The 57,671-nt window shown below is 64.2% G+C and carries 51 protein-coding genes and 3 pseudogenes (1 of these 54 running past the window's edge); 38 read left to right on the top strand and 16 right to left on the bottom strand.

Annotated elements, in window-relative coordinates; all coding sequences use genetic code 11:
- On the top strand, positions 1–875 hold the 3' portion of the coding sequence (locus tag CA951_RS26460) for a Shedu immune nuclease family protein (RefSeq protein WP_256974087.1). 412 nt of this gene lie to the left of the window's left edge; the window shows 875 of its 1,287 coding nt (coding positions 413–1,287); its start codon lies off the left edge, out of view; it ends in the stop codon at positions 873–875.
- 249 nt (positions 876–1,124) lie between these two features.
- Here CA951_RS26460 and CA951_RS26455 read toward each other — a convergent pair whose 3' ends face one another.
- Genes CA951_RS26455 through CA951_RS26445 form a run of 3 tightly spaced genes read right to left on the bottom strand, consistent with a single transcriptional unit; the run spans position 1,125 to position 4,254 of the window.
- Entirely contained in the window at positions 1,125–3,137 is a 2,013-nt protein-coding gene (locus CA951_RS26455; protein WP_087559661.1) for a cutinase family protein, read from the bottom strand.
- 17 nt (positions 3,138–3,154) lie between these two features.
- The gene (locus tag CA951_RS26450) at positions 3,155–3,418 is read right to left on the bottom strand and encodes a hypothetical protein (RefSeq protein WP_087559660.1); all 264 of its coding nucleotides are present in this window, start codon (positions 3,416–3,418) and stop codon (positions 3,155–3,157) included.
- Positions 3,418–4,254 (bottom strand): sigma-70 family RNA polymerase sigma factor, encoded by an 837-nt coding sequence (locus tag CA951_RS26445; protein ID WP_087559659.1) that lies wholly within the window; start codon positions 4,252–4,254, stop codon positions 3,418–3,420. The genes CA951_RS26450 and CA951_RS26445 overlap by 1 nt, the downstream gene beginning before the upstream one ends.
- 335 nt (positions 4,255–4,589) lie before the next feature.
- Here CA951_RS26445 and CA951_RS26440 point away from each other — a divergent pair, with 335 nt between their 5' ends.
- The 7 genes from CA951_RS26440 (at position 4,590) to CA951_RS26410 (ending at position 13,622) form a co-directional block, all read left to right on the top strand.
- Positions 4,590–4,853, top strand: a complete 264-nt coding sequence (locus CA951_RS26440; protein WP_087559658.1) for a hypothetical protein — start codon at positions 4,590–4,592, stop codon at positions 4,851–4,853.
- On the top strand, positions 4,850–6,058 hold the full coding sequence (locus CA951_RS26435; protein WP_087559657.1) for a conjugal transfer protein: 1,209 nt from the start codon (positions 4,850–4,852) through the stop codon (positions 6,056–6,058). Before CA951_RS26440 ends, CA951_RS26435 begins: the two co-directional genes overlap by 4 nt.
- A 6-nt stretch (positions 6,059–6,064) precedes the next feature.
- Entirely contained in the window at positions 6,065–6,391 is a 327-nt protein-coding gene (locus tag CA951_RS26430; protein WP_087559656.1) for a hypothetical protein, read from the top strand.
- Positions 6,392–6,548: 157 nt separating this feature from the next.
- A complete protein-coding gene (locus tag CA951_RS26425) occupies positions 6,549–7,169 on the top strand; it encodes a hypothetical protein (protein WP_087559655.1) in 621 nt (206 codons plus the stop codon).
- Between the two features lie 14 nt (positions 7,170–7,183).
- Positions 7,184–9,694 carry an ATP-binding protein gene (locus CA951_RS26420; RefSeq protein WP_087559654.1) on the top strand — a complete coding sequence of 837 codons (2,511 nt, stop codon included), beginning with the start codon at positions 7,184–7,186 and terminating at the stop codon, positions 9,692–9,694.
- On the top strand, positions 9,691–11,970 hold the full coding sequence (locus tag CA951_RS26415) for a hypothetical protein (protein WP_087559653.1): 2,280 nt from the start codon (positions 9,691–9,693) through the stop codon (positions 11,968–11,970). The genes CA951_RS26420 and CA951_RS26415 overlap by 4 nt, the downstream gene beginning before the upstream one ends.
- Positions 11,970–13,622, top strand: coding sequence for a M23 family metallopeptidase (locus tag CA951_RS26410; protein WP_087559652.1), 1,653 nt, complete (start codon positions 11,970–11,972; stop codon positions 13,620–13,622). Before CA951_RS26415 ends, CA951_RS26410 begins: the two co-directional genes overlap by 1 nt.
- A gap of 290 nt (positions 13,623–13,912) precedes the next feature.
- On the opposite strand, the gene CA951_RS26405 is transcribed toward CA951_RS26410, so the two are convergent.
- On the bottom strand, positions 13,913–14,641 hold the full coding sequence (locus tag CA951_RS26405) for a hypothetical protein (protein WP_143543097.1): 729 nt from the start codon (positions 14,639–14,641) through the stop codon (positions 13,913–13,915).
- Positions 14,642–14,970: 329 nt separating this feature from the next.
- On the opposite strand from CA951_RS26405, the gene CA951_RS26400 reads away from it, so the two are divergent.
- From CA951_RS26400 to CA951_RS26390, 3 genes are all read left to right on the top strand, one after another.
- Entirely contained in the window at positions 14,971–15,393 is a 423-nt protein-coding gene (locus tag CA951_RS26400; protein ID WP_087559650.1) for a hypothetical protein, read from the top strand.
- 1,086 nt (positions 15,394–16,479) lie between these two features.
- Positions 16,480–18,840 carry an FtsK/SpoIIIE domain-containing protein gene (locus CA951_RS26395; protein ID WP_087559649.1) on the top strand — a complete coding sequence of 787 codons (2,361 nt, stop codon included), beginning with the start codon at positions 16,480–16,482 and terminating at the stop codon, positions 18,838–18,840.
- A 511-nt stretch (positions 18,841–19,351) separates the two neighbouring features.
- Positions 19,352–20,902 carry a toll/interleukin-1 receptor domain-containing protein gene (locus CA951_RS26390; RefSeq protein WP_087559648.1) on the top strand — a complete coding sequence of 517 codons (1,551 nt, stop codon included), beginning with the start codon at positions 19,352–19,354 and terminating at the stop codon, positions 20,900–20,902.
- Here the strand turns inward: CA951_RS26390 and CA951_RS26385 are convergent.
- Positions 20,899–21,246: a hypothetical protein gene (locus CA951_RS26385; protein ID WP_256974084.1), complete on the bottom strand. Its 348-nt coding sequence runs from the start codon at positions 21,244–21,246 to the stop codon at positions 20,899–20,901. The two genes, CA951_RS26390 and CA951_RS26385, sit on opposite strands and share 4 nt — an antisense overlap.
- A 110-nt stretch (positions 21,247–21,356) precedes the next feature.
- On the opposite strand from CA951_RS26385, the gene CA951_RS26380 reads away from it, so the two are divergent.
- The 8 genes from CA951_RS26380 (at position 21,357) to CA951_RS26345 (ending at position 31,796) form a co-directional block, all read left to right on the top strand.
- Positions 21,357–22,490 (top strand): IS630 family transposase, encoded by a 1,134-nt coding sequence (locus CA951_RS26380; RefSeq protein WP_087559676.1) that lies wholly within the window; start codon positions 21,357–21,359, stop codon positions 22,488–22,490.
- A 211-nt stretch (positions 22,491–22,701) separates the two neighbouring features.
- On the top strand, positions 22,702–23,499 hold the full coding sequence (locus tag CA951_RS26375; protein WP_087559647.1) for a PaaX family transcriptional regulator C-terminal domain-containing protein: 798 nt from the start codon (positions 22,702–22,704) through the stop codon (positions 23,497–23,499).
- Between the two features lie 92 nt (positions 23,500–23,591).
- Positions 23,592–25,298, top strand: a complete 1,707-nt coding sequence (locus tag CA951_RS26370; RefSeq protein ID WP_087559646.1) for an FAD-dependent monooxygenase — start codon at positions 23,592–23,594, stop codon at positions 25,296–25,298.
- A complete protein-coding gene (locus CA951_RS26365; RefSeq protein ID WP_087559645.1) occupies positions 25,295–27,400 on the top strand; it encodes an acetate--CoA ligase family protein in 2,106 nt (701 codons plus the stop codon). The genes CA951_RS26370 and CA951_RS26365 overlap by 4 nt, the downstream gene beginning before the upstream one ends.
- Positions 27,397–29,079: a (2,3-dihydroxybenzoyl)adenylate synthase gene (locus CA951_RS26360; protein WP_087559644.1), complete on the top strand. Its 1,683-nt coding sequence runs from the start codon at positions 27,397–27,399 to the stop codon at positions 29,077–29,079. The genes CA951_RS26365 and CA951_RS26360 overlap by 4 nt, the downstream gene beginning before the upstream one ends.
- A gap of 71 nt (positions 29,080–29,150) precedes the next feature.
- On the top strand, positions 29,151–30,230 hold the full coding sequence (locus tag CA951_RS26355; RefSeq protein WP_087559643.1) for a cupin domain-containing protein: 1,080 nt from the start codon (positions 29,151–29,153) through the stop codon (positions 30,228–30,230).
- A 7-nt stretch (positions 30,231–30,237) separates the two neighbouring features.
- Positions 30,238–31,065, top strand: coding sequence for a fumarylacetoacetate hydrolase family protein (locus CA951_RS26350; RefSeq protein ID WP_087559642.1), 828 nt, complete (start codon positions 30,238–30,240; stop codon positions 31,063–31,065).
- A gap of 11 nt (positions 31,066–31,076) precedes the next feature.
- Complete coding sequence (locus CA951_RS26345) at positions 31,077–31,796, top strand: maleylpyruvate isomerase family mycothiol-dependent enzyme (protein WP_087559675.1); 720 nt, start codon at positions 31,077–31,079, stop codon at positions 31,794–31,796.
- A 300-nt stretch (positions 31,797–32,096) separates the two neighbouring features.
- On the opposite strand, the gene CA951_RS26340 is transcribed toward CA951_RS26345, so the two are convergent.
- The 7 genes from CA951_RS26340 to CA951_RS26315 form a co-directional block, all read right to left on the bottom strand.
- Positions 32,097–32,276 carry a hypothetical protein gene (locus CA951_RS26340; protein ID WP_087559641.1) on the bottom strand — a complete coding sequence of 60 codons (180 nt, stop codon included), beginning with the start codon at positions 32,274–32,276 and terminating at the stop codon, positions 32,097–32,099.
- 30 nt (positions 32,277–32,306) lie between these two features.
- A protein-coding gene (locus tag CA951_RS26335) for an IS5 family transposase (RefSeq protein ID WP_256974083.1) occupies positions 32,307–33,216 on the bottom strand; the annotation gives its coding sequence in 2 pieces (ribosomal slippage) (positions 32,307–32,858 and positions 32,860–33,216; 909 coding nt in all).
- A gap of 30 nt (positions 33,217–33,246) precedes the next feature.
- A complete protein-coding gene (locus CA951_RS42975) occupies positions 33,247–33,477 on the bottom strand; it encodes a hypothetical protein (RefSeq protein ID WP_143543096.1) in 231 nt (76 codons plus the stop codon).
- Positions 33,470–33,841, bottom strand: coding sequence for a VOC family protein (locus tag CA951_RS26330; RefSeq protein WP_087559640.1), 372 nt, complete (start codon positions 33,839–33,841; stop codon positions 33,470–33,472). Before CA951_RS26330 ends, CA951_RS42975 begins: the two co-directional genes overlap by 8 nt.
- Positions 33,842–33,861: 20 nt before the next feature.
- Positions 33,862–34,371, bottom strand: a complete 510-nt coding sequence (locus CA951_RS26325; RefSeq protein ID WP_087559639.1) for a flavin reductase family protein — start codon at positions 34,369–34,371, stop codon at positions 33,862–33,864.
- Positions 34,368–35,114: an alpha/beta fold hydrolase gene (locus tag CA951_RS26320; protein WP_087559638.1), complete on the bottom strand. Its 747-nt coding sequence runs from the start codon at positions 35,112–35,114 to the stop codon at positions 34,368–34,370. The genes CA951_RS26325 and CA951_RS26320 overlap by 4 nt, the downstream gene beginning before the upstream one ends.
- A 108-nt stretch (positions 35,115–35,222) precedes the next feature.
- Positions 35,223–36,008 (bottom strand): IclR family transcriptional regulator, encoded by a 786-nt coding sequence (locus CA951_RS26315; RefSeq protein WP_087559637.1) that lies wholly within the window; start codon positions 36,006–36,008, stop codon positions 35,223–35,225.
- A gap of 138 nt (positions 36,009–36,146) precedes the next feature.
- On the opposite strand from CA951_RS26315, the gene CA951_RS26310 reads away from it, so the two are divergent.
- The 3 genes and pseudogenes from CA951_RS26310 to CA951_RS26300 all read left to right on the top strand — a co-directional run bounded on the left by CA951_RS26310 (position 36,147) and on the right by CA951_RS26300 (position 39,687).
- Positions 36,147–37,172: an LLM class flavin-dependent oxidoreductase gene (locus tag CA951_RS26310; protein WP_087559636.1), complete on the top strand. Its 1,026-nt coding sequence runs from the start codon at positions 36,147–36,149 to the stop codon at positions 37,170–37,172.
- 102 nt (positions 37,173–37,274) lie between these two features.
- The gene (locus CA951_RS26305; RefSeq protein WP_087559635.1) at positions 37,275–38,597 is read left to right on the top strand and encodes an MFS transporter; all 1,323 of its coding nucleotides are present in this window, start codon (positions 37,275–37,277) and stop codon (positions 38,595–38,597) included.
- A 125-nt stretch (positions 38,598–38,722) separates the two neighbouring features.
- A pseudogene (locus CA951_RS26300) lies at positions 38,723–39,687 on the top strand (SDR family NAD(P)-dependent oxidoreductase).
- A gap of 116 nt (positions 39,688–39,803) precedes the next feature.
- Here the strand turns inward: CA951_RS26300 and CA951_RS44485 are convergent.
- Positions 39,804–39,981 (bottom strand): annotated as a pseudogene (locus CA951_RS44485) (LacI family transcriptional regulator); the annotation flags it as partial.
- 357 nt (positions 39,982–40,338) lie between these two features.
- Between CA951_RS44485 and CA951_RS26295 the strand changes: the two are divergent.
- The 15 genes from CA951_RS26295 (at position 40,339) to CA951_RS26230 (ending at position 56,214) form a co-directional block, all read left to right on the top strand.
- Positions 40,339–41,424 carry a CdaR family transcriptional regulator gene (locus tag CA951_RS26295; RefSeq protein WP_179220312.1) on the top strand — a complete coding sequence of 362 codons (1,086 nt, stop codon included), beginning with the start codon at positions 40,339–40,341 and terminating at the stop codon, positions 41,422–41,424.
- A 986-nt stretch (positions 41,425–42,410) separates the two neighbouring features.
- Positions 42,411–43,625, top strand: a complete 1,215-nt coding sequence (locus CA951_RS26290) for an acyl-CoA dehydrogenase family protein (RefSeq protein ID WP_087559633.1) — start codon at positions 42,411–42,413, stop codon at positions 43,623–43,625.
- Between the two features lie 42 nt (positions 43,626–43,667).
- Positions 43,668–44,219 carry a flavin reductase family protein gene (locus tag CA951_RS26285; protein ID WP_087559632.1) on the top strand — a complete coding sequence of 184 codons (552 nt, stop codon included), beginning with the start codon at positions 43,668–43,670 and terminating at the stop codon, positions 44,217–44,219.
- Positions 44,204–44,725, top strand: coding sequence for a hypothetical protein (locus CA951_RS26280; protein WP_087559631.1), 522 nt, complete (start codon positions 44,204–44,206; stop codon positions 44,723–44,725). The genes CA951_RS26285 and CA951_RS26280 overlap by 16 nt, the downstream gene beginning before the upstream one ends.
- Positions 44,726–44,748: 23 nt before the next feature.
- Positions 44,749–45,648, top strand: coding sequence for a biphenyl-2,3-diol 1,2-dioxygenase (bphC, locus tag CA951_RS26275; protein WP_087559630.1), 900 nt, complete (start codon positions 44,749–44,751; stop codon positions 45,646–45,648).
- 409 nt (positions 45,649–46,057) lie between these two features.
- Positions 46,058–47,536, top strand: coding sequence for an aldehyde dehydrogenase family protein (locus tag CA951_RS26270; RefSeq protein WP_256974082.1), 1,479 nt, complete (start codon positions 46,058–46,060; stop codon positions 47,534–47,536).
- 69 nt (positions 47,537–47,605) lie between these two features.
- Complete coding sequence (locus CA951_RS26265) at positions 47,606–49,690, top strand: acetate--CoA ligase family protein (protein WP_179220311.1); 2,085 nt, start codon at positions 47,606–47,608, stop codon at positions 49,688–49,690.
- Positions 49,687–50,856 (top strand): 3-oxoadipyl-CoA thiolase, encoded by a 1,170-nt coding sequence (gene pcaF / locus CA951_RS26260; RefSeq protein WP_087559628.1) that lies wholly within the window; start codon positions 49,687–49,689, stop codon positions 50,854–50,856. The genes CA951_RS26265 and pcaF overlap by 4 nt, the downstream gene beginning before the upstream one ends.
- Complete coding sequence (locus tag CA951_RS44480; protein WP_256974081.1) at positions 50,853–51,161, top strand: enoyl-CoA hydratase-related protein; 309 nt, start codon at positions 50,853–50,855, stop codon at positions 51,159–51,161. Before pcaF ends, CA951_RS44480 begins: the two co-directional genes overlap by 4 nt.
- On the top strand, positions 51,104–51,625 hold the full coding sequence (locus tag CA951_RS26255; protein WP_256974080.1) for an enoyl-CoA hydratase/isomerase family protein: 522 nt from the start codon (positions 51,104–51,106) through the stop codon (positions 51,623–51,625). The genes CA951_RS44480 and CA951_RS26255 overlap by 58 nt, the downstream gene beginning before the upstream one ends.
- Positions 51,625–52,485 carry a 3-hydroxyacyl-CoA dehydrogenase family protein gene (locus tag CA951_RS26250; protein ID WP_087559627.1) on the top strand — a complete coding sequence of 287 codons (861 nt, stop codon included), beginning with the start codon at positions 51,625–51,627 and terminating at the stop codon, positions 52,483–52,485. Before CA951_RS26255 ends, CA951_RS26250 begins: the two co-directional genes overlap by 1 nt.
- Position 52,486: 1 nt before the next feature.
- Entirely contained in the window at positions 52,487–53,638 is a 1,152-nt protein-coding gene (locus CA951_RS26245) for an acyl-CoA dehydrogenase family protein (protein ID WP_087559626.1), read from the top strand.
- 110 nt (positions 53,639–53,748) lie between these two features.
- Positions 53,749–54,606 (top strand): alpha/beta fold hydrolase, encoded by an 858-nt coding sequence (locus tag CA951_RS26240; protein WP_256974079.1) that lies wholly within the window; start codon positions 53,749–53,751, stop codon positions 54,604–54,606.
- On the top strand, positions 54,599–55,456 hold the full coding sequence (hpaH, locus tag CA951_RS26235) for a 2-oxo-hept-4-ene-1,7-dioate hydratase (RefSeq protein ID WP_087559624.1): 858 nt from the start codon (positions 54,599–54,601) through the stop codon (positions 55,454–55,456). The genes CA951_RS26240 and hpaH overlap by 8 nt, the downstream gene beginning before the upstream one ends.
- Positions 55,453–56,214 (top strand): HpcH/HpaI aldolase/citrate lyase family protein, encoded by a 762-nt coding sequence (locus CA951_RS26230; RefSeq protein WP_087559623.1) that lies wholly within the window; start codon positions 55,453–55,455, stop codon positions 56,212–56,214. The genes hpaH and CA951_RS26230 overlap by 4 nt, the downstream gene beginning before the upstream one ends.
- 552 nt (positions 56,215–56,766) lie before the next feature.
- On the opposite strand, the gene CA951_RS45190 is transcribed toward CA951_RS26230, so the two are convergent.
- Entirely contained in the window at positions 56,767–56,853 is an 87-nt protein-coding gene (locus CA951_RS45190) for a MarR family transcriptional regulator (protein ID WP_218780519.1), read from the bottom strand.
- Between CA951_RS45190 and CA951_RS43830 the strand changes: the two genes are divergently transcribed.
- Entirely contained in the window at positions 56,819–56,998 is a 180-nt protein-coding gene (locus CA951_RS43830) for a hypothetical protein (protein WP_218780516.1), read from the top strand. The genes CA951_RS45190 and CA951_RS43830 overlap by 35 nt on opposite strands.
- 99 nt (positions 56,999–57,097) lie before the next feature.
- Here the strand turns inward: CA951_RS43830 and CA951_RS26220 are convergent, their stop codons facing one another.
- On the bottom strand, positions 57,098–57,397 hold the full coding sequence (locus CA951_RS26220) for a hypothetical protein (protein ID WP_256974078.1): 300 nt from the start codon (positions 57,395–57,397) through the stop codon (positions 57,098–57,100).
- A gap of 46 nt (positions 57,398–57,443) precedes the next feature.
- Positions 57,444–57,671: pseudogene (gene mhpB / locus CA951_RS26215) on the bottom strand (3-carboxyethylcatechol 2,3-dioxygenase); the annotation flags it as partial.

The raw sequence follows: 57,671 nt of genomic DNA, 5'->3' as shown, positions 1-57,671 counted from the left end.
CGATTCTTTCAGAGATCCGGCGAATCAACAGCCGCGGTTACGACGGTGCTGCGCGGGTCAAAGATGCATTCGTTCATAACGCACTGGCCGCTACCCTCAGCCTGGAGCCGGCGGTATACAGCCTCGGCCGCCACCCGGTGTCGCAGGTGCTGACGAAGGCCGCTGATGGCGTCAAGGAACTGACCGAGCAAGAGCAGGACGCGCTGATCGACACCTTCGCATCCGAGTCCGCTGCACTGGCGCGGACACGGCCGGAGACGTTTCTGAAGCTCCACCGCGACGTCGAGCTCGTGAATCTTGATCGACTCATTCAGTCCTACGAAGATGCCCTGGCTAGGGGCAAGAAGGAGGGGTTCTGGCAGAACTTCTTCGATAACAACGCCTTTGCACTCCAGCAGGTGTTCGGCACGCCAATGGTCAGTTTTCAGTCGAGTGCCTCTGTCGGTGGTGTCGGATTCGCCGGTAGTGGCGGCAAGGTTGCCGACTACCTCCTCAAGAATCCACTGACCAATAATGTTGCGCTGGTGGAGATCAAGAAGCCGTCGACGTCACTGCTCAACACTAAGGAGTATCGAGGGGGTGTGTTCGGTCCGTCCAAAGATCTCGGCGGCGCCGTGACGCAGGTGATGGATCAGGCGTATCAACTGATGACTTCCTTCGCGGGCCTGAAATTGGCTTCGCGGGCGGATCTGGAGGCATACGCGGTGTCGTGCTTCGTCGTTATCGGGCGAACTCCATCTTCGGATGACGAGCAAAAGTCGTTCGAGATGTACCGAGCAAACTCACGGAACGTGAAGATTGTGACGTACGACGAGATCCTGGAACAGCTCAAGCTGCTGCGTAAATTCCTTCTCCCGGAAGACAGCGAGCGCTAGCGGCGAGGGACCCGAGACGCCGAGAGAACGGCGGACCCCGAGGCGGGACGGTATCGAGTGATCGTCTGTCTGTCTCGGAATCGATTCGAATGAGAGACGACTCGAACTAGCGCATATCCCTATACTTCACGTCTGATCCCATACGTTTGACCGGACGAGGCGGGACGCAGCGTCGCAGTGTCGGGGTGGCCGGCCAATGTTCTGTCGACGTATATCGGACGACCGCCATTTCGATGATGAACGACCGGTTTAGGCCACGGCCTTGGCGATTGGCTCGCGGAAGTGGTTGGTCATGTCCTGTAGGGCCGTTGTGCCTGATACATCGACGACGAGTTCCCCGTAGTTCTGGTGAGTTCCGGACCCGATGAATGAGGCGAACTTCAGCCCTTCGGCACCGATCTGGGACAGGGCGTCTGCACCGTCAGAGCCTGCCAAGGCGGTGAGGTTCGAGGCGAGCCCTCCAAGGTCCCCAGCCTGTGACTGCTGGGTGATCTGCTGTCCGGTCGTCGTGGCCGCAGACACTGAACCGAGCTTGGATGCGTCGGTCTTCTGGCCACCGCTGAGTGTGCCCACCGCGATCTTCGCGAAGTCGAGGATGTGGGGGAGTGCGCCGAGGCCGGCTCCGATGATGTCGCCGGTCTCGATGGCGTGCCAGAGCTGCTTTTGGAGTTCGCCGGCGGTGTTGGCCAGACCGATGATGTCGAGGTTCCCGACGAGGCCGACGATCATCGAGATGATCTGTGCGGCGCCGGAGGGGTCGGGAATCATCGCGATCAGGGCCGCCGCGGTCTTGTAGTCGAGTCCGGCGGGGAGCTTGATGAGTGGCTCGAACAGGAGGTTGATGCGGTCGAACTCGGCGTGGACTGCCTTGACCTTGGCCATTGGATCGAGACCCGGATCGAGAACAATGTGTGGGATCCGGTTGAACAAGATGTCGAGGACTGCAGGGATGTTGTTGGCGAGGTCGAATGTGTTCGTCCCGATGTGTGTGACCTGGTTGATGAGCACGCTCGGCTTGATGATCGAGAGGGCGTCCGCCGCGAGTGAGAGACCGTCGGCCGGAGTGGCGGCCAAGGGGGAGACCTGGTTGGACAAGGTGTCCACCGATGTCTGCAGCTGCTGCACCTGATCTGGTGTGGAGGCGTTCTGAACAGTCTGCGCGATGGTGTCCGCGGCCTGAAATGCACTCCTGAGGTCGATGCCTTTGACCTTGTCGACTATCTGGCCGGCGGCGTATTCGGGAGTGGATGCGTCCGCGGTCATGAGCGTCTGTTCCACGGCCGGATTCTGGGATACCCAGCTGGTCGTATCGGCCACCGGAACAAGGGTGTTGGCAATAGCTGCCGCCGCCGATTCCATACTCGCCAGGTCCGGAGCGCCGGACTGCAGCTGGTGCTGCAGGGTCTCGATGTTGCCGGCCAATCCCGGAAGATTGACCTTCGAGTAGTCGGACACCAAGGCGTTCTGCAGACCCGCGGTGGTGGGTTGAGATCCATCGCTCTGCTGCGGGCCGGAAGCAGTCGGAGGCTGCGCAAGCACTCGTCCAAGTCCTGCGAGCAATCCATCCTTGCCGGCATTGGTCGAGCAGTAGAGGTCATCGGGGGCGCAGTACGAACGCGTGACTGCGGCTGTCTTTCCGAAGCCGCCCGGCCTGGCCCCCGCGATCCCGACACCGTCGACGGGAGGACCGACGAGAGTGTTGTCGCTATTCGAACTCTGCCGTGGGTCGGCAACAAGACCGACAGCGATCAACTTCTCTGCCGTGATCGGTCCCCTGTCGTGTCCGATCAACCATGCCAAGTCGCCGGCCACGTCCGCACCCTGGCTGTAGCCGCCGAGTGCGAACAGGGTGATCGGGCATTGCGTTGCACGGGTCTGCATCACGCGCGCGCCGGCCGCGATGCCAGATGCCTTACTGGTGCCATAGGTCTTGCCCTTGTTGAAGGCGGACGCTTCGTACGCCGGATAGGTGATCTTGATGGAGCTGCCGAACAGCTGGGAAAGAGGATCGGTGACCTGCTTGAGCAGACCTTTCGCGACGTCAGGATTAGCGGTCGAGTCCGTCTCGAACGTTCCCGGCATCATCACCACTTCCACTGCCGGGCAGCCCGATGATGCCGGCGCCGCCCCGGCCTGACTTGGCGATATAACCGCGATGAGCGAGGCGAGGAGTGCAGCGAGCAGGGAGGCGACGAGCAGGGCAACCCGGCCGCTGTCGTTGGCGCGACCGCCCGCAGAAGTTGGTGTGTGAAGGTGCGTCATGAGTGTTTCTCTTTTCGTCAGCGATACAGCGCCGGCACGATGACCCGACCGCTGTCGATATGAGTGGTGATGTCGCGGGGGAGAAAGTCAGCGACAGTGAGAGCGACTCTGCTCATCACATGCGAGGACTCGGCGAGCAGTCCGGGACGAGCGATTATGGGGTGGGTGAGTGCAGCATCGAATCCTCGCGTCGCTTCGAGGAGCAAGGACGTTTCGGTCAGAAGAAACGCCGCCGCGATGAAGACCATGCCGGTGAACAGAGGCGCGAAGCTACGGGTCATCAGGTCGCCGCAGTAGTAGTTGCAGTCCGACGACGACCGCGTGCAAACCGGGGTCGAGAAGGCGGCTGGTTGGAGGCGACGACACTTTTGCGAAGGCGTGTGACCGCGCGGTAGAGCCGCTGGCGAAGCGCTGCCGGAGTCATCCCAATCTCCGCGGCGATCACGGCCAGGTCGCAATCGGTCTGCTGGAGGTATGCCCGCTGTATCAGGGTGCGATCGAGGTCGTTGATGACCTTCTTTTCGACCGCCCAGGTGAGCAGAGCCGGAGCAGAGATGTCCGCTTCCGGTTCGTTCTCAGCACTGTCGGACTCGTCCATGACATCGGAGGCGGGGATCTCGTGGGCGAAGGTTTCCTCGCGCGTGATCTTCTTCAGCGTGTGCAGGAAGAGCGCCGCGTAGACGTTCTCACCGGATGGCCTGTAGGTGGCGATAAGTGACATGAACGTGGCCACTGTGGAGGCCGCTCTCTCATCGCACGCGTGATACCGATCGTGCCCACTGACCCGTGCGTGGCGCGTCAGGGAGATGAGCTTGCCGAGCATCAGCTGCAGTAGCGCTCGCCCGGCAAGGGCGCTTCCTTCCTGATGCAGTGTCAGCAGCGCCAGAAGCACACCATCACGATCTCGGCGGTGCGCCGCGGCGAGATCGTTGAGATCCGCGACCTCACGGAGCGCCGCCTGGCTCACCGACCACGTCAAGACTTCGGCGGCGGGGCGAGCGCAGAGGTACATCCACTCGGTGTTCAAGCGGCTGTACAGATTGCTCTGCGCGGTGCTGCGAACCGGCGTGGCCGGTGAAGCTGTGGTGGCGGTGGGTGCGTGGGTGGACGTTTCCACGATCGGTCTCCTCTGGGCGCGGGCGAGGTGGTCTCGCGCCCAGTACAGCAACCGGATATTGCCTCTGACCTGTGTGTTTGTTGTTGCCGGAGGGGTTCTCGTTATTGCCGGGGCGTTGTTGCCGTGACGGTTTCGGCTGTGCGGCGGTGGGCCAGGGAGTGCCCCTCACGTGCGCTCTTTCGGCTGAGGCAATAACCCCTTGGTGACTGCAGAGAAAACTTCAAAAAGTTTCGCGAGCGATGTCACTCAAGCCCCCGGATCCGGATCTTCCTCCAAGTAGAAGCCCACTTTTTCTGTGTGGCGCTCTTCCACACCCCAGTCGCCAGGAGGACCGGATGCACGAGCTCGACAACTCGCTGCAAGCCCAGCTGCACGATCTCGGCTACGTGCACGCCGTCACCGAGGAGATCCGCCGAGTCGCGGCAGCCCTGGCGGTGAACCCTCTCGATGAAGAGGCGAGCACTTCGCTGTGGCTGTTGGTGTTCGTCGAAGCGCCGGCCGCGCGCGCCGCGCTGTCGCGGGCGTCCGCATTCGACGTCGCGGATTCCGTCTCCGATTGCCGAACGTCCGACCCGACGACTGAAGCCGGCATCCGATGAAAATCGACCTCGCGAAGATCAACAACTTCGGCCGCAGCCCCAAGAGCAAGACCGATCCCGCGACTGAAAATAGCGTCGACTCCGTTGTCGACGAAGCCGAGGAGTTGGCGCGCGCGGAGCGTGCACAGTGGGGCCTTCGGCAGGTGTGGACCACCCGACTTCTCAAGGCAGGAATCCTCGCCGCACTCGGCGCCGGAATAGTTGCCCTGATCCTCGTCGTCTTCGGATCCTCGCCCACCTCGAACCTCACCGACAACGCCACCGAGGACACCGCAGACGTCGACACAATCGGTCAAGCGAAAGCCGAAGATCTTGCTCGGCAGTTCGTCGTTGCCTGGCTCCAGGCATCGCGTGGGAGTGAACAAGAACTCGATCATTTCGTCTCGGGAAGCCCCCGCCTTCCGACTGCGCCGTTGTTTGCCGCGACTGATCCGGCCGTCGCGTCGATCGAGTACGAGCAGAAGTCACGGACATACGCGGTGACGGTCTCGGTGTCAGTTCGAGCCGCCTCGGACCCGAATGCGGCCACAGTTCGTCGCTACTTTCAGGTTCCGGTTGTGGTTACCGAAGCGGGCGTGAGGGCCGCCGCACTCCCCGCCGAAGTAGCTGAACCGTCGACCTCGATCGACGTCAAGCTCGGCTACAAGTACCGGGTCGCCAACCATCCCATCGCCACGTCCGCTCACGAGTTCCTGTCCGCGATGTTGACCGGCAACAGGGAAGTAGCCCGCTATCTCACGCCGGGGGTTTCGATCGCACCGATTGTTCCGGCGCCGTATCGCAGCGTGGCAATCACCGATGTCTATTCGTCGGAAGACCTGAGTGCTGCCAGTGCATCGGCACCGCTGCCTGACGGTGATGTTGTGCGCCTCCTGGTGACGGCAGCGCAGAAAGTCACCGAGGTCGATTCGGTCAGTGGGCAGTACGCGCTGACGATGACATCCCGCGGCGGTCGGTGGGAGGTCAGCGCAATTGACGCAACGCCGCTGTACCCGCCGGCGGCACCCCGAACATCATCCTCGTCAACGACCGCACAGAGCGAGGCCACACCAAGTGCGAGTGCCCCGGAGCCCGCTTCATCTGATTCAGGTCAGGTTCCCGCATCGTCTGAATCAGGGCAGACCCCCGCACTTTCAGTGCCGACTGCCGGCGACGTGCCGTTGTTTTCCCCGCCAGGAACCGATCCTCATTCATCCGGAAGGTAACCCATCATGTCCATTGCGCTCGCAGCCACCGATCCCAGCAACGCGGTACTTGCCGTAGGACTTTTCGACAAGGCGCAGGAGTTCACGAGCGACGGCAAGCTGCTCCTTCAGTCAGCCGCCAGCTGCCTCGTTTTGTTCTTCCTTCTCAAGAATCTGATGGCCTCATTCACAGTTGCCCGACTCATCACATCAGCGCTCATCGGCGGTGCAGCACTGTGGGTCGTCTTCAACATGGACGTCCTGAAGGACTCGACAGGTGAGGAGTTGGAGAGCGCTCCCGCCGCGGTGCACATCGTGGCCGAGCCGAGTTCCGGCCTAGACCTTCCCGTGTGATCTCCGCTCGTTCGCACCGGCTGAAAGGCGCCTTGTCGGCAATGACCTCATTGCGCGACCGCTCTACAAGGAGGGCTCCAATGTTCGATGTAGCTAGCACTGCGGAAGCGAGTTCGCGGCTTCGCCGGCATGAAGTCACGAGTGGGCCGGTGCTGCGATGAGCGACGAGCGCACCACCGGGGAAGTCATCAAGAACTTCACCCGCGCTCGCAAGGTGCCGCAGCTGATTGGGCGTACACCCGAGGGACAGAAGCTGCCGTTCGGTCCCTATACCGTTCCGCAGGCCGTCAGCGGCGCAATCGTCGGTGGGCTCCTGTGGCTCCTGCATCCACTGTGGCTTCGGGACAGCATTTCCTGGAACGTCGGATTCTTCGCCTTCTGGTCACTGGGCACCGTCATTGTCGTCGGCAAACTCCGGTTTGCCGGCCGGAGCCCCGCCTCAGTGGCACAGGGAATCTGCGCCGCAGCCTTCGCGCCGGCCGGTGCCAAGATCCAGATCAACGGCCGCCGGGTGACCATCCGGCCACCCCACCTCGTGCGTCCGAGTGGCTACATCACTGCCGACCCCACGGCCGCCGAACTCAGCGCCACGGTCGTCCCGCAGGCCGTGCACATCGCCACCGCCGAGGTCACCGAAACCGCATCGGCGGAACCGGTCGCACCACGACCACAGACCTCCGCTCCGGTGCCCACACCGGCAAGCGGGCCCACCCATCGCGCCGGCCGATCGAGCGTCAAGGAACTCCTCGCTCTGACTGCTGCAGGCACCTCCGAGTAGAAAGCACCGCCACTATGGAACAGCCGACACTGTCAATGGCCGCGAACATCCGGTGGACGAAGTCCGGCGTTGTCTGGGCGGACTACGTGCTCACGGGCATCGACTACGGCTACCGCCCCGACGTGGACAAGCGCACTGCTCGTACCCTGCACACGATGCTCGTCCGCGCCCTTCCGGGCGAGTCACTGTTGATGGGCATCGCAGCATCGTTGAGCGCCGAAGCCGTCGTTTCCCGAATGACCGAAGGCGTCGATCTCGATGCACACCCGGACTGGGCAACCGAATGCGAAGCGACCCTGGACTCGATCGAGCTATACCGCCCAGGCCAGCGGATCTACTGGCTGAGCATTCCGCTGACCACACCCAAAGTCGTCGATCAGGTCAAGGCCGCGGCACATTCGACCTGGACCACACTCTCCGACTACATCGGGCTGCCACGGACCGCACTTGACGACGACGAGATCCGGGCCCGTGTCCGGCAGGCCAACCGGATCACAGCCGACATCCCCGGTCTCTTCGATGCGCAACCTGCCACTCCCGCTCAGATGGTGTGGCTGTGGCAGCACGCGATGACGCGCGGACTGCAGGTCGACCCTGACCTGCCGGACGCAGCCGTGACGCCAGGAGCAAAGTCAGGTGCAGCCCTGTCCGCATGCCGGATCGACGAGGGCGCCCAATCGGATCGAGAGAAGGCCTCAGGTTGGCGAGGCAAGGTCCCGACGTTCAGTCGGGTCCTGAAAGTCGACCAGCCGTACGAATTCGTCGACTACCCTGCCTCCTACCAAGTGATCCTCGCACTCGCTGACACCCCCGCCGGTGGCGTCTATTTCCCCGGCTCGGAGTTCTTCACCCTCGCTGACGACTTCGGCGATATCGATGTCGATTTCGCCGTACGACTCAAGGTAACCGCCGGTGCCGATGTCATGCGAGCGAACAAGCGCGCGCTCGAGAACCTGAAGGAGCAGTACGAACAGCGGGAAGGAGAGTTGGCCGGCGGCCAAGGTGTACTCGACCTCGCTGCCGCCGCGTTGACCGAATACACCTCGTTGCTCGAGACGAACCGCGATGAGGTCGAAGTTGCCTGGACGGCGTTGTTCGCGGTAGGAGCTGATTCCGAGGAGCGTGCACTCGCCGATGCGAAGGCATTGGTGAAAGCGTTCGAACAGCAGGAATACAAGGTGGTCGCGCCGGTCGGCTACCAGGAAGACCTGTGGTGGGCGATGTTGCCTGGCGTCCCCACATCGAAGATCGTCCGCGAGTTCGCTCAGATCACCACCTCGACGCATTTCGCGGCGTACATGCCTTTCATTCGCAACGATCTCGGCGATGGCAGCGGTCCGCTGTTGGCACTGAACATCACCACCTCTCGGATCAGTGTGGTTCACCATGACGTCGCCGGAAAGTCCCTGCGCGACCAGTCCGGATCCTTCGCGGTCACCGGTGAGCTCGGATCGGGCAAGTCGGTCACCATGAAGGTGATCGCCGGCCAGGTCGTCGACTGCGGGGGGCAGGTCATCGGTATCGACCAAAGCGATCTCGGCGAGTACGCCAACTGGGCCCGCGCCGTCACCGAAGCCGTCGTCGTCGACCTCGTCGAACCCGAATACAGCATGGATCCACTGAGGATCTTCGAGGCCGGGGTCGCAGCAGAAATGGCCCAGTCCGTGCTGTTGACACTGCTCCGGATCCAGCCTTCCTCAGACCTGGGCATCGCCTTGGCAAAAGTGATCGAGCCCGAATACCGCGCAGAGCACCCCTACCAGGGTTTGGGCGAGCTGACCGAACACCTCCTGTCCGGTGCTTGCCCGATCGCCCACGCCCAAGATCTCGGCGAAGCAATGAACGTCTACGCCCGCCGCACGTACGCGGCGGCACTGTTCGGCAAAGATCTACCCCCGCTGCCCATTACTGCTCCCGGCATCATTTTCCGCACCCACAAGGTCGACTTACCAACCCAGCTGCAGACCGAGAAACAACACCTCTACGAGAACCTGCCGCTGGAGAAGCGGTTCGGTCACGCGGTGTACACCCTGATCGCGAAGGTCGCCCGCGGACAGTGCTTCGCCGACCCCGACCAGATGGCGTTGTTCCTCGTCGACGAGGCCCACCACCTCCTGGGCGCCGACGACGGAGTCGACATCGTCGAGGACTTCGTGCTGCAGGGCCGCAAGTCCTCTGCCGCCGTGGGACTCGGCGACCAGGACTGCGCGTTCGGCACCCCGAAGCTGCGCGGACTGATCAAGACCCGCATCGCGCACCGTCATACAGACGAAACCCTCGCCAAGCGCGCCATTGAATGGCTCGGCCTCGACCCGGACGACTACGGACTGGTCAAGCAATACATGGAACAGACAGCTCCGGTAACCGGAAAGGACAAGTACGTCGAACCTCACCGCCGCGGTGAAGGTTACATGCGCGATGGCAGCGGAAACGTCGGCCGTATCAAGACGCTGCTGCCGGCAACCGAGTCTCGCCGAATTGCAGTGTCGACCACTCCGAAGGACAACAAGCTGGTGAAAGCATGACCGCGGCCGCGGCGTCCTCCCGTGAACGGGAGGTGGTTGACGCCCCCGAACCCCGGGAGTATTTCAGTGTCCGCGCCGCGGCCAAACGCTCACTGCTGTGGCTCGTCACCGCATGGATCCCACAATCCTGGCTGACCGCACTGATACACCTGACCCGTCCAGTAACCCGCTGGCTGTGGGCACGCTGGTGGAGCCGGCTACTCATCCGCCTCATCGCCGGCTGGCACGCGGCCGGCGCCATCTTGATGATCGTGGCCACCCCAGCTCTCGCCGATCCCGCCGGCGGCGGCGGTGCGAGCCCGTTCTTCGCCTGGATGAATCTGAAAGATTCGCACGGCATCGACGCGTGGGGCTACTTCCTGTCCATCGACAAAGGCAACGCCTCGGTGGGCGGCGGCTGGCGCATGATCTGGGCGTACATCATCACCCTCGAATACGAGGTCTTCCGCTTCCTGATGGCAACGGCCATCTGGTTCATCACCTGGGTGCTCTCGTTCGAATGGCTCGAGCTGATCCTCACACCCGTGCGCACCATCGCCGACTCGGTCACCTCCATCACCGACCAGTTCGCGCTGACAACGCTGATGCTCACAGTCGCCGGACTCAGCGTCGCCATCTGGATCATCCGCGGCCGATTCTCCACCGGAATCTACGAGCTCCTCATGTCCTGCGTCATCGCGGCCGCGGCCGTGGGCGTTCTCTCGAACCCGGTCGATCGCGTCCTCGGGGACGACGGACTGGTGCTGTCGGCGCGAGATGCCGGACTGGAAGTCGCCTCCGGGCTCGCCAACGGCGGTGATACCAGCGGAAACCCGCAGACCGAGATCGAAACGATCGAATCGAAACTCATCGACACGTTCATCCGCCGACCAACGCAACTGATCAACTTCGGAGTCGTTCTCGATGCCCCGGAAAACAACGGGAAATGCGTCAAAGAGTTCGACGCCGCGTACCTCGCGAAGCCAAAGGAGCCAGGACTCGCGGACAAAGCGCAGGACGTCGTCTCCGAGATCGCCCCTGGGGCAGGCGTAGCCCTTGACCTGATCAATCCCGACGCGAAACCCGAAGACCGCGTCAAAGATGCCATCGCCAAATGTGAGGGGGAGGACGGGCCGATGAAGGCCTATGCCGACAACCCCGGTCCCGGACAAGCAATGGGCCTGTTCTTCCTGATCTTCGCCGGCGCACTCCTCATGGCCTTCGCGATCTACCTCGCCGGCCGACTGATCATCGCCGCAGGTGTCTCGATCGGCAATGCCATCAAATCGATACCAGGAGTCGTCCTCGCCATCGCACCCTCGATGCGCGGACAGTTCTGGCGGACCATTGCCAACGTCGCAATGGCGTTGCTGCAGATGATCTTCGCCATCGTCTTCCTCGTCGGATACGTCATGGTCGTCGAGGATCTCTTCGCTGCAGACGAATCGAACCTGATCCGCACGGTGTTCTTCGTCGACATCTTCCTGGTCACCGCACTTCTCCTCTTCCGCCGAGCGGTCAAGGGAATGAAGCGAATGTCGGACAACCTGGCAACAATTCTGGCTAAACGACCCAACGCCACACCGACCGCCATTAGTCGCTCAACGCCCACCACAGCACGCGACATCGCTGCGATGGCCGCCAACGGACGCCACATGTACCAGGGCGGTAAGGCCGTGGTGAAAGGGGCAGGAGCACTAGCGAAGAAGTCCGGCACCGCCGCGGCAACGACCGGAAAAGTCGCAGCCGGAGCCACGTCGACCGCAGCAACCGGCGGGGCAGCTGCAGTGCTGGTTGCCGGACGGGTCCTCTCCTCGACGACGAAGCGAGCGAAGAACAAGGTCGACTCGATCGCCGATCCCGACAGCTATCCGAAGTCCACCTCAGGCACGGTCTGTGCCCAGACCAGTCGCGGAACCGCCGCTACGAACGCTGCTGCCGACGCTGTCCGGAGTCGACTGTCGAAAACGGCGGTGTCGGACAAGGCCGGCATCAAGCACCCGATCGGGGTCGCCCCGTCATTGCCGGTCCCCAACCCTGGCCAGGTCCGCGCCTCGGACACGACAACCAGTGGCCCGGACGGGCGCCGATTCCGCGAATTCACCACCACATCTGGGGCGCCGGTGATGTTGCCGACTACACCGGGCCGCACCCCGCGACCAGCCAGACCCGCCACTCCTGAAACAGGGATCCCCAACGGTTCAGCGTCGAAGACTGCTCAACTGCTCGCTGCCGCCGCGCAGTCCGGATCCGCGCCGGTAGTCAAGCCGAGTGCACTGGCCCACAGAGCTCGCTGATGACGCTCCTCGACACACCACCGTCGACCCCGGACACACAGGAAGGCAGCCCGAAAAAGTGGTGGTGGCTGCTCGCCGGCATACCCGCCTTCGCCATGGTCATCATGATGGCTCCGATACTGGTCATCCTCGCGACGCCCGGTAGTGACACGAACTGCGGTCAACCTGTGCCAGACGCCCGGGGCGGCAACCTCATGGGACTTAAGCCCGGATCCCTCGCGGTCCCGATGGCCGAAGGCACCTACACAATCAGCTCACCCTTCGGTATGCGCGAGGGAGGCATGCACGACGGCCAGGACTACGCAGCACCACTGGACACCCCGTTCTACGCCGCCGGTGACGGCGAAGTCATCGCCGCCGAGCCCGCCGCCGGCTACGGACAGTGGATTCGGATCCGGCACACCATCGATGGCCAGATCGTCGAATCCCTATACGGGCACATGCAGGCGTCCGGGGTCCTCGTCCACACCGGAGACAAGGTCACAGCGGGCCAACTGATCGGCAAGGTGGGCAGCGAAGGACAGTCAAGTGGACCGCATCTTCACTTCGGCATCTACCCCGGAGGCTGGTCACTGGGCGGCGGAGTAGATCCCATTCCGTGGCTCACACACCAAGGAACCATCTCGCCCAATGGCGGACCAGCAGAGCTGGTCGCACATACCGATTCCACCGGTGGCGACCTACCACCGCTGCCCGCCGACAACGGCAGCGAAGCGCACATGCAGGTCGACTCCATCCGCGTCATGCGGACCATCGCCGCGGCCTTCCCCGAGATCACCACCATCGGCGGATGGCGCCCCACCGGCGACGTCGCCCAGGACCACCCCGACGGCCGCGCGGTCGACATCATGATTCCCGACTCCGCGAGCGCCCAAGGGAAGGCGCTCGGCGACAAGATCGCCCTGTACCTCCAACAGAACACAGTGGCCCTCCACGTCGAGTACGTGATCTGGCACCAGCGTTACTGGGATGGCACCGGAGACTGGTCACTGATGGACGACCGTCACGGCTACACCGCAAACCATTTCGACCACGTACACGTCACACTCGAGGGCGGCGGGATGCCGACCGCCGACTCCCACTACGGCAACGCTCCGGGCGGTACGACCGCCACGGAGCCCTGCCCGCCAGAGGTCGGTGATCAGACCAAGTTCGCCCCTGACAGCATCCCGCCGCAATACACCAACGCAGTCTCGGCCGCTGGGTCTCAGTGCCCAGAGGTGAGCCCGGTTCTGGTTGCCGGCATCGTTCAACAAGAGTCCGGGTTCAACGAAAAGGCCGTCAGCAAAGGCGATGGCGTAAACCAGGGCGGCGCCGAAGGAATGAGTCAGTTCATGCCGGAGACCTGGAAGGCATTCGGTACGGATTCCGGTCTGGATGGAAACGGAAAAGCGGAACCACCGAACGCTGCCGACCCGTTCAATCCGTACGACGCGATCGCCTCGGAAGGGCGCTATCTCTGCCACATCGCCGACTACCTTCGACCGCATCACGACAGTGGAGCCGTCAAAGGCGACTTCACCGATCTGATCATCGCCGCCTACAACGGCGGGGAGGGTGCCGTCGTCAAATACGGCGGGATTCCGCCATTCGGCCAGACCCAGGCATACGTGCCGGCCGTGCGTGAGCACATGAAGAACTTGGCAGCCTGACACTCGCCCGGACGTTATTGCCACACGGGATCGGTGCAGTGCACAAGGGCATCCTCTGCGCCCTGGGCAAGTGTCAAACTCGGGCGGGGTGCTGCGAATTCATGCCGCTCACACGGGTGTAGTCCGACGCTTGGCAATAAGGGCGGCAAGCGGTCCCCTCCTGGGATCTCGCCGACAGCCGTCAGATCGCCGACACGCATAAAGGGAGGGAAGAGGGTGAAACGCCGTTACACCCGTTGACCGCTACGCAATCGACCGCCTGCTACACGAGGCACCGAGCCCGGATATTCTCAACTGCGCAGCAACCCAATCCGTACAGCGTCGAAGTCTCGTACCACTTCACCGATGATATTGAACTGCGACTCGATACGACCGTCGAACCAATCGACGTCATCTAGTGAGAGTTCCCGATTTGAGATGATCGTTCGCTCCACATCGCGCGCAACATACATGGCCATCGCGGCCTGTTCGACGGCATCGGTGACCAGCAAACGCTGCGGTTCGTCCTGTGCGTGTCTATAGAACCGAGCGGCCACACTGTGCATTCGACCTAAGTGGTCATGGAGCTCTGACCAAGCCTGCGCATTCAGTCCCCGCGACTCGGGAGTAGAGCCACCATTCGCAAACTCGTCACGATAAGTCCTGGCGGAGCTGGTTGCTCCGAGACACCTCGGCTGCAACAGCGATTGACCTCCTTGCAGGTCGGCAAGGAGGTCGGAAAGCTGGTCCGCCTGTTGGCGCTTGAGCGCGCGTTCTGCGTCCTCTCGCGCTCGGCGCGATTGTCTGAGCGCGACGAGCACAGCCCCTACCGTGGCGAAGCCCGCGAACCATGCGCCGACCGCCGCCCAGCCGGTGGCAGTCCAGTCCTCTGGATTCAGAACCGGCCACACCATCAACGATGTGAACACACCCCCGGCCAGTATTCCGACTACGGCGGGGACCACGACGACAAGATCCGCTCTATGCCGAACCCCTGCATGGTCACGATGCAGACTCTGATCATTCGAGGAAACAGCCACGAGGGGAAGCGTAGAGGACTCAAGAACTGCTGGGTGCGGCGAACTTTCCAATCCTGTAACGTAACTCAGTTCGGCTCCCTGCCGGGCCGCGCACATTGCGCATAGAGCGCAATCGGCAGGAGTTTCAGTGAGCGACGACAGTATGGGCGCCCAACTCTGGGATGAGCACCCGGGAGAACGGCTTCGCGACGTCATCATGCTTCCCCGCACGAGAGACGATGTTGAGGTCGCGATGTTCTATGACGAAGCTGCCAACCGGCTTGCCGACTCGTTTCGGGGCCAGCCGTTCGACGACACGATGTTGATTCCGTGGCTGAACCATCGGCGCCATGCCCTTGAGCTGTCACTCAAGCCTCATCCGCTATGCCTGCCGCCTCCGCGGGAAGACAGGTCACGTCGATACTGCACACCCGCTGGACCTGGAAGAGCTCAACAGGCGGCTGCGCCACAAGATCAGCCACAACCTGACGGCCCTTGTAATCGGGTTGGACGCACACCTCGCGGCACTCGACCTGGATCCGTTGGATCCTGAAACGCCTCAGCACATTGAGGCCGTGGTGGAAGTAGACGAGAAGGGGATGTCCTTCCGCTACGCAAGTCAGCTCCCGACGGCCCCGCAGCGATCAGACGGCGGCCATCCCCAGATTCGGCTGGACTTCCCGTCTCTCCGCCAGACGTTCGCCACTCGCTACGAGACTCTGACCGGTCTTTTTACTGTCCTTGAACTGCGGGAGGATGCGTTCGACTTCTAGTCCCTCGGGGCCGGGCGGGCCGTCATGCTCGACGTCCCCGGGCCGTCCGACCACTACGTGATGTCGCTATCGTCGGTGCTGGTACTCGGCGAGTGTCCATTCCGTCATGGGCGCCGCCGGTTTATCCATGTGGCGTGGCATCGCCAGCACTGTCGGCTGAAACCCGTACCGGATGCCGACGGTGTGTCGGGACGGCATGGAGGCGGCGTTGGGACGGCTTCGTGATGGGTGTGCGAGACCAGCGAGATCAGTGGCATGGCGCCAAGTACAGGTACGCACGCAAGGCTGAAGGAACGATAAAGACGCGTGAGATGGGTTGTTGCCTGAGCGGAAATATACCCCTACGCGGGGGATTCGCTCCGTCCATGCTCTCTTCTTTGCGCTGTTCGGAGCGTAACGCACGTGTCAAGGGGGTGGTGGTGTAAATCTGGTGTAAATCGGGGATTGCCGTTGTCGGTTCTCAGTGCATCTGGCGCGTTTCTCACATAGGTGGCGCGGCGTTGGCGCGGCTTCTCATCCGATGTGGCGGAAGCGGCGGAGCCGCAGGTCGGTACATCGTGGACGAAGCGGATCGGCGGAGCCCGCCAGGAATCCGCCACATCGGATGAGAAGGAGTTGATGTCGGCATGGCTGACGCAAGTGGCGCACCGCAGGTCAACCCCGATCAGCCGCGCCAGATCAAGCGAGAACCGACAGCCGTACCGGCATGGTGGTGTCGCAAGGTCGGGTCAATGGGATGAGGATGGGACGCCTCCCAGAGGATTCCAAAGGGAGGCGATGAGCGCACCGCTTCCAGATGTGGAGCGAGCGCGGATCAGATAACTTGGCCGGCGCGTGTCACACAAGCTCCCTTACCGGGATCTTCCTCCGAGTAGGAGAGATCCAATCAGCGGCGAGGTGGTGTGCTCGCTCGCGCAGGAGGGAGCAGCGTGGATGAGCAGCGAACTGCGAACGCAAGGTGGCTGCGGCACGGATCGGCAGTTGGATACGCCGAGTCAGGAATTTCGAATCGGCGAGCGGAAGAGGCAATCGCAGTGCCGGCACGCTCGTGATTTCCTTGCCGACTGGTGAAGGCGAGGCCTGGCGATGACAACCACACCTCCGCAGCAAAGTGGTGCGCGGTTCGCACGCTCTCCCCGAATCAGTTCCTTGCGGCCGCGGCCGCACACCTGGCTTCGCGACAGTTTCTGCTTGGGTACGACCGCGGTCGGTGCCAGCGCCGCCGCTCCGCTATTTGGATACAGCGCCCTCGCGATGCCCGCCGCGGCGGGCTTGTCGATCGCTGCCGTCTACGCCGGAGTAGCCGGCAAACGTAAGCAGCTTCGCGATGTCGACGTCGACGAGGTGATCGAAAGGCTGTGCCCGATCGTGGGGCTGCCGGAGGCCACCCGGGCGGTGCTGTCGACGTCGAAGTGGAGTCGTGGATGGCCGGGACTTCCGGGGAAACTCACCGTGCACTACGACTCGACACAGGCACTGAATGACGAGACGTGGCTCGCTGATATCTGCGGGGTCTTCGAAGATCAAGGGTGGGGTTTCTTCGAACTCGACAAGCACGACCCCGCCCGTCGGCGCCTGATCTTTACGCCCGCTGCCGAGCCGGAACGAGAAGTCTCCGACAGCGACCAGGTTGTGCGTGCGAAGCGGATCATCGCCCAGCTGTTGGGCCCGACCGCGACCGTAACCGCGATCGACGTCGCCGCCGAAACCGGCGAAGTGACCTCAATGGAAGTACGTCACGAACTTGGTCCGAAACTGGAATCGGATGGCTACCGGACCCGCGTCGAACGAGGAATGAGCGCGACGTTGCCCGGTCGCTGGCGAGCACGGTGGAACCTTGAAACGGATTGGGTTCGATTCGAGCAACGCACAGCATTCCCGGACAGCGTCTGGTTGCCGGCACCGGACCTCGACCCTGAGGTCGATCTCTTGGCCAGTTACGACTCGGTGGAAATTCCGTACGGAATCGACGAAGATGGCAACGAGGTTGTGTGGCGGCCGGCGATCGACCCGAACCTGATGCTGATCGGCCCACCCGGAAGCGGTAAGACCGTGACCGCACACAATCTGTTGGTCAACTTCTCGCGACGTGGATGGCCGATCTGGGTCCTCGACGGCAAGTACGTCGAATTCCTGGGATTCCAGGACTGGCCCAACGTACAAGTCGTCGCGACGACCATCGAGCAGCAAGTGGCGTTGGTCCACCGCGCCCGCGATCTCATGGAGTTCCGCTACCAGAAGATCGTTACCGGCGAGGCGACAGAAGCGGACTTCGAACCAGTACTGGTCTTTCTCGACGAATGGGCGGAGTTCCGCGGCAACGTCGAAGATTGGTACTCCAGGGTCAAACCGAAGGGCGGCGCCCGACAGCCACCGGTGCTCAACATGCTTGCGTCGATGGCGCGCAAGGCCCGAACCTCGCGAGTGCATCTGGTCTTCGGAACTCAGCGTCCCGACGCGCAGTACTTCCTCGGCGACATGCGTGACAACTTCGCCATGCGTATCTCCATGGGCCGCCTCTCCCCACAAGGGGCGCTCATGATGTGGCAATCACCGACGATCGGTACCAGCGTGCCCCGCAAGTGCCGCGGCCGCGGCACCACCGTCACCGACAACTATCAGCCCATCGAGATCCAGTGCTACCGCGTACCCGACCCGCGCAAGACGCGCGCCGGCACCTTCGAGTCCGATCTGCTCGACACCCTCCGACCCTCGATAACACGCCATCCGCGATTGCTGATCGTCCCGCCGGACGAACTTCCGGACATCGACGCCACCGACGACACGGCAGAGCCGGCGCCGCTGACGTACTTCGACTACATCGAGGCCGAATGGGTACTGGCCAGCGACCGGCCCGACCTCGATCCGGTACTCAGACGAGCGAGGATGACCCACGAAACCGATCGGCGTCTCGCGTCACCGACGGCGCTTCTCGGGCTACTCGGGGGCCGCGCCGAGCCCACCGACGAAGCGGCGGGAGAGCTCGACGACTACCGCACCCCGACGGCCGCCAAGAACGGCGCCACCGATGCCGCCTCGTTCCTCGATCAGCTCTCTGCTCCACAATTCGGTGAATCCTCCGCCGCTTGGGGGGAGTCCTCACGCAGTCGACTAGCCCTGGTCAAAGAACCGGCAGCAACCGAACCAGAGATACCGGTGGACGGCGGAGCCGAGGTCTTCGACATACCGGAGGATTCACCTGACACCTACGGGGACCAGTACGGGCCGGTCCGCGATGTTCGCGCTGCCGATGTCGCACTCGGAGACCTGTTGCTGATGGAGGACATCGACGAATGGGTCGTCGTAGACACCGATCCCGAACCGGACATCATCGAAGACTCATTGCTGTCACTGACCTGGCGCAGCGACACCGATGAGTACGGCGACCTCGCCTTACCTGACAGTTCCTACGTATCAATCCGCAAACCCATCCAGATATCAGGCTGAAGGGGGTTCAGCGAATATCTCGGCCGACCGACAATTTAGAGCAGCGAACCATTGGTGACACCGGCACAGACGGGGGAGCACGATCGAATGAACCGACCAGTCTTTCCTGTGAAGAAGGCGGAACCGATGGTTGACCTGGCAGTTGGATCGAAGATGGCGGTTCTCGGAAGGTGTGGAGGAGGCCAAGAGGGTGTTCGCCTTCGCTCGGCGGGGCGGCGACCAACCTCGTCCTCTTCCTCCCGTCCACCCCCGCAACGACGACATCAACTGTCCGGCCCCGACGATATTCCGAGCGGCGCACCGCAACGGATTGCCGCATTCAAGTCGATAGCGGCCAGGGAATTACAGGCAGTACTTCGAGGACAGAAGCGAGCGATGCTGCGGGAAATATCTAACACCGGCACGCCCCCAAAGTCAGTGTGACTTTCTTGTTCTTCTTCACTCGGTCAACGGTCGGACTGGGGTCGAGAAGCCCTGATGCTTCCTCGTTGGGAAAAGGGAAGGTCGTACGATGACCGTAAATCGGGTGACACCCAAACGGACTCGGACAGTGAGGCGTTCGGCTTTACCGACACCGCCGCGGAGCCGAGAGACCGAGCACCTAGGGGAGTTCGACTACGACGCCTTCATCTCCTACACCCACCATGATCGGCCTGTTGCTGCTGGTATTCAGAAAGGTTTGCACCGTATCGGTCGGAAATTAGGCCGATTGAATGCTCTACGGGTGTTTCGTGATGCCACGGACGTCACCGCCAGCCCCGACTTGTGGGGCAAGGTCTGTGAGGCGATGGATCGTTCCCGCTACTTGATTGTGGTGCTTTCCCCGGACTCGGTGGCCTCCGTCTGGGTCAACAAGGAGGTCACGTACTGGCTCCAGCAGCGAGGGCCGGATCAGTTGATGTTTGTCGTGGTTGCTGGCCACCTCACGTGGGATGAAACGACTGGCAGGTTTGATCCGGACAAGTCCGATGTTGCTCTCCCCGTGCTGACACAACCGGGCGCCCTTGCCGCTGAGCCCTTTTACGTCGATGTCACTGATGATTCGCCGTGGGATCCCCAGACACCGATCTTCCGCGAGAAGGTAACGGACCTGGCCGCCCCCATCCATGGCAAGCCTAAGTACGAACTGGCGAGCGATGATCTGCGAGAGTTGCGCCGGTACCGCCGTGTGCGGCGCGTCGCGGTCGCTGGTCTCGTTGTACTGACCGTCATCGCTCTTATCGCTGCAGCGGTCGCGATCGTTCAACGACAGTCCGCGATCGATCAGCGGCAAGAGGCAATACACCAGCGCAATCAGGCGATAGCTCTCGCATTGGCGGCCGAGTCGCAGTCCATGCTCGCTGGCATCCGTCCCAGCGATGCCCGCGGGCTGCAACAGGTCCTCGCCGCCCAGGCCCTCGCGCCGAGTTCGAATGAGGGCGCCCTCCTTGATGCTGTGATCGCTCGCCGCTACCTACTCAAGGTTATCGAGCCGGTTGGACGTCCGACGAATGCGGTATTCAGTCCGGATGGGACGCGCATAGTCTCCGGCAGTAACGACAAGAGCGTGCGTCAGTGGGACGTCGCCACCGGCCTGCAGATCGGTTCGGCGATGACCGGACACCAGGGGATTGTGGGCAGCGTGGCGTTCAGTCCGGATGGGACGCGCATAGTCTCCGGCAGTAACGACAAGAGCGTGCGTCAGTGGGACGTCGCCACCGGCCTGCAGATCGGTTCGGCGATGACCGGACACCAGGGTTTGGTGTACGACGTGGCGTTCAGCCCTGATGGGAAGCGCATAGTCTCCAGCGGTGAGGAGTACATCACGGGTCAGGTTCCGTATGACCCAGACACCAAAGACGCCGTGCGTCAGTGGGACGTAGCCACCGGCCGGCAGATCGGCCCGGCGATGCGCTGGGGGGGCGGGAGTGTGGCGTTCAGTCCGGACGGGCAACAAATCGTCGGAGCTGCTGGCCGCACGGTGCGTCAGTGGGACGTTGCCACCGGCAACGTGGTAGCCCTTCCAGTGCCCGGGCGCCAAGGACCAGGTTGGAGCGCGAAACTTAGTGGTCTGATCCGTTAATTCGTCGGGGGTTGCTGCCAGGCGGTGGGGTCGGCGAGGAAGAGCCCGCAGGCGCAGTCGAGGGCGTCCTCGGGGGTGCCGGCGAAATCGCCGTTAGGCAGGATCGAGTCTTGGTATTTGCCGCTGCTGGCGAGGTGAATCGCGAATCCCCACGAGCGGGCCGATCCTCCGTAACGCAGCCGCATCAGCGGTATGACGGTGCCGTCCGGCAGTGTCGCGTCGACGTAGGCGAACGGTCCCCGGAACCGGGCGTCGACGTCACGCAGTTCCGGCCAGCGGGCGCGGGCGTGATCGAACAAACGCAGGCGCAGGGAGTTCTTCGTCGATTCCGGTGGTGTCGGCACGGGGTTCATCGTGCCCGATGACCACCCGTGTCGGTCACCGATCTCGGTGGTGTCGCACGTGAAGGTTGTGGCATGTGTGATGAATGTGACCTGGTGGTGCTGCCGTGGTGATGGTCAGCCCGTTCCGGATCGTGTTGGACGACGCCGATCGCGTCGAGCTCGAGCGGCGGGTGCGGGCGGGCAACACCGCGCAGAAGGTGGTGCTGCGCGCGGTGATCGTGTTGATGGCCGCCGACGGCGCGTCGAACGCGGTCATCGCCGACGAGCTCGGCATCTGCGTCGATACCGCCCGCAAGTGGCGGGCCCGGTTTTACGCCAAGGGCATCAAGGCCCTGGCGGATGCGCCCCGCTCGGGGCGCCCGCCGGTGTACACGCCCACGGAGGTGGCCCGGGTCAAGGCGTGGGCGTGCGAGTTGCCGGCCGAACACGAATTGCCTCTGTCGCGGTGGAGTGCCCCGGAATTGGCCCGTCAGCTGCTGATCGATGGGATCGGGGCCTCGGCGTCGACGGTGCGCCGCTGGCTCGCCCAGGACGCCCTCAAACCCTGGCAGCATCAGTCGTGGATCTTCATCCGGGACCCGCGGTTCGAGGCGAAGGCCACCGTCGTCCTCGATCTCTATGCCCGCAGCTACCAGGGCGTCGAGCTGGGCGCGGACGAGTACGTGATCTCTGCGGACGAAAAACCCTCCATCCAGGCCCGCCGACGCTGCCATCCCACGCAGCCGGCCGGCAAAAGCCGTCCGATGCGCGTCAATCACGACTACCGCCGTGGTGGGGCCCTGGCTTATCTGGCGGCCTACGACGTACACCGGGCCACGGTGTTCGGCCGGTGCGAAACCACCACGGGCATCGCCCCGTTCACCGCCCTCGTCGACCAGGTCATGGCGCAGGAACCGTACGCCTCTGCCGCCCGGGTGTTCTGGATTGTCGACAACGGGTCCTCGCATCGCGGCCGGGCCGCGATCGACCGGCTGGCCGCCAGGTATCCGAACGCGGTGATGGTCCATACCCCGAAGCACGCCTCGTGGCTGAACCAGGTCGAGATCTTCTTCTCGATCATCCAACGCAAAGTGCTCTCGCCCAACAATTTCGAAGATCTTGATGCTGTCGAACGGCGCTTGCTCGCCTTCGAGGACCGGTACAACGCCACCGCCGTGCCGTTCAAGTGGCGCTACACCACCACCGACCTCCACCGACACCTCGAACGACTCGACCACCACGACCGAACCCTGCAAGCGGCATGACCCCCGACGAATTAATGAATCCAACCACTTAGCCGGGGCCAGCTAGCGGCTCTGGTCGGGTGCTCGGACTTGGTGGCTGCCGGGTGTGCAGTGCCTGAGCGCCTGGAAGGCTATGTGGCACGTCAACATGTGACATGATTAGTCAACATGTCCAGCGTAAATGACACATATTCTGGTCGATTCATCGGCCGCGCGAAGGGATGGCACACCCATGCGACCACGGGCACTCGTGTTCGATCTGTACGGCGAATACTTCCGCTATACCGGCGGGGCGGCCAAGCTCGGGGCCCTGACCGAACTGATGGGAGTCTTCGGCGTCGAGCCGGCCACGGTGCGGGTGGTGATGACACGCCTACGCAAGGAAGGGTGGTTCGACTCGGCGAAGAATGGGCGCGAGGTGTCGTACCTGCTCAACGACAAGAGTTGGCACCTGCTCGACGACGGCCGCACCCGCATCTTCGAGCGACACTTCGACGAGTGGGACCGCACCTGGACGCAGGCGCTCGTCGACGACTCAGGCCTCGATCGGGAACGGCGCAAACGGATCGAAACCGCACTGACCTGGTGGGGATTCGGGCAGTACGGCGGTTCCGCGTGGTTCTCGCCGCACGATCGCGAGAAGCAGCTGCGCGAAATGCTCTCGGGTGACGACGAGCTTCATGTTCAGTTCCTGCGCAGCCAGACGGCGGGCCTGCCGAGCGACCGGCTCATCGCGGAGCGTTGCTGGGATCTGCGTGAACTCGGCGCCGACTACCAGGGGTTCATCGAAGAGTTCCAGCCCAGGCTCGCGCGCTACCGCCGAGGCCTGGGTGGCCGGGCGGCTCTCGTCGAACGGATGCAGCTGATCCAGGAGTATCGGAAGTACCCCTTCCGTGACCCCGACCTGCCCGAATCCCTCCTGCCCCCAGGATGGCGCGGCCGGGTCGCGCACGACGTGTTCACCGAATGCCACGACACGCTGCGCTCCGACGCCGAGGAGTTCATCGCCAGCACCGCCGCAAACATGTAACAGACATATTGACTCTTCGCTGACTTGTGTCACATAATTGGAGGAGAGTCAGCCCGAGATCCGGGCCACAGTCACGTGAGGGGCCGACATTGATGTCCATCCCAGATCAGAATTCGTCGCCTGGCGCAGCACCGCTGCGCGTCGCCTGCATCGGCGGTGGACCGGGCGGATTGTTCTCCGCCATCGCGTTGGCACACACCGTGCCGGGTTCGACGATCGATGTCTTCGAGCGCAACAGCGAGTCCGACGTATTCGGGTTCGGGGTCGTGTTCTCCGACGCGACGCTCGACAACGTCGACCGGGTCGATCCCGTGCTGCGGGACGCTCTGGCCGAGCATGGTCGGCACTGGGACACCATCGAGGTGCGCAGCAAGGGTGTGTCCACCTCCGCCGGCGGCAACGGAATGTCCGCCGTGCACCGGCGGGTTCTGCTCGGAGCACTGCAGGACCGCGCGACCGAACTGGGCGCGCGCCTTCACTTTTCGAACACCGTGGATGTCGACGCGCTCGACGCCGGCGGTGAGTACGACCTGATTATCGCCGCCGACGGCGCGAACTCTGCGTCGCGGGAACGCTTCGTGGACGAGCTCGGGCATTCGGTAGACGAGGCCGCGGTCAAGTTCATCTGGTTCGGCACCACGTTCCAGTTCGACGGACTGACCTTCCTGCACAAGCAGTCCGAGCACGGCAATTTCGCTGTGCACGCCTACCCGATCGGCTCCGGTCTGAGCACGTTCATCGTCGAAACCGACGAGGCGACGTGGCGCCGCGCGGGCCTGGACGGCTTCGACATGTCCACCCCGCCCGGGCAGTCGGATCTGGTGTCCCAGCGTTACCTCGAGGAACTGTTCGCCGATCAGACCGGCTGCCACAAACTGGTGGCCAACAACTCCCGATGGGCGAACTTCCGCACCCGACGCACCCTCCGCTGGCACACCCGCGCCGCGCAGGGCACCCCCGTGGTCGTCCTCGGCGACGCCGTGCACACCGCCCACTTCTCGGTCGGCTCCGGCACCAAGATGGCCATGGAAGATGCCGCCGTCCTCGCCCAGACCGTCGCCGATCATCGCGGCGACCTCGATGCTGCCCTGGCCGCGTTCGAGGACATCCGGCGCCCGCAGGTCGCCAAGATCCAGGACTCGGCGATGCCGAGCCTGTCCTGGTGGGACCACTTCGGGGAGTACTACCGCGCACTCGAACCGTGGCAGTTCGGATTCCATTTCTTCAGCCGCGCCATCTCGGCCGAGAAGATGCGCGTGCGCGACCCCCGGTTCGTCTCCGACGCCGAGCGCGCCTGGAACACCCAGCACGGCGTAACGCCCCTGGATACCCCGCTGACCATCGGCGCCGTCACGCTCGGGTCCCGGCTGCTGCAGATCACCGAATTCTCCCACGATTCACTGCATTTCAGCGACGGCACGACGACGGTGGTCGCCGAAACATCCACCGGCGAACCGGACGTGGTGGCAATCTTCACCGCACCGGACGCAGACCGGACCTCGCTCGACGTCGTCACCCGCACCGAACTCGATGAGCTGTGTGCGCCGAAGCCGGTTGCTGTCGCGGTCCGCGGAGGCACTGCCCTCTCCCGCGTGCTGTGCGCCGAACACATCCGCTTCACCCATCGCATCCCGGTGATCGTCGTCGACCAGCCCACCTCTCTGCGCGCCCGCCGCGCTGTCGACGAACGGGACTGCGCCGCAACGTTGATCCTGTCCGGCCGCGCCGACGCCGTCGCCTTCGAACCCACCGCCGACGCGCATCCGCGTGTCCTCACCTCCGCCGAGGTCGCGAAATGACACTGACACACACTCCCGCGCCGATGAACACACGACTGAACCGACTGTTCGACCCGACGTCGATCGCCGTCATCGGCGCATCCGCCTCCCCCGGAAAACTGGGGTCGGTGATGCTCGACGCGATCAACCGGGGCAGCGACGGCACCGTGACCGCCTACGGGATCAACCCCAAGGGCGCGGGCGACGGATTCCACGTGTCGCTGGCCGCCGCCACCGAATCGCACGGCGCTCCGATCGACCTGGCCGTGCTCTGCATTCCGGCCGCGGCCACCCCGGCCGCGCTGCGTGAGGCCGCGGACTGCGGCGTCGGCGCCGCACTGATCTGCTCCGGCGGATTCGCCGAGGCCGGCCCCGACGGTGTCGCGCTGCAGAATCAGCTCGCCGACATCACTGCCGAGACCGGGATCCGGTTGCTCGGCCCCAACACCTCCGGCTTCTTCCGCCCGGGAAACACCACCGTCAGCTTCGTGCCGACGGTCGAACACATCAACCGCGGCACCGTCGCGGTCGTCGCGGCCAGCGGCGGCATGAACCACGCCCTGTCGTTCCTGCTCTCCGAGCAGGGGGTCGGCGTCGGAATCGGGGTCGGGCTGGGCAACAGTGTCGACGTGACCAGCGTCGACGTACTCGAATACCTGCGCGAGGACCCGGCCGTCACCGCCATCGCGCTGCATGTCGAATCCGTCGACAACGGCCAGGCCCTCCTCGCCGCGGTGCGTACGGTCACTGCCGAGAAGCCGATCGTCGCGATCGTCGTCGGGCGCAGCGACGTCTCCGCCTTCTCCGAATCGCACACCGGCGCCCTCGCGACGTCCTGGAAGACCACCCGGGCGCTGCTGGCCGAGGCAGGCGCCGTGGTCGTCGACACCGAGCGGCAACTCGTCGACGCGCTCGCCGTGCTCAGCCGCACCCGGTTGCCCGCCGCCCCGACCCCCGGCATCGGCCTCGTCACCGCCCAGGCCGGCCCCGGTCTGATGATCCTCGACGAATTGCTCGCCCAGGACGTGCAGGTGCCCACCCTCACCGAGTCGACCCAAGCGCGGTTGTCGGAACTGCTGCCGCCGTTGACGTTCCAGGCCAACCCTGTCGACACCGGTCGGCCCGGCGCCACCTTCGGCAACGTATTGGCGACCGCAGCGGCCGACCCCGGGATCGACGCCCTCGCGGTCTACGCCCTCGCCGAACCCGACGCCATCGATCTCGCCGCCGCCGTCCGCGAATCCGGAGTCCACACCGACGTGCCCGTCGTCCTCGGCATCGGCGGCCCCGCAGAGGCCGTCGGCAAGACCTCCGCGTCGGCCGCAGAGATCGGTGTCCCGGTACTGCCGAGCCCGACCGCCCTCGCCACCGGCATCAGTGCGCTGGTACACGACGCACGGAGTCGCTACCTGCGCGCCGCCGACCCCCGGCCGACCGCCACCGCCACGGCCCCGGCACTTTCGCTGCCCGCAGACGAGGCCACCGCCAAGGACCTCCTCGACGCCCTCGGAATCGCCACACCCCAGAGGCGCGTCTGCACCGACCGCGCCGCCGCGCACCAGGCCCTCACCGAACTCACGCTCCCGGTCGCGGTGAAGATCCTCGACGCCACGGTCGTGCACAAGACGGAGATCGGTGGCGTTCACCTGGGGATCCGCACCGCGGAGGACCTCGACGCCGCGCTCGACGCACTCGACGCCATCAACGCCCCCGCGTATCTGGTCGAGAGCATGGCCGCCTCCGGGGTGGACCTGTTCCTCGGCGCCCGCCGCGATCCGGTGTTCGGGCCCATCGTCGTCGCCGGTCTCGGCGGCACGGCGGCAGAAGCCATCGGCGATGTCGCCATCCGCAGCCACCACCTCACCCACGCCGCGGCCGCCGCCATGCTCGACGACCTCCAGTGCGCGCCGTTGCTCGACGGCTGGCGCGGCGGCCCCGTCCTGAACCGCGACGAGTTCGCCCACCTCGCCGTCACCGTCGCCGGCTACCTGGCCGCCCATCCCGAGATCAGCGATATCGAGATCAATCCACTGCGGCTGACCCCGACCGGACTGACGGCCCTCGACGCGGTCATCCTCCCGGCGCCGAACCGGCCCACCGCACTCGAAGGAGAGCTGCAATGAGCACCCGCACCCCGCTGTCCATCGAGGGTGTCGTGCCCTGGCCCGACGAGGTCGCCGAGCAATACCGCAAGGCCGGGTACTGGCAGGGAACGTCGATCGGCTCCCACATCGCCGGACAGGTCGACCGCCGACCCGACGACGAAGCCCTCGTCGACGGCTCCACCCGCCTGACCTACCAGCAACTGTGGGACAAGTCCGCCTCCTGCGCCCAGTACCTGCTCGACCTGTCGATCGCCCCCGGTGACCGGATCGTGCTGCAACTGCCCAACAGCTGGGAGTTCGTCGCACTCACCCTCGCGTGCTTCCGGACCGGGATCGTCCCCGTGATGGCGCTGCCCGCGCACCGCCGGCACGAACTCACTCACCTGGCGTCGCTGTCCGAGGCCACCGCGATCGTCGTCGCCGACACCGACCGGGATACCGACCTGCGCCAGATCGCCCAGCAGGTCGCCGCCGACGTACCCAGCATCCGGACGGTGCTCGTCCACGGAGAACTCTCGAACGACGCGACGCCGCACGCACCCGAGCGCGCGCTCGCCGCCGGCATGGACACCCCAGGTCGGTTCACCGACGCCGACTACGAACCGACCGGCGCCGACGTGGCCTGCCTGCTGCTCTCCGGCGGCACCACCGGACTGCCCAAACTGATCGTCCGCACCCACGACGACTACGTCTACAACGTCCTCCGCTGCAACGATGTCACCGAATTCGACTCCGACACCGTCTATCTCGGGACCTTGCCGAGCAGTCACAACTTCCCACTGGCGTGTCCGGGCATTCTCGGTGCGCTGTTCGCCGGCGGCCGCACCGTGATGCTGCCGTCGCCGGCCCCCGAGCGGGCCCTGCGCACCATCGACGCCGAAGGCGTCACCGTCGCCACCGTCGTTCCCGCCGTCGCCCAGACCTGGATCGAGCACCAACGCGAGCATCACACCATGACCGGCACCACGCTGCGGGTGCTCCAGGTGGGCGGATCCCGCATGCCCGACGAACTCGCCGCCCGCGTCGAACCCGTCCTCGGCGCCCGCCTGCAGCAGGTCTTCGGGATGGCCGAGGGTCTGATCAACATGACCCGTCTCGACGACGACCCGGAAGTCATCACCAATACCCAGGGCCGACCGGTCAGCGAGGCCGACGAGATCGCCGTCGTCGACGAGATCGGCGAACCGGTACCCGACGGCACCCCCGGCGCCCTGCTCACCCGCGGCCCCTACACGCCGCGCGGCTACTTCCGGGCACCCGAACACAACGCGAAGGCGTTCACTCCCGACGGGTGGTACGCCAGCGGCGACATCGTCGTCCGCCGCCCCGACGGAAACCTGGTGGTCGCCGGCCGCGACAAGGACATGATCAACCGCGGCGGGGAGAAGATTTCCGCCGAGGAAGTCGAGAACTTCGCGTATCAGATCGACGGCGTCGAGATGGCCGCCGCCGTCGCCATGCCCGACCCCAAACTCGGTGAAAAGCTGTGTCTGTACCTGTCGCTGACCGACGGCCACGACGTCACCCTCGACGACGTCGTCACCCTCATGAACGAGGCCGGCGTCGCCCGATTCAAACTCCCCGAGCGGCTCGTCATCGTCGATCAGATGCCCACCACCAAGGTCGGAAAGATCGACAAGAAGGCCATGCGCGAAGACATTCGCGAACGCCTCGCGAAGGAACACGCCGCGTCGTAAGACTTCCGAGGATCGGCGACGTGTATGGCGTCGTCGCCGATCCTCGGTCTCCACATTCGAAGGAGCCCTTCATGCATACCCCCGACCCCTCGCTCGACGACGCTCCGGAGCTGAAGCAGCTCTACCACGATTTCGAGGCCGAGCACCTGAATCCGTTGTGGACGCAGCTCGGTGATCTGATGCCGATGACGCCGACGTCGCGGGCGGTGCCGTTCGTGTGGAAGTGGTCGACGCTGTACCCGTTGGCGCGGCGGGCCGGGGATCTGGTGCCGGTCGGCCGCGGTGGGGAGCGGCGGGCGATCGCCCTGGCGAACCCGGGGTTGGGTGGGGTGCCGTATGTGACGCCGACGTTGTGGGCGGCCATCCAGTACCTCGGCCCGAAGGAGGTGGCCCCCGAGCACCGGCACGCGCAGAACGCGTTCCGGTTCGTCGTCGAGGGGCAGGGGGTGTGGACGGTCGTCAACGGGGACCCGGTCGCGATGCGGCGCGGCGACTTCCTGCTGACCCCGGGCTGGCATTTCCACGGCCACCACAACGAAACCGATCAGCCGATGGCCTGGATCGACGGCCTCGACATCCCGTTCGTGCACTACACCGACACCGGGTTCTTCGAATTCGGGTCCGAGAACGTCACCGACGACTCCACCCCGGACGTGTCCCGGTCGGAACGGTTGTGGGCGCATCCGGGGCTGCGACCGCTGGTCGGGTTGGACGCGAAAACGTCCTCGCCGATCGCGGCGTACCGGTGGGAGCACACCGACGCCGCACTGCGCGAGCAACTGGCACTCGAGGACGAGGGGTTTGCGGCGACCACCGAACCCGGTCACGCCGCGGTCCGCTACACCAACCCGACCACCGGCGGCGACGTGATGCCCACGATCCGCGCCGAGTTCCACCGCCTCCGCGCGGGCGCCCGCACCCGGCCCCGCCGCGACGTGGGGTCGACCGTCTACCAGGTGTTCGAGGGGACGGGCCGGTTCGTCCTCGGCGACCAGACCCGTGAGGTCGGCACGGGCGACATGATCGTCGTCCCGTCGTGGACGGAGTGGTCGATCGAGGCCGACACCGAGTTCGACCTGTTCGCGTTCTCCGACGCCCCGATCGTCGAGCGCCTGCACTTTGACCGCACATTCATCTCCGAAGGAGCCTGAGAATCCCATGAAGCTTGCCACCCTGCGCCGCGGCGGTGCCACTGTCGCCGTCCGCGTCGATTCCGACACCACCGGCACGATCATCGACGGGTATCCGGACCTGTCCGCGCTGCTGACCGACCCGGACTGGAGGTCGATCGCGGACAACGCGTCCGGTGCCACCGTCGACCTCGACGGCGCCGACTACGCCCCGGTGGTCCCGCACCCGGGCAAGATCATCTGCGTCGGCCTGAACTACGCCAACCACATCCAGGAGATGGGCCGGGATCTGCCGCAGTATCCGACCCTGTTCGCGAAGTTCAAGGAAGCGTTGACCGGCCCGTACGACGACGTGATCGTCCCGGCGTATGCCGCCGCCCAGCTGGACTGGGAGGGGGAGTTGGCGTTCGTCGTCGGCAGGCAGGCGTACCAGGTGCCGGAGGCGGACGCCGAGTCCTACATTGCCGGGTATTCGGTGATGAACGATTACACGATGCGCGACTACCAGTACCGGACGCTGCAGTGGGATCAGGGCAAGACGTTCGAGAAGACCAGCGGTTTCGGGCCGTTCCTGACGACCACCGACTCCTACACGTTCGGCGGGACCCTGGTCACCACCCTGGAGGGGCAGGTGGTGCAGACCACCACCACCGACGATCTGGTGTTCACCCCGGCCAGGCTGGTGGAGTACATCTCGCACATCGTGACCTTGCAGCCCGGTGACGTGGTGATCACCGGCACCCCCGGCGGGGTCGGGCACGCCCGCAAGCCCGGGCTCTACATTCAGGACGGGCAGACCGTCGAGGTCACCATCGAGGGCCTGGGCACCGTCCGCAACACGACGATCGTCAAGTAAGGATGCACCCGGTGGGCTTTCACGATCTCGACTTGTCCGAGCGGCTGCTGATCGCCCGCCGCGGCACCGCCTACTTCGCGCAACGCCTCGCCGAGCTGTCCGATTCCGACCTCGACGGGGAGACGCTCCTGTCGGGGTGGTCGCGTCGACATCTGGTGGCGCACGTCGGTTACAACGCGGCCGCGTTGTGCCGGTTGCTGGACTGGGCGGCGTCGGGGGTGCAGACCCCGATGTATGCGTCGGCGGAGCAGCGGGGCCGGGAGATCGCCGAGGGTGCCACCCTGTCGGCGGCGGCGTTGCGGAACCTGTTCGATCACACCGTCGCCCGGCTCGACGAGAAGTGGCGCACCCTGCCCGCCTCGGCGTGGGATGCGCAGGTGCGGACCGCGCAGGGCCGGACGGTGCCGGCGTCGGAGACGGCGTGGATGCGCACCCGGGAGGTCTGGATCCACGCGGTCGACCTCGGCAACGGCGGCCGATTCGGCGACTTCCCCGACATCGTCCTCGAGTCGTTGCTCACCGACATCGTCGGAATGTGGCAAAAGAAGGACCTCGGCGGCGGCCTGATCCTCACCGTCGACGGGGGTGAACCGGTTGCGGTGCAGCCGGATTCACCACCGGCCGGCAAGGTGTCCGGGCCCCTCGCCGCGGTCGTGCGGTGGGCCGCCGGCCGCGGCACCGTCGGAGTAGGAATCGAAGGGGATCTGCAAGAGCCACCGCACTGGCTGTAACGTGCGATATCCGGGACTTTCCTAACCCATGCTTAACCCCAATACCGTTCCAGTACACCAATCCGACCACCGGCGGGACATGATGCCGACGATTCGCGCCGAGGTCGTAACCCGACTCTGAGAATCGACGCGGACCTCCTGAAGAACCGGGGGATCCGTTTGTCCGACTCCGAGTGACCACGGACCACATCCGCTCCGAGGGAGTTCGCAGCGACGACCTCTTTCTCGGCTTCGGGACGCTGCCGGTCGAGCCGTATCAGAGGTCCGTCGTAGATGGCAGCGCCGCGTCGGAAATAGGTTTCATGCCTCCGTGGGCGGCCATACCACGTCGACAGGGATCTCTGCACCGCTGATGAACCGGGATTCGGGACCGATGAGAAACACCACCAGAGGTGCGAGGTCAGCGGGCACACCCGCGCGCCCCAGACGAATGGCGGCTACACGGGCATCGGCGAATGCTGACGGAGCGGAGTCGGTCATGGGGGAGATCCTCGGTTTGCAACTGCTGCGCTAGGGCATGTCTCCCAATAACTTGAGCCACTCGACGATGCCGGCGAGCAGGAATCCGGCGCGGTAGGTGAGGGCGAGTTTGTCGTAGCGAGTGGCCACCGCACGCCACTGTTTCGCCTTGTTGAAGGCCCGTTCGACCACGTTGCGCCCCTTGTAGGACTCCGGGTCGAAGTTCGGTGGCCGCCCGCCCGCGCGGCCCTTGTTCACCCGGTTCGCTGCCTGATCGGTCTTCTCGGGGATCACCGCCTTGATGCCTCTGCTGCGCAGCAGTTCCCGGTTTGCCCGTGATGAGTACGCCTTGTCGGCCCGGACCTCGTCGGGGCGCGTGCGGTGCGCTCCGCCCGCGAGCCGCGGCACGCAGATGCCCTCCAGCACGTGGGCGAACATCGGACTGTCACCGGCTTGGCCTGGGCCGACCAGCACCGACAGCGGGCGCCCGTGACCGTCGCACGCCAGGTGCGCCTTGCTGGTCAATCCGCCCCTCGACCGGCCGATGCCGTGATCGGCGGGCTCGTCACCGAGGTTCGTGTAATTCGGTAGATCCCCCTGTGTGGCGGGCGGCGTTCGCACCGTGCTGATGGACCCGGACCACTGTGGAATCGACAGCGACCGCCCAGTCCAGGTTCCCGCCGGCGTCGGCCATCGCGACCAGAGCCGTCAGCACCCGATCCCAGGTTCCGTCTCCGGCGTAGCGGCGATGTCGCTTCCACACCGTCTTCCACGGCCCGAAATGCGACGGGAGATCTCGCCAGGGCAACCCGGTCCGCAGTCGATACAGCATCCCCTCGACCACCACACGATTGTTCCGGAACTTCCGCCCCCGGAGCCCATCGGAACTGGGCAACAGCAGCGCGAGCAACTCCCACTGCTTGTCCGTCAACACCTCAAACCGATCAACAACGTCTGCCACACCGAAGAGTCTGCAGCACAACACCACAAATCATTGGGAGACACACCCTAGTGCAGTCCACTCCTCTGGACGCGACACGTCCATGGATCGGTAGCTCATTCTCGAATGTTTTGAGAACGTCGGTTTCGCGGCGATGTCGATAGCGATGACGATGTAGCCGGCGTCGGCGAGGGCCAGCGCTTCGGCTGCACCTTGCCCCTGCGCTGCTCCGGTGACGACTACGCCGCCGCCGGGATCTGAGTCGATGATGTTGCTACTCATCGACGTCAGAGACCTTGCGGGCTCGGGCGAAGAGCTGCAGACGGTTACCTTCCGGGTCCGCGATTGTGGCGGCCTCACCATGGTCACCCATATCGCGCCGGTCGAGCACGGTTCCGCCGTGCTCGAGCACCGATCGGCACGTGGATTCGATATCCGTGCACTCGAACACCAGCATGGTCCCGTGATGTCCGTCGGGTGATTCGCTAGGGTCGGCGAGGGCGATGCGGTGGGCGCCGATCCGCATGTCGATCCATCGGTCTTCGTCTCGAAAATTGGTTTCGCAGCCGAGCGCTTGCTCGTAGAAGCGGTGGGCGCGGTTGGTGTCGGTGTTGGTGACGTAGGCGAACTTCAGGCCAATGATCATGTCTGGTCTCCTGGACTCTGTCAGAGAGTAGAGAATGTTCCGTTCTTGTAGACCAGTGAATCACCGGTCTCGGTACGCAATTCGTGTACACGACCGATAAAGATGGCGTGGGTGCCGCTGTGAATCTCTTGGTCGACTGTGCACCCCAAGGAGACGACGGCGCCATCGAGAAACGGCACCTCGGTCGACGACGGGGTCCAGGTGGCACCCGCGAAGCGCTCATCGAAGCTGAGCGCCGGCGTCGCGAATGACTCGGCAACGGAGGCCTGATTACCGGCAAGATGGTTGACAGCGAACTTACCCGCTTGCGAGATCAATGTTGCTGACCGCGCGGCGCGATTGATGCAGACCAAGACCTGAGGCGGCTCGACGCTGACCGAGGAGAAGGCAGTCGCCGTCATCCCGATCGTCTCTCCGTCCACGGAGGTGGTGATCACGGCAACGCTTCCCGGGATGTGGCGCAATGCCAGGCGAAAGTCTGCCGGGTCGAGGTCGTGCTGCTTGGTCACCGTGGGGGTATGCGTGATCATTGCTGTTCCTCCTGAATGTGGTTGCGGATGTGGCCGGCGAGTTCAGCGGGAGCCTCCACGGGGAGTAGATGCCCGGATCGGGCAACGCGCTGGATGTCGGGCGGTCGCCGTAGCGCACCGAACCTGCGAATCGATTCGTCTGCCGGGGTAATTGCGTCGTTCTGGCCGTAGACCACCATGAGCGGACAGCTGATCTCGGCCACGATGGCCAGCAGGTCCGAACAGGACATCATTTCAACTGCGTCGCTGATCCCCTCCCGATGGAGCAGGTCGCCGAGCGTTTCGGCACGGGCGCGAGTGGTCGGTGCTGCCGATGCGTCGACCAGTCGGTCGACGTTGTCTCGTGCCCATTCCGGGGGGGTTCGGGTACGAAGTGGCGTCATCCTGTCCGCGATGATCCTGCGACGTTCGTGCTCCGGTGCGCGGCCGAAGCCGAACGTGGGACTAACTAGAGTCAGAGTTGCAGTACGGCAGCTGCTTTCGGACGCCATTGCAGCTGCGACGAGACATCCCATCGAATGCCCCACAACGTGGATTCGACGTTCGGTGAGCTCCGGATATGCCGCCAGGATGTGCCGGGCATACTCGCTCGGGGATGGTGGGCCGGCTAGGCGGGGCTCCTGCGCATATCCGGGCAGGTCTGGAGCGAGACTTGCCGATAACTGGGCGCGGCAGTGGTCCCATATCGACGATTCGCTTCCGAGGCCGTGGATGAAAACGATCACTTCATCGTGAGAGAGCATGATCCTCAATTCAATAGTATTGAATTATTTGATATAATATAATTACAGAAGGGTGTAGTCAATGCCCCGAGCACACGAAGCGCGACGGCAATAATGTGTGTGGAGTAGCTACTCCACGGCCTGGCGCATCACTGATTGCGGTGCACCCAAGGTGTGGGACAGCTGGGCGGCTGCGCGCACGAGGTGGGTGACGTGGGGTCCAGTGGGGGAAGTGTCGATCGCATCTTTGTGCGCGGTCAGGGTGAGCGCGTAGGCGATGGTTCCGTCGGAATTCCACACCGGAGCGCTGATGGCTCGGTAGTCAGGGATCTGCTTGAGATCGCAGATTGCGTAGCCGGCGTTCCTGACGTTGGTGGCGATGGAATTCATGACCGCGGTGCACTCATCGTGGGATACGCCCAACTCTCGCTCAACCACAGGTGTGGTCAGTTCGCGTTCGAGGTAGGCGATGAAAACATTCCCGCCGCCCGTCCATGCGGTGGAGACCAATCCGTTGCGCAATTCGAACGGCCCCTCGGGGCTGCCGGGCCTGTTGTAGATGATGACGGTGCCGGCCTCGGTCCAGATCAGCACTGCGACGCCGAGGTCGGTTGCAGCCCTCAATCGCAGCGCCGCGCCCTCGACGAGCTCGTATGTGTCCATCTGTCGGACGGCGGTCATGCCGAGTGCTGCCAGGCTCGGCCCCAGGGCGTACTGCCCCCGCCCGTCGGGTCGAACCATGCCGGTGCGAATGAAGCTTGCCAAGTAGTTGTGCGCCGCGCTGGGGGACAGGCTTGCCCGCTCGGCAATCGTCTTGAGTGGGACGCTACCCGGGCCTTCCTGGATGGCCTCCAAGACGCGATAACCCACCTCGATCGAGTTGATCCCCTTGGATCGTCGTGTCTCATGCTCCATCGTGTTCCCGCCCTGTAAGCCGTCCGCCTGTGATCCGAGAAGCCTAGCGAGCGCATCAGGCAGTGACCCTTGTCATCTCCGCCCAACGCGCCTACTATTTCACAATATCAAATTCTTCAACAGTGTTGAAAGGAACAGATGAAGTTCGGGATCTTTGACCACATGGACAGGGCACACGACAATCTCGGTCGGCAGTACGCCGATCGGCTCCAACTCGTCGAGGCGTACGACGAGGCCGGCTTCTATGGCTATCACCTGGCTGAACACCATTCGACGCCGCTCGGACTCGCTCCCTCGCCGAGCGTCTTCCTCTCCGCTGCCGCCCAGCGCACTACCCGCATCCGCATCGGAGCGTTGGTGCACACATTGAGCCTCTATCACCCTCTGCGACTCTTCGAAGAGATCTGCATGCTCGATCAGCTGAGCGGTGGCCGCCTCAATCTCGGTATTGGACGTGGAATCTCCCCCATTGAGATGGGCTATTACGGGGTCGACATGGAAGCTGCAGGTCAGATCTACCTTGAGGTCAGCGAGATCCTGCTCAAGGCATTCGAGAGCGAGACGCTGACCTATTCCGGGCAATATTTCGACTTCCAGGAGGTCCCGGTCGTGATGTCTCCACATCAGAAGCCGCATCCGCCACTGTGGTACGGAGTCGGCCACCCGAATACCGCCGCGTGGACTGCGGAGAACGACATCAACATCGTATGCAACGGTACGGCAGAGTCCGTGCGACAGATCACCGATCGCTATCGACTGGAATGGGCAGCCGCGGCCAAGCCGCCAACCGGCATCCCGCTGATGGGCATGAGTCGTCACCTGGTCGTCGCGGACACGACAGCAGAGGCCCACGAACTCGCGCGCGCCGCCTACGTACAGTGGTTCGACAATCTCACGCTCCTCTGGCGTCTTCACGACCAGGCGATCCCACTCAGCTTCCCAGCGGATTTCACCGAAGCCGTGGACTCCGGGTTCTGCATCGCCGGCGACGCAGCGCACGTCCGTGCTCGTCTGCATTCCGAGGTCGAATCAGCCGGAGTCAACTACCTCCTTGCACGAATGGCGTTCGGCAACCTGCCTGTCGAGGCATCGTTGCGATCAGTCGAGCTCTTCGCCGCCGAAGTGATGCCGTCCTTCGAACCGGTGAACGCCGTTTCTATGTAACGCCCCTCCGCGCCGAAATCGCTTCGCCGCGCGAAATACCGGCCGTACGGCGTCCGACCTCGCGGGACCTTGCACCGTCCCTCAAACTCACCAGGACAGACCATGACAGAATTGACTGTGGGTACCGAACGTGATGGTCGGCCCTCGTCCTCCACTCGATCTTCTCTCCGAGCCGCAGCAATCGGCAACGCGCTCGAGTGGTTTGATTGGACGCTATACGGCGCGTTCAGTACCTACCTCGCTGCCAACTTCTTCGCCTCCGGTGATCCAACCTCCGCACTGCTCGCCACCTTGGCGGTGTTCGCCGGAGGCTTCCTCGCTCGTCCGCTCGGTGGCTTGCTGTTCGGCCGTATCGGCGACCGACTCGGTCGAAAGTTCACCCTCGTCGTCACCATGTCCCTTCTTGCCTCGGCCAGCCTTGCCATAGCGTTGATCCCCTCCTACTCGCAGATCGGGGCTTGGGCTTCGGCACTGCTCCTACTTGCTCGACTGGTACAGGGCCTCGCACACGGTGGTGAAACCGGAGTGGCCTATACGTACGCAGCCGAGATCGCTCCCCGTGATCGCCGCGCGCTGTGGACAAGTGGAATCATGATCAGCGTGACGGTCGGAGTAATGGCTGCCACAGCACTCGGTGCCTTGCTCACAGCAGTCCTCGACGCCGAGGACATGTCCAGTTGGGGATGGCGTCTGGGATTCGGCATCGGAGCGATTCTGGGTCTCTTCGCGCTGTGGATGAGACGTCATGCCGTTGAGACCGCAGCATTCGAAAACCAATCTGAGCGAATTGATCCCGAGCGATCCGCGCCGGCTCCCCTGCCGCGGCGCCAACTGATCCGCACAGTGGCGTTGATCGTAATGTTCTTCTCTGGTACCAACGTCGTCTACTATGCATGGATCGTGTTCGCTCCTTCCAACGCGGTCTCCAACCACAACATGGATCCGTCCTCTGCGTTCATCGCCGGGCTGGCCGCACAGTCGCTGGCGCTGGTCTTCATACCCGTATTCGGAAAGATGTCCGATCGATTCGGCCGGCGACCGATGGTGATCGCTTTCGGGATCGGCGCCGCCCTGATCGCCTTCCCCGTGCAGGCGCTCGTGGGCGCGTCCGCCTGGACTCTCTTCCTGTCCATGGCAATCGGGATCTTCGTCTGGTCCTTCACCGCCGGCACCTTTCCTGCCTTGATGGCCGAACAGTTTCCCACTCGTTCGCGCGCACTCGGCGTCGGAGTGGTTTCCTCGTTCTGCGCAGCCGTATTTGGCGGCACTGCCCCATATCTCAATGCCTGGTCGAGTTCCATCGGTGCCAGCTGGATTTTCCAGGCGTACATCGTCATTCTGGCGTTGGTGACCGCTGTCGCCGGCATCGTCATGAGGGAAACACGAGGCGCCGACCTTACTGCCGAAGTGATGCAGGCGAAGTGACTCCCCCTCCGGAATCCGAGATCTCTCACCCGGACTTACAGCGTGCTGAACGGACATCGGCCCATCGCAATCGCTGCTCTCGATTCGCCGGTGCGGTAGCGATCGTCACAGGCGGGGGTCGCGGAATGAAGAAGACTATCGCTGACCGCTTGGCGGCGGAAGGGGCCCAAGTGGTCCAGTGGGATCGAATGTTCCATCCGTTGTCGGGCGGGGGCTGCCATCAGACAGTCGAGCTCGACATCACGGACCACAGCGCGGTTCGAAATGCTGTTCGAGCCGTGGTCCGCGACCATGGGGGATCGACATCCTGGTGAACTGTGCCGGAATCGAGGGGCCCTTCGCTCTTGCCGAAGACTATCCACTCGACATGTGGCATCAGGTGATCGACGTGAACCTGACAGGTACGTACCTGTGCTGCCGCGAAGTGATCGAGCATATGGGGAGGCAGGGTGGTGGACGAATCCTCAACTTCTCCTCCATCGCTGCAAAGGAAGGCAACGTGCACCAGAGCGCGTATGTCGCCGCGAAGGCCGGTGTCATAGGACTGACCAAAACGTTGGGCAAGGAGCTTGCGCAGGACAACGTGACGGTCAATGCCATCGCACCGGCTGTGTTCGACACGCCGTTGACCGCTCATGCAGCTGGCATCGATCCTTCAGCTGTCGAACTTTTGAAGGAGAAGATTCCGATGGGCAGGGTCGGGCGGGTCGAGGAAGCCGCAGCGGTGGCGACCTGGATTCTGTCCGATGCGTGCTCGTTCACGACGGGCTTCGCATTCGATGCTTCAGGAGGTCGGCTACCTTCTGATCGTCCGCCATCTGGTCTGCCCGCTCCACCGCGTCCATCGAACCACGAATCCGAGACCGTGGACGCTCTGCAATCGAGTGGGTTGCGGGCGCACTCCTTCGACGCGCTGTCCCGACTCGGGGTGCGGGAGCTACGAGTCACGCTGGCCGCGGGGACCCGCGACCGAATGTCCGGTCGTGGGGGCGCCGACCGCGGGGCCACGGTCACCGTGGTGCACCACACCGCAGTCGCGCACGGTGGCACTAGGGAGCGGATTAAGCGGTTCCGTGCGCCTTCGGGGTGAGTGGGAGTGGAACCCACCCGGTGGTCTCCGCGCGCACGACTGCCCGCGCGGAGCCGGTAGAGGAATTCTCAGGTTCAGCCGCGCGCGAGTTCCCCCCCCGTGGCGGTCACCGCGGGCGTGGCGACGACACCGTCCGTCAGTCGGCGCATGACCACGCCGAGGGTGGTCATGCGAGTGCGCAGGCTTGCCGCCCCAAAGGTTGCGTTGGGACCCGAGTTCCTCGGCGACCCGGCGAACGAGAAGCGCCGACTCCGACCATCCGTCGGCTGGTCCGGGTGGGCGAAGGACGCAGGAGCAAACGCAGTAATGTGGTCGGGGTCCCTATTTGCCACTCGGATAATTTGGGCTCATCACCGGAACCTGTCGTCCTTGTCGCTTCCATCATTGGCAGAGGCTGTGTCTGACTCTCACATCGATTCCCCGTCCGCCGAACCGCTTGCCGGGCGTGCATCTTGGATCACCCTGCTGGCACCGAGTGCGTCCTGGACGGGCCGGAGTGCCCTCTTCCCTGAATCGAGAGGCCGGTCCGAAGCCGTACTCGGACCCGGAGCCTGCTTATGGGCCGCCGAGGTGGCCACCAGGAACGCAGACCGTATCCCTGAACTCCTCCCGGAGTTCGGGGGCGGTAAACGAGCGCTCGAGGTGCTGAGAATGGGGGTCGAGTCCCTTATCGATCGTGTCCTCTTCCGTCTTCGGGACATGGATCCGGAGACGATCATCACCGTCGAGGCGACCACCAGCATCCGGGAGATGGTCCGCCGCGGGATCCACTACGACCGCATCCTCCGCGCCGTGCACATGACCCAGGCAGATCTCACCGACTCCCTCTACCAAGCCTGCCGCAAGGTCCTGCCCGCCGGCCAGGTCGGCGAGCAGATGACCTTCGTATCCTCCGAGTTGTTCCGCTTCTTCGACCAGTTCAGCCACGAACTAGCCGAAAACTACCGGCTCGAACAGTCGGCCTGGGAACACAGTGGAGACGCCACCCGCGCCGAGGTCGCCCGGGGCTTGCTCGAGGGAACGGTGACCTCCCTTCAAGCGGAGGATCGGACCGGCTACCGGATCACTGAACGACACCACGTCGCCCTCGTCCTCGGATCGACCGCACTGATCGTCAACGACCGCATCGAAGCAGTCGCCGACCGCGCCCGGCGGATCCTGGAGGGAATCGGGTGCACCGCGCAACTGATAGCCCCGAGCGGATACGGTCGTCTGTGGGCCTGGGGCAGCGTCGTCGATTCCGCTGATCTGCGGCTGACCCGTCCGCCGGTTGCCCCCGACGTCCTCGTCGCGGTGGGCACGGCAGGACTGGGCCGGAAAGGCTTCGGAGACAGTCACGCCGAGGCCTTGGCCGTCCTCAGGCTATTGACTCTACGAGATCCCTCGGTGCCGGACAGCCTCCTGTTTTCCGAGGTCGAGGTCCCGGCGCTGATGAGCCAGGACCAGGGCATGCTCACGCGCTTCGTGCGGCGCCACCTAGGAGCGCTGGCGGAGGACTCGGCCTACATGGCCGAGTTGCGTACCAGCCTGCTGCAGTATCTCAACACCGAGCGCAGCCTGCTGCGTACCGCCAAGCGTCTGCACGTTGCCCGTAACACGGTGACCTACCGGATCAAGAGAGCAGAGAAAATCCTGGGAGGACCGGTGGAGACCGACCACCACGCACTGCATACGGCCTTGATGATCAGCGACCTGCTGGGCACCGTCGTTCTGACACCGGGCAAGAGCTCGCGCTGACGCCGCTGGAGAGATAGTCGTCGGGGCAGTGACGGCCCTGCAAGATCGCGAGTAGCCGAAGCCACAACGTCCTGAGAACTGCAGGCCATCCACCGCAGCTCTTACGAGAATGAGGTGATCACAACCCGGTGAAGGCAGGTGGTTGGGCCGTTGGCGCCCGGTCGGGCGGGGTTCGCTAGGCGGCGAGCGGATGCGCGGCGAACCGGGCCGGCAACTGTGGACGTGTCCACGTGCAGCCCCGGTCGCAATCACGGCGTTCGGGTGCCCGTCGGCGGCGGCATGCACGATCCGGGCATGCGGCGCGGTCACGGTGCACGCCGATGTCCGTGCGGGCGCGGAAGGGCAACGCGGCACGCTCGACGTGCGGACAGGTCGATCACGACACCATCACACGTCATGATCACGGTTCCCCCGCACGACCGGTGGGCCAGGATGTCAGTCATGGCCGCCATCCGGTTTCGACGAAGATCTCTCTGCACCAACGCCTATCCGCCCGAGTCCGCGAGCGGTGGACCGCGATCACCCGGGTCGAACTGCGTTTCCGGGCCCCGCACGCCTACGTCGACGCTGTCCTGACCGACGGGTACACCCAACTACTGTGCCGCCTGAAGTATATCGGCTACGCCGCATATAGGGCTCCGCGGTCTCTACCGTGCCGGCCACGACGACGCCCAGAACCCCTACCTGCCCGCCGGTCAAGCGCTGGTGCCGCTGACGTGGCCCTCGACACAGCCTGCGTCCGCTGTCTCGCTCGCCCCCGCACGGTCCTTGAACCCCGACCAAAATAGCGCCGACGGCCACTAGCTGCAGATATGGCCTCCCGAGCCAATGCAATTCCTGAACCCTGGGCTGGCACCACAAGAGCGCGAGAGCAGTGGTGCAGAACACTTCTCTCATCGAGGTCGAGACGTATCACCTAGCAACCCGGCCCATTCGACTTCGAGCCGAAGGCTCCCCAATCCCTGCCGCACACGGAGAAACGACCTATGACTGAAATTTCCCTGCGTCCCGAAGCTGCCACCGACCCGCAACGGCGTGCCGACTTGCTCAGCCGGATCGATGAACTCGCACCGATGCTCGCCGCCAACGCCGTCATTGCCGACCAGGACCGCAAGGTCCCCGAGGAAAGCATCAAGGCTCTCTTCGAGGCAGGAGCATTCAGGCTGACCAGACCCAGAGCTTTCGGCGGATATGAGTCCTCGGCTCGCACCCTCTACGAAGTTATCGCGGCGATCGGCCGCCACTGCCCAGCGTCCGCTTGGGTCACCTCACTGTCCAGTGCCTCGGTCTGGGCGGTCGCGCACTTCCCTGCGACGGCCGTTGAGGAGGTATTTGGCGCCAACCCCGACGCGCAGTTCTGCGGCTCGATCACACTGGGCGGTGAGGCCACCCCCGTGGACGGTGGCTACATCGTGAACGGCAGTTGGGGATTTCAGTCCGGCAGCTACTATGCCGACTGGGCCATGCTGGGAACGCCAATCAAAGACGAGCACGATGAAATCGTCGACCAAGTCTTCGTGCTCGTTCCCCGTGAGGAATTGGGATGGAAGGACACCTGGCACGTTGCCGGCATGCGCGGCACTGGCTCGAATACTCTCATCGCCGAAGAGGTCTTCGTTCCGGAGAATCGGATCATGTCACTGCCGGGAACCTTGACGCATACCTTTCCCCAGGATCTGAGCGACAACCCGCATTACAACATGCCGATGATCCCCCTATTCAACCTCGCGCTGGTCGCGCCGCAGATCGGCATGGCCCGAGGAGCGCTCGACTCGGTGCTAGATTCCCTCGCCCAGCACCGAGGCATTGCCTTCTCCTACTACAAGGTTGCTGCCCAGGCCTCGATCACACAGACTCAGGTCGCCGAGGCAGCCTCCCTCATCGACACCGCCGAAGCTCTGCTCCTCAAGTCCGCAGAGGAGATCGACTTATTCGGTGCCAGTGCACAATTCATGCCAGCCACCGACCGCATCCGGGTCAAGATGGCCATCAACCGCGCCATGGAATGCGCCCGGGACGCAGTGGATCGACTACTGAACGTCGGAGGAGCCTCGAGCTTCGCGAACTTCAACCGGCTGCAGATGTACTGGCGTGACATCGAAACAGCATCTCGTCACGCGTTGCTCGCTCCGGCAATCGCGCGGGAAAGCTACGGACGGACGCTGCTCGGCATCGACGACCAGTCCACCCCATTCCTGTAACACCACAACGGATACTCCACTATCCGAAAAAGGAACACGACCATGTCCATCGACGCAGCCACCCCCGTCGCATCTCCTGTCCTCAAGCGCGCCTACGGCAAAATCCCTACCTCCGTTGCCATCATCACCACCGTCCACGACGGCAGGCCGAGCGGCATGACCGTAGGCAGTTTGACGTCTGTGTCGTTGGAACCGCCCCTCGTGACGTTCTCCGCGCTGGACACCTCGTTCACTGCCCAACAGGTCCTGAATTCGGGTCGATTCCAGGTGAATCTGCTCGCCTCAGGCCAGGAGGACACATGCTTCATCTATGCTTCCCGCCACCGCGCGGAGGAGCGGTTCGCTCCCGGTACGTGGACCTGGTCCCCGAACGGATTGCCCCGTCTAAACGGGTGCGTTCTGTGGCTCGAATGCGAACTCATCGGCCAGCCCGTCGTAGGCGACCACACGATGGTGATCGGACGGATCGCCGCGGCTCGAGAAGGCGCGGTCGACGCGACTCCACTCGTCTTCTACCGCTCCAAACTCGGGGGCCTCGACCCGCGCCATATGCGATTGGCCCAGCCCCAGGACTTCGAGTGGTCCGAGCTCTGAGGACAGCGCGTCGCCGGGGAGGTTTCCTGGGCCACCGCACATTTAGCCGCCAGGACCCGACGAGCGTCTACAACATCCTGCCCACCCAGGCAATCAAGGACGGGTGCCTGCCCACTAACTTCGAATTTCGCCCCAGGATTCACGTCAACGGCGTCGCCCCGGGCGGCATGTCGACCGATCTACGCCGTCCACAATCGATTGCGCACGACGAGTCGAACGCGTCATCGCTACCGCTGGCGGGGCTCCTCCGACACTGCACGCCGCTGCGGCAGCTCGCTGAGCCAGCGAACTTCACCGCGCACCTCGTTCCGCTTGCCTCCGAGAAGAATTCGGGGACCAAGACCGGGGCGATCATCAACTGCGATGGCGGCAACGGCATATACGGTCTGCCCGATACCGCCTGGCGGGGAGAATCTTTGAGCCGCTTAGGGCGACGCTACTTCCTCGTCAAGTGGATCATCCTTACACCCAACAACACCTTGCTCAGCAAGAACCCCAACCTCTGATCAGTCGATACAGGAGCAATTCAATGACAAAAGTGACCGAGCTCGGCTACCTAGGGCTGTCCGTTTCGAATCTGGACGCTTGGCGAGACTACGCCGCCGGAATCATGGGCATGCAGGTCGTCGATGAGGGCGAGGGCGACCGCATCTATCTCCGAATGGACCGGTGGCACCACCGAATCGTGTTGCACGCAGACGGCGGAGACGATCTTGCCTACCTCGGCTGGCGTGTGGCGGGCCCCGTGGAACTCGACGAACTCGCCGAAAGGCTGGAGAACGCCGGCATCCCGTTCAAGGTCGCCTCCGACGTCGAGGCGGCCGAGCGACGGGTGCTGGGCCTGCTCCAACTGGAGGATCCGAGCGGCAATCCGACGGAGATCTTCTACGGGCCGCAGATCGACACTGCTTCGCCGTTCCACCCTGGCCGGCCCATGTTCGGCAAGTTCGTCACCGGAGACCAGGGGCTCGGCCATGTGATCATTCGCGAGGACGACGTAGAAGCAGCGACCCGCTTCTATCGGCTGCTCGGACTCGAGGGTGCGGTCGAGTACAAGATCGCGCTCCCCGACGGATCAGTGGGAACTCCGGTGTTCATGCACTGCAACAATCGGCACCATTCCATCGCCTTCGGGCTTGGCCCGATGGAGAAGCGAATTAACCACTTGATGGTCGAATACACCGAACTTAATGACCTCGGCTACGCGCACGATCTCGTTCGGCAGCAGAAGTTCGACGTTTCCCTGCAGCTCGGCAAGCACTCCAACGACGAAGCGCTCACATTCTACTGCGCCAACCCGTCCGGATGGCTGTGGGAACCAGGCTGGGGTTCGCGGCACGCGCCCTCCCAGCAGGAGCACTATGTACGCGACATCTTCGGTCACGATAACGAGGTCGAAGGCTACGGCTTGGACATCCCCCTCAAGTAGGCGCGGTTGGAAACCGTGGCGGGTGGTCGTTGGATGCCGTCGATCGGACCACGCTTTGGACGTGTCAGTAAGCAACCCCGTATCGAAGTGTGAAGGCTCTCTTGCAGGGCGAGCTTCATCCGCACATCCGGGACAAGACGAGGCGCGACACTTGAGCTCGGTACGCCGCAGGGGTTACGTCATCGACAAAGCGGACCTGTGCCGAGCCCATTGACGGCCTTTTTACATTCCATGGAGTGTCCGACAGATGCACTGCCGATCTAGGTCCATCCCTACCCGGGTGAGCTCGTGTCTGACCCTAGGTTTGATTGATTGCATGCAATTTCCGAGTCCAAATCATCGGAGCCCCTGGCAAATTCGGTGAGCTATCAGCTCGCTGACGATGGGGTGAACCCACATAGGAGGAACAATGCCGCTGCGCCAGAATGGGTCGCTGCGCCAGGAAGACCGGGTCGACATGGCTCCGCGTCTCCACCGTGACGCCCTCTACATCGGTGGCCAATGGTGCGGTGCGTCGACCGGGGATCGGCTGGTCGTCGAAAATCCGGCAACGGAGGAAGTATTGGGCTTTGTCCCGGCCGGGGGCCGAGTTGACGTCGACAAAGCAGTCTCTTCCGCAGCCGAGGCAGCGGCCGAGTGGGGTTCGTCGTCGGTCGACGAGCGGATTGCAGTCCTTCGCCAGCTCGGTTCACTCCTGCGAGCGAGTACCCCCGAGCTCGCGGCATTGGTGACCGATGAGGTCGGGGCACCAATCAGATTCTCCGAGAAGGTGCATCTCGGGCTACCCGTCTCGGTCGTCGACTCCCACGTCAGCCTGCTCGAACAAGGGGCGCTCGATGACGAACGGATCGGGACTTCGCTGGTGACCAAGGCCCCCATGGGTGTGACTGTTGCGATCACCCCGTGGAACTATCCGCTCCACCAGGTCATCGGAAAACTCGCCCCAGCAATCGCCGCAGGCTGCACGACAGTCGTCAAACCCAGTGAGATCGCTCCGCTGTCCACGTTCATGCTTTTCGACCTCCTAGCTGAGTGTGGCTTGCCGCCCGGCGTGGTCAACCTCGTCAGTGGTGTGGGTTCCGATATCGGTGAGGCGCTCGTGAGCCATACAGACGTGGACATGGTGTCCTTCACCGGCTCGACCCGTGCAGGCCGCCGGGTGGCGGAGCTTGCCGGCACCGGCCTGAAGAAAGTGACCCTCGAACTGGGCGGAAAGTCGGCGAGCATCATTCTCGACGACGCTGACCTCGATACGGCAGTGAAGGCAACCGTTGCAAAGGCATACCAGAACGGCGGGCAGACGTGCTCAGCATGGACCCGCCTGCTGGTGCCGGATCGTCTGTACGACGAGGTGCTGGAGCGGGTCGTCACCGAAGCGGCGTCGTTCGTCCCCGGCGATCCGCGTGAACCCGCCACCAAACTCGGACCGATGGTCTCCGGCAGCCAGCGTGCGCAGGTCCTCGACTACATCCGCAAGGGCGAGGCCGAGGGCGCGAAGGTGGTCGCCGGCGGTGCGTACGACGTGCCAGGCATGACTCGCGGACACTACGTTCCTGCAACCGTGCTGACAGACGTCGTGCCGGACGCGACCGTCGCTCAAGAGGAGATCTTCGGGCCGGTTCTCTCCGTCCTCCGGTACGAGAACGACGACGACGCTGTCGCCGTGGCCAACAATTCCCGCTACGGGCTCGCCGGCGCGGTGTGGTCCACCGACGTGGATCGCGCGTCCCGGGTGGCGCGCAGATTGGCAACCGGTCGCGTCGACATCAACGGCGCCGCCTTCAACCCCCTGGCCCCATTCGGGGGCTTCAAGGACTCCGGTTTCGGCCGAGAGCTCGGCCGCTACGGCTTGGAGGAGTACCTCCAGCCGCGATCCCTCCAACTCTGACCCTGCTTCCAGGACGGTCTCCAGACGATGAACGCGATCCAGTCACTACTCTATCCACGCTCCATTGCCGTGGTCGGAGCATCCAACGACCCCGGCAAGCTGTCCGGACGCCCGATAGCTCACCTGCAGCGCCTCGGCTTCAAGGGCCAGATCGTCCCGGTCAACCCGCGGCGCGCAATGGTGCAGGGCCTGCCCGCGGTGGCCACCATCGAGGAGATCACGAACGACGACGTCGACCTCGCACTCATCATGGTCGAGGCCGACGGTGTCGCAGAGGCAGTCCGCGCATGCGGTAAGCGGGGCATCCCGGCTGCCATCGCCTGTGCCTCCGGGTTTGCCGAGACGGCGGGTGGGGTCCGGCTCCAGGACGAACTGCGCGCGGCGGTCGAAGAGAGCGGAGTTCGTCTCCTCGGCCCCAACTGCCTGGGCATGATCGGCCTACACGACCGAGCGGTGCCCACCTTTACCACCGCCCTCGACAACATCGCCGATCTCGCGGTGGGACCGATTGCCTTCGTCAGTCAGAGCGGTGCATTCGGATCACTCATCTTCAGCCAGGCCCAACAGATGGGGCTGGGCATGTCGCACTTCATCACCACCGGCAACGAGGTCGACTTGTCGGTGCCGGAGCTGTTGAACGCCCTGGTTGACGACCCCCATGCGCAGGTGTTGCTCACCTACTTGGAGGGTGTCGCTGACGGGCGTGAGCTGATCGAGGCCGCACGGAAGGCCGACGCGGCGGATAAGCCCCTCATCGCGGTCAAGGTGGGTAGGTCCACCAGCGGCGCCGCCGCCGCGCGGTCCCACACCGGTGCGATTGCCGGTTCGGACGCTGTATTCGACGGCTTCGCCGACGAGTTCGGCGTCATCAGGCCCGACAGTATGGGTGAGATGCTCGACCTGGCGGTCATGTTCGGCACCGGTCGACGGGCACAGGGACGGCGGTTGACGACCATCACGCTCTCCGGAGGGGCCGGGGTGCTCGCGACCGACGTGGCCGAAGAGCTCGGTCTCGACCCGTCGCCGTGGCCGGACGTGTGGCAGCGGGAGATGAGGGCCGCGATCCCGCCGTACGGGTCGTCGAAGAACCCCATTGACCTCACAGCCACCATGCTCAGCGACCCCGACCTTCTCGCCGGCGCTCTCGGGGTGGTCGAGCGAAACCCGGATACGGACTTGGTGCTGATAATCCTCGGGAACGCCGACGATTCCGCGCCCGCCCTCGTGGAGGCGATCCGCCGATTCCATGAGAAAACTCATGTGCCACTTGCGGTGTCGTGGACCGGTGGGAACGGCTGGGCGCTCGACGAGCTCAACGGTGCGGGGATACCTACGTACATCGATCCGTCTCGCGCGGTGGCGGCCCTGGCCGCGTTGGCCGACTACAGCTTGCGGTCCGTACCGGAAATTCCCACGCCACCTGCCGGTTTCGACGTGGCCGCCGCACGGGCACTCATCTCGGAAATCCGTGCCGAGGGTCGCTGCCAGCTGAGCGAATATGAGTCGGTGCAACTCCTTGCGACTTACGGCATCGGGTGCACGCAATCGATCCCCGCAGATACGGTGGAGGCCGCCGTCGCGGCATTCGACGCTGTGGGCGCATCCGTTGCGGTCAAGCTCCTCAGCGCCTCTGTCGCGCACAAGAGCGATCTCGGCCTGGTCAGGCTCGGCCTCGACACACCCTCGGCAGTCGCGGATGCAGGGCGAGAGATCCTCGCCGCGGCGCAATCGGCCGGCATCGAGGACGGTCGCCTGCTCGTCCAGGCGATGGCGACCCCGGGCGTCGAGATGATTGTCGGAGCGAAGAACGATCAGGCATTCGGCCCCGTAGTGGTCGTCGGGCTCGGAGGCATCCATGTCGAAGTGCTCCACGACAGCCAAGTGCGCCCAGCGCCGATCGGGGACTCCTCAGCCCGAACGATGCTGAGCCACCTGCAAGGGCACAAGTTGCTCGACGGGGCGCGTGGAGCCGCGGCCGTCGACGTGACAGCAGTGTGCGACGTCGTCACCCGCCTCTCCTGGCTGATGGCGGATCTCCAGGACCTGATCGAGGAGATCGATGTGAATCCCGTGCTCGCCTCTGCTCACGGTGCTGTCGCCGTCGACGCGCTGGTGCTGCTGCGTTCCACCCGGGAACAGGACGGTGTGCGATGAAGACGGCCTACCTCGTTGACGGTGTCCGCACGCCGTTCGGGCGCTACGGCGGAGGACTCGCCGAGGTCCGCACCGACGACCTCGCCGCCCACGTCGTGGGGGAGCTCGTCGCTCGGCACCCTCAGGTCGACTGGGAGTCACTGGACGACTTGATCCTCGGCTGCGCCAATCAGGCCGGTGAGGACAACCGAAACGTCGGGCGCATGGCCGCGCTCCTGGCCGGTCTTCCGGTGGAGGTGCCGGGCAGTACGGTGAATCGGTTGTGCGCCTCGGGCCTGAACGCGGTGGCCTCGGCTGCGCAGGCCATCCGTTCGGGTGACGTCGATCTGGTGATCGCCGGCGGGGTGGAAAGCATGACGCGAGCGCCGTTCGTCTTTCCGAAGTCGGCCACGCCGTTTGGGCGGGCGATGGAGGTCCACGACACGACGATCGGCTGGCGCTTTGTGAACCCGGCGATGAAGGCGGCACACGGCATCGACTCGATGCCGCAGACCGCGCAGAACCTCGCCGACGAGCGGGGCATCGGTCGGGAGGACCAGGACCTGTTCGCCCTGCGCTCACAGGAACGCGCAGCGAAGGCCCAGGCCGAGGGACGCTTTGCGGTCGAGATCGCGCCCTTGGCGCTCGAGTCGGACGAGCACCCCCGACGGACCAGCATGGAAAAGCTGGCCGCGCTGCGCCCGATCGAGCCGGGCTGGACGGTGACGGCGGGAAACTCGTCTGGCGTGAACGATGGTGCCGTCGCGCTGCTGGTTGCCTCCGCCGAAGCAGTGGAGCGCTACGAACTGCAGCCGCTGGCCCGGATCACGTCATGCGCGGCCGCCGGTGTGCCACCGAGAACCATGGGAATCGGTCCGGTGCCAGCGACCAACAAGCTGCTCGCCCGCCAAGGTCTCTCATTGTCCGACATCGACCTCATCGAGCTCAACGAGGCCTTCGCAGCCCAGTCACTTGCCGTGCTGCGGGAGCTCGGCCTCCCGGACGACGCGGAGCACGTCAACCCCAACGGTGGAGCAATTGCGCTGGGGCATCCGCTCGGCGCCAGCGGTGCACGGCTTGCACTCACCGCGGCGATCGAGCTGAAGCACAGAGTGGCGATCCGAGCGATAGCGACGCTGTGTATCGGGGTCGGCCAGGGGCTTTCGGTCCTTCTGGAGGCGGCATGAGCGCGTATGACACCCTGTTGTACGACGTGACCGACGGCGTAGCCGTGATCACCTTCAACCGTCACGAGGCACGCAACGCACTCAGCAGGGCGGCGCTCGCCGACCTTCGTGCAGCGCTCTCGGTCGCCCGCGAGGACGACTCGATCGGTGCTGTGGTGTTCACCGGTGCTGGGGAGAAGGCCTTCGTCGCGGGGGCAGACATCAGTCAACTCCGCAGCTCCTCCCTGCACACCGGCTCGAGTCGGAGATGCAGCGCACCTTCGACGAGGTGGAGTCGTTCGAGAAGCCGACGATCGCCGCAGTGAACGGCTTCGCGTTGGGCGGCGGCTGCGAGCTGGCGATGTCCTGCGACATCCGGATCGCTTCATCAAACGCCCGCTTCGGCTTACCCGAGACAACGCTCGGAATCCTGCCGGGCGCCGGTGGCACGCAGCGTATCGGCCGTTTGGTCGGGGTGGGTCGGGCCATCGAGCTCGTCCTCACCGGTCGTCTCGTCCCCGCCGACGAGGCGCTACGGATCGGACTGGTCACGGCCGTCACCGCGCCAGGTGAACTGCTGGAGGAGGCGCGGCGAACCGCCGTGACGATCCTGTCCAAGGGCCCGCTCGCCGTGCGCCTGGCAAAGCTCGTGATCCGCTCGGGTCTGGATGCCGATCTGCGGACCGGGCTTGTCGTGGAGCGGCTCGCCCAATCCCTGCTCTACACCACCGCGGCAGAGGGCGCGCAGGCGTTCATCGACAAGCGGGTCCCGCAGTTCGGAGGTATCTGATGAAGGTGTTGGTCGTCGGAGCGGGAGCGATGGGTTCCCAGGTTGGCATGGTGGTCGCGCTTGCGGGGCTGGAGGCGGTCGTGTGTGACGTTTCTGTGCAGGCTCTGGCAGATGCGGAGGCATCGCTGCGGCAGCGGCTCGCCGGGCAGGTCGCCAACGGCCGTCGCACCCAGGAGGCCGTCGACGGAGCCTTTGCCCGGCTCCGCTTCGAGAGCAACCTCGAGTTCGCGGCAGCCGATGCAGACCTGGTGATCGAGGCCATCGTCGAGAAGGTCGACGCGAAGCGTGCCCTCTTCGCCGAGCTCGGCCGCCTCACGCAGCCACACGCGATCCTCGCGTCCAACTCGTCGTCGATCGTGCCCTCCAAGCTGGCCGACGCGTCGGGACGGCCGGACCGCTTCGTCAACATCCACTTCTTCAATCCCGCGCTGGTGATGAAGGCGGCCGAAGTTGTTCGCGGACCGGAGACCTCGGACGCCACCATGAAGTCGGCCGTCGACTTCGTCGAGCGGATCGGGAAGACCCCCATCGTGCTCGACAAGGAGATTTTCGGCTTCGCTGCCAACCGGCTCCTCAACGCGGTACGCGATGAGGCGATACGGCTCTACGAGGACGGATACGCCTCGGTCCAGGCGATCGACACCGCCGCCAAGGCGGCACTGGGCTATCCGATGGGTCCATTCGAACTGATGGACCTCACCGGCATTGACATCGGCTATCACGTGAAGAAGGAGCGCTACGCCGAGACCGGTGACCCAGCGGACCTTCCCAGCCGGAGCGTGACCGAACTCGTCGAGTCCGGTCACCTCGGACGCAAGACCGGCCGCGGCTGGTACACCTACGACAAGACAGGAACCTGACATGGACCTCTCGTTCAACGAGGAACAGGTCGGCTTCAAGAAGCTCGCCCGTGATTTCCTCGACAAAGAAGTCGTTCCGTTCCGTGCTGCATGGGATCGTGCGGAGTCGGTCGACACGGCGATCATTCCCAAGCTTGGCCAAATCGGCTTCTTCGGGCTGACCATCCCCGAGGAGTACGGCGGACTCGGCGGCGACTACATCACCTATTGCATCGGCATGGAAGAACTCGGCCGCGCAGACTCCGCCGTACGCGGCATCGTTTCGGTCTCGATGGGCTTGGTGGGCAAGGTGATCCTGTCCCACGGCACCGAGGAGCAGAAGCAGCAGTGGCTCCCCGGCATCGCCGACGGCACCACCCTGGCCTGCTTCGGACTCACCGAGCCCGACACCGGCTCCGACGCCGGGAACCTCAAGACCCGCGCCACCCGCGACGGTGACGACTGGATCCTCAACGGCAACAAGATTTTCATCACCAATGGCACGTGGGCCGACGTCTGCCTCGTCTTCGCGCGCACCGGCGGGCCGGGTCCCAAAGGTGTCTCGGCCTTCCTCGTCCCAACCGACACACCCGGCTTCGGCCGCACCGAGATCCACGGCAAGCTCGGCCTACGAGGCCAGGCCACGGCCGAACTGTCCTTCGACGGAGTGACGGTCCCCGCGAGCGCACTGCTCGGCGCCGAGGGCGAGGGATTCAAGATCGCAATGCACTCTCTCGATAAAGGACGCGTCTCCGTCGCGGCCGGTTGCGTCGGAATCATCCAAGGCTGCCTCGAGGCAGTGGTCGACTACTCGACCCAGCGGCGGCAGTTCGGACGCCCGCTCGCATCGTTCCAGATGATTCAGGACATGATCGCCGACATCTCGGTGGACGCCGACGCCGCCCGTCTTCTGACGTGGCGGGCGGCAGACCTGATCGAGCGCGGTGAGCCTTTCGGCACCGAGGCCTCCAAGGCCAAATACTTCGCCTCCGAGGCCGCAGTCCGTGCGGCCAACCTCGCCATCCAGGCCTTCGGCGGCTACGGCTACGTCGACGAGTACCCCGTGCAGAAGTACATGCGCGACGCCAGGGTGATGACCCTCTACGAAGGCACCTCCCAGATCCAGAAGCTGCTCATCGGCCGCGCCGAGACCGGCGTCAGCGCCTTCCTCTGAAAGAACCCAACAATGACCACCCCTCACGCGACCCCTTGGTCATCGGCCAGATACCTACCCGTCGTGCAGCGTTTCGCCGACGTCAGAAGCCCTTCAACAAAGGAGAACCAGTGATCTCACATCACATGATCGAGCAGCGAATCCAGTCCGGAGCGCTCGAATCCAACACACTGCTTGCGGGTGACCCGGACGCGCCGGCGCTGGTTCTGCTTCATGGATCAGGACCCGGCGCGCACGCCGCCTCGAACTGGGCACCGATCATCCCGGAACTCGCCAAGCACTTCCGCGTCATCGCCCCCGATCTCGTCGGGTTCGGAAAGACCGAACTCCCTGTCTCCTACCCCGAACACATCATGTCCTGGACCGGAATGCGGTTGGAGCAGGTGCAGGGCCTGCTCGACACCCTCGGTGTGAACAAGGCGCACATCCTCGGTAACTCCATGGGCGGAGCGGTAACGCTGCACCTGCTCGCGGAGGCTCCCGACAGGTTCGACAAGGCAGCCCTGATGGGATCCATCGGCGCTCCGATCACCAAGGCACCGCAGGAACTCATCCGGCTGGTCAACTTCTACGCCGACCCCCGCCTTCCCACGTACCGCCAGCTCATGCACAGCTTCGTCTACGACCCGGCAACCTTCCCGGGCATGGACGAGATCGTCCGGACACGCTTCGAGGTCGCGACCGATCCCGAGGTCCAGGAGGTGCAGGAGGTGATGTTCCGATCCATGCGCAACGGCATGGAGTCCATCGTCCTGCCACCCAGCGTCCTGAAAACCCTTCCGCACGAGGTCCTGATCTTCCACGGTCGCCAGGACCGCGTCGTGCCGCTCGAGACAAGCCTCTACCTGCTCCAGCACCTCGAGCGTGCCGAGCTGCACGTGCTCGACAGGTGCGGCCACTGGGCGCAGCTGGAGCGTTGGGACATCATGCAAAGCCTCCTCCTGCGCCACCTGGGTATCGATGACTGACAACGCGGCACCGGCGACAGCCCTCGAGCCAGTTCCAGCCGTCACCGACACGATTGCGGCGGAACTGGCCGAGGAGCTCGAGGCTGCTCGGGTAGGACGTAGCCAGATTCGGCAGTTGAGCCAGCGCTATCCGGAGATGAGCATCGAGGACGGGTATCGGGTGAACAGGGCCTGGTCCGAGCTTCGGCAGCGGGGCGGCCGAGAAGTCCGGGGCCACAAGATCGGCCTGACCTCAGTGGCGATGCAACGTGCAGTCGGGATTACCGAGCCCGACTACGGGACACTCTTCGACGACATGTTCTTCGAGGACGGTCAACGAATCGATCCGCCGCTGTTCATCACTCCCAAGGTCGAAGTCGAACTGGCGTTCGTGATGGCGCGTGACCTGACGGCGGTGGACGCCACGATCTTCGACGTGCTCGATGCCACTGCCTATGTCGTGCCCGCGCTGGAGATCATCGATGCTCGCATCGAGCGGATCGACTCGGCCACCGGAGCAAGTCGAACTGTCAAGGACACCATTGCGGACAACGCCGCCTCGGCGGGTGTGGTGACCGGGGGGCGGCCCGTTCGTCCCCATGACCTCGATCTGCGCCGCGTCGGTGCAATCCTGATGAGGAACGGGATAGTGGAGGAGACCGGTGTGGCGGCGGGCGTCCTCAACCATCCGGCGAACGGCGTCGCCTGGCTTGCGCGAAGGTTGGCTCGATGGGGTGAGTATCTGCACGCCGGTGAGCTCGTTCTGGGTGGTTCGTTTACTCGCCTGGTCGACGTGAGCGCCGGCGACGTCTTCACCGCCGACTACGGTGACCTGGGCACGGTCTCCTTCTCAATGGGCGGGGCGTCATGAGAACCCCGGTCAACGAATTCAAACGCCGCCTGTCCGGCGATCAGCCCCTGATCGGGTTCTGGCTCACCCTCGGTGACACTGTGAGTGCCGAGGTCTGCGCAGGTGCGGGCTTCGACTGGGTCGTCATCGACGGGGAGCACGGACCGTACGACGCGCGCTCCGTGCTCCCGGTCCTACAGGCAATGGGAGGCTATCCCGACTGCGCGCCGGTGGTGCGTGTCCCGACGGGGGAGCCATGGCTGCTCAAGCAGTACCTCGACGCCGGCGCCCCCACCGTTTTGGTCCCCATGGTCGACACAGCCGCCCAAGCCCGAACGGTGGTCGATGCCTGTCGCTATCCACCGCAAGGATCGAGAGGAGTGGGCGGTGCGCGGGCGAGCAGGTGGGGACGGTATCCCGACTATCTCAAAGAGGCTAACGACGAGGTTTGTGTCCTGATCCAGGTCGAGACCGCCGAGGCACTGGACAATCTCGAGGAAATTCTCGACGTGGAGGGGATCGACGGGGTCTTCGTCGGTGCCGCCGACCTTGCTGCCTCCCTCGGGCATCCGGGCTACGCCGCGCACCCCGAGGTGCAGAGTGCCATCCGGACCGCTCTCGCACTGATCGAGAAGAAGGGACTTCCGTCAGGAACCCTTGCCACCGTTGAAGAAACCGCCCACGCCTATGTCGAAGCCGGGGTGCGGTTCGTGGCCGTCGGAATCGACGCACATCTACTCGCCCGCCACACCAGCGCGCTGGCGCAGCGGTTCACCTGACACAACATCAGATTCGGCAGTTGTCCCGATGTTTGAAAACGATCTACAACCGGCCCTGGCCGTCGCGTGCGGCATATCCGGTGCTGAACGGTCCATATGAACTCTTGAACGGGGGAGTAGTAATGAATCGGCCAACCCAGTTGCCGCCCAGCGCCGCGAATTCCGACAACCATCAGAACGCACCGCAACTGACCGGCGACGAATTGTGGATGGCCCTCAAGGCATTGACAGGAATAGGCGCGCCCGCACGAAGGTACGCTGCTCCTACAGCTACCGTCGTTGACAGGACTTCGCACGGTGAGTTGCGGGGAGTGGGACGTACTCGCTCTTGCTCGATTCCGTGACGGGAAGCGTGATGAATCATGAATGGAATACGCGTTTCCCTCGCATGAGAATTCGAGTCCTCAGTGCAATGGCGAGCTTTTAGTCCAGGCTCGTAGTACCTGCCGCCCGCCGACCCGAGCGGATATTCCGTCGGGTTGGCGGGTTGGTGGCCGCCAGCTGCGCGGAATCGGGGTGGATGGGGGAGCTCATTGTTGAGGTGCGCGTTTGTCATCGACATAGGGGGAGTCGGCGGACGAAGCCGGCATTTTCCAGGCGGCGGATGGTTCTGGTCATCGTGGCGGCATCGGAGTCCATCAGGTTGATCAGGTCGACCTGGCGTTGCGGGCCCGCCCAGTTCCCACAGGTGCATCACCACCAGCGCCTGGCCGGGGTGAAGGCAGACACGCAGGAGCTGGCCGGCGATCACGCGATGGGCTCGGGACACGCGGAGATCGCATGACTGATCGGCCCACCCGCTGCAGCCGCGGGCACGGGCACAGATCCGGTCACTGATCCGGCCTCTTTCTTTGGCACGCACTCCGTCATGGTCATCCCACTTTCATAAACTGTTCGAGCTCCCGTCGATGTGGTCGAACAGCACTCCGAAGTCGGGCTGATCGGCACCGAGTTGGGCTTGCACAGCGGGTGAGGTCATGCCGATCTTGCGGTCGACGACGTGGTGGCGTCCGGCGACCGCTGCATCGGCGTTGAGATCTTGTACGCGGTAGGCGGTGTCGATGTCGATCCGCCCGATCAGATTCCGTACCGGGGTGCGCGGGGCGCCTGCACGTTCGGCGTCAGCAATCCGTGCGGCCGTGTCCTCGATCAGGTAAGTGTCTACTGGGCGGACGGAGGTCATCCGTGGACCCTTTTCGTTGGGTCTGCGTTGTGGGAACAGCTGGGGTCTATTCGTCGACGGACACGGCGGTGTTGATCCCGAATCCGGCGATCCACTCCGGGATTTCGCGGTAGAAGGTCGAGGTGACGCGGTACTTCCCCACGGCGCGCATTGCCGCGTACGCGGCGATCCAGGTGCGCACTTCGTGGGAGGAGTGCCCGGCCTGCTCGACGAACCACTCATTGGTCCAGGAGTCGATCTGCTCGATCTCGCCCGAGGCGAGAACGTCGAGCAG

Origin of the sequence: Rhodococcus sp. NCIMB 12038 (genome assembly GCF_002165735.1) — a bacterium.
Lineage (GTDB): Bacteria > Actinomycetota > Actinomycetes > Mycobacteriales > Mycobacteriaceae > Rhodococcus_F.
This window is presented reverse-complemented; position numbering and strand designations above follow the sequence as displayed.

Bases quoted from the DNA above. Each gene is read 5' to 3' on its own strand.
- CA951_RS26455 (WP_087559661.1), bottom strand. From the start codon at position 3,137: ATGACGCACCTTCACACACCAACTTCTGCGGGCGGTCGCGCCAACGAC.
- CA951_RS26450 (WP_087559660.1), bottom strand. From the start codon at position 3,418: ATGACCCGTAGCTTCGCGCCTCTGTTCACCGGCATGGTCTTCATCGCG.
- CA951_RS26440 (WP_087559658.1), top strand. From the start codon at position 4,590: ATGCACGAGCTCGACAACTCGCTGCAAGCCCAGCTGCACGATCTCGGC.
- CA951_RS26435 (WP_087559657.1), top strand. From the start codon at position 4,850: ATGAAAATCGACCTCGCGAAGATCAACAACTTCGGCCGCAGCCCCAAG.
- CA951_RS26430 (WP_087559656.1), top strand. From the start codon at position 6,065: ATGTCCATTGCGCTCGCAGCCACCGATCCCAGCAACGCGGTACTTGCC.
- CA951_RS26425 (WP_087559655.1), top strand. From the start codon at position 6,549: ATGAGCGACGAGCGCACCACCGGGGAAGTCATCAAGAACTTCACCCGC.
- CA951_RS26420 (WP_087559654.1), top strand. From the start codon at position 7,184: ATGGAACAGCCGACACTGTCAATGGCCGCGAACATCCGGTGGACGAAG.
- CA951_RS26415 (WP_087559653.1), top strand. From the start codon at position 9,691: ATGACCGCGGCCGCGGCGTCCTCCCGTGAACGGGAGGTGGTTGACGCC.
- CA951_RS26410 (WP_087559652.1), top strand. From the start codon at position 11,970: ATGACGCTCCTCGACACACCACCGTCGACCCCGGACACACAGGAAGGC.
- CA951_RS26400 (WP_087559650.1), top strand. From the start codon at position 14,971: ATGCCCTTGAGCTGTCACTCAAGCCTCATCCGCTATGCCTGCCGCCTC.
- CA951_RS26395 (WP_087559649.1), top strand. From the start codon at position 16,480: ATGACAACCACACCTCCGCAGCAAAGTGGTGCGCGGTTCGCACGCTCT.
- CA951_RS26390 (WP_087559648.1), top strand. From the start codon at position 19,352: ATGACCGTAAATCGGGTGACACCCAAACGGACTCGGACAGTGAGGCGT.
- CA951_RS26380 (WP_087559676.1), top strand. From the start codon at position 21,357: ATGGTCAGCCCGTTCCGGATCGTGTTGGACGACGCCGATCGCGTCGAG.
- CA951_RS26375 (WP_087559647.1), top strand. From the start codon at position 22,702: ATGCGACCACGGGCACTCGTGTTCGATCTGTACGGCGAATACTTCCGC.
- CA951_RS26370 (WP_087559646.1), top strand. From the start codon at position 23,592: ATGTCCATCCCAGATCAGAATTCGTCGCCTGGCGCAGCACCGCTGCGC.
- CA951_RS26365 (WP_087559645.1), top strand. From the start codon at position 25,295: ATGACACTGACACACACTCCCGCGCCGATGAACACACGACTGAACCGA.
- CA951_RS26360 (WP_087559644.1), top strand. From the start codon at position 27,397: ATGAGCACCCGCACCCCGCTGTCCATCGAGGGTGTCGTGCCCTGGCCC.
- CA951_RS26355 (WP_087559643.1), top strand. From the start codon at position 29,151: ATGCATACCCCCGACCCCTCGCTCGACGACGCTCCGGAGCTGAAGCAG.
- CA951_RS26350 (WP_087559642.1), top strand. From the start codon at position 30,238: ATGAAGCTTGCCACCCTGCGCCGCGGCGGTGCCACTGTCGCCGTCCGC.
- CA951_RS26340 (WP_087559641.1), bottom strand. From the start codon at position 32,276: ATGACCGACTCCGCTCCGTCAGCATTCGCCGATGCCCGTGTAGCCGCC.
- CA951_RS42975 (WP_143543096.1), bottom strand. From the start codon at position 33,477: ATGAGTAGCAACATCATCGACTCAGATCCCGGCGGCGGCGTAGTCGTC.
- CA951_RS26330 (WP_087559640.1), bottom strand. From the start codon at position 33,841: ATGATCATTGGCCTGAAGTTCGCCTACGTCACCAACACCGACACCAAC.
- CA951_RS26325 (WP_087559639.1), bottom strand. From the start codon at position 34,371: ATGATCACGCATACCCCCACGGTGACCAAGCAGCACGACCTCGACCCG.
- CA951_RS26320 (WP_087559638.1), bottom strand. From the start codon at position 35,114: ATGCTCTCTCACGATGAAGTGATCGTTTTCATCCACGGCCTCGGAAGC.
- CA951_RS26315 (WP_087559637.1), bottom strand. From the start codon at position 36,008: ATGGAGCATGAGACACGACGATCCAAGGGGATCAACTCGATCGAGGTG.
- CA951_RS26310 (WP_087559636.1), top strand. From the start codon at position 36,147: ATGAAGTTCGGGATCTTTGACCACATGGACAGGGCACACGACAATCTC.
- CA951_RS26305 (WP_087559635.1), top strand. From the start codon at position 37,275: ATGACAGAATTGACTGTGGGTACCGAACGTGATGGTCGGCCCTCGTCC.
- CA951_RS26295 (WP_179220312.1), top strand. From the start codon at position 40,339: ATGGGGGTCGAGTCCCTTATCGATCGTGTCCTCTTCCGTCTTCGGGAC.
- CA951_RS26290 (WP_087559633.1), top strand. From the start codon at position 42,411: ATGACTGAAATTTCCCTGCGTCCCGAAGCTGCCACCGACCCGCAACGG.
- CA951_RS26285 (WP_087559632.1), top strand. From the start codon at position 43,668: ATGTCCATCGACGCAGCCACCCCCGTCGCATCTCCTGTCCTCAAGCGC.
- bphC (WP_087559630.1), top strand. From the start codon at position 44,749: ATGACAAAAGTGACCGAGCTCGGCTACCTAGGGCTGTCCGTTTCGAAT.
- CA951_RS26270 (WP_256974082.1), top strand. From the start codon at position 46,058: ATGCCGCTGCGCCAGAATGGGTCGCTGCGCCAGGAAGACCGGGTCGAC.
- pcaF (WP_087559628.1), top strand. From the start codon at position 49,687: ATGAAGACGGCCTACCTCGTTGACGGTGTCCGCACGCCGTTCGGGCGC.
- CA951_RS44480 (WP_256974081.1), top strand. From the start codon at position 50,853: ATGAGCGCGTATGACACCCTGTTGTACGACGTGACCGACGGCGTAGCC.
- CA951_RS26255 (WP_256974080.1), top strand. From the start codon at position 51,104: ATGCAGCGCACCTTCGACGAGGTGGAGTCGTTCGAGAAGCCGACGATC.
- CA951_RS26250 (WP_087559627.1), top strand. From the start codon at position 51,625: ATGAAGGTGTTGGTCGTCGGAGCGGGAGCGATGGGTTCCCAGGTTGGC.
- CA951_RS26245 (WP_087559626.1), top strand. From the start codon at position 52,487: ATGGACCTCTCGTTCAACGAGGAACAGGTCGGCTTCAAGAAGCTCGCC.
- hpaH (WP_087559624.1), top strand. From the start codon at position 54,599: ATGACTGACAACGCGGCACCGGCGACAGCCCTCGAGCCAGTTCCAGCC.
- CA951_RS26230 (WP_087559623.1), top strand. From the start codon at position 55,453: ATGAGAACCCCGGTCAACGAATTCAAACGCCGCCTGTCCGGCGATCAG.
- CA951_RS43830 (WP_218780516.1), top strand. From the start codon at position 56,819: ATGGTTCTGGTCATCGTGGCGGCATCGGAGTCCATCAGGTTGATCAGG.
- CA951_RS45190 (WP_218780519.1), bottom strand. From the start codon at position 56,853: ATGGACTCCGATGCCGCCACGATGACCAGAACCATCCGCCGCCTGGAA.
- CA951_RS26220 (WP_256974078.1), bottom strand. From the start codon at position 57,397: ATGACCTCCGTCCGCCCAGTAGACACTTACCTGATCGAGGACACGGCC.